At 45.2% G+C, this 42,202-nt stretch carries 29 protein-coding genes and 1 pseudogene (1 of these 30 running past the window's edge); 15 read left to right on the top strand and 15 right to left on the bottom strand.

The window, feature by feature from the left end; translation table 11 throughout:
• From QUF61_RS05905 to QUF61_RS05890, 4 genes and pseudogenes are all read left to right on the top strand, one after another.
• Window positions 1–123, top strand: a pseudogene (locus QUF61_RS05905) (ISAs1 family transposase); the annotation flags it as partial.
• Window positions 124–832: 709 nt separating this feature from the next.
• Complete coding sequence (locus QUF61_RS05900; RefSeq protein WP_103920495.1) at window positions 833–2,347, top strand: hypothetical protein; 1,515 nt, start codon at window positions 833–835, stop codon at window positions 2,345–2,347.
• Between the two features lie 26 nt (window positions 2,348–2,373).
• The gene (locus QUF61_RS05895) at window positions 2,374–4,131 is read left to right on the top strand and encodes an Lcl C-terminal domain-containing protein (protein ID WP_289680924.1); all 1,758 of its coding nucleotides are present in this window, start codon (window positions 2,374–2,376) and stop codon (window positions 4,129–4,131) included.
• Window positions 4,131–4,904, top strand: a complete 774-nt coding sequence (locus tag QUF61_RS05890) for a prolipoprotein diacylglyceryl transferase (protein ID WP_103920496.1) — start codon at window positions 4,131–4,133, stop codon at window positions 4,902–4,904. The genes QUF61_RS05895 and QUF61_RS05890 overlap by 1 nt, the downstream gene beginning before the upstream one ends.
• A 117-nt stretch (window positions 4,905–5,021) precedes the next feature.
• Here the strand turns inward: QUF61_RS05890 and QUF61_RS05885 are convergent, their stop codons facing one another.
• Window positions 5,022–6,095, bottom strand: coding sequence for an MORN repeat-containing protein (locus QUF61_RS05885; RefSeq protein ID WP_103920497.1), 1,074 nt, complete (start codon window positions 6,093–6,095; stop codon window positions 5,022–5,024).
• A gap of 157 nt (window positions 6,096–6,252) precedes the next feature.
• Between QUF61_RS05885 and QUF61_RS05880 the strand changes: the two genes are divergently transcribed.
• Complete coding sequence (locus QUF61_RS05880) at window positions 6,253–7,032, top strand: HAD family hydrolase (RefSeq protein WP_103920498.1); 780 nt, start codon at window positions 6,253–6,255, stop codon at window positions 7,030–7,032.
• Between the two features lie 130 nt (window positions 7,033–7,162).
• A complete protein-coding gene (locus QUF61_RS05875) occupies window positions 7,163–10,390 on the top strand; it encodes an efflux RND transporter permease subunit (protein ID WP_289680922.1) in 3,228 nt (1,075 codons plus the stop codon).
• 27 nt (window positions 10,391–10,417) lie between these two features.
• Here the strand turns inward: QUF61_RS05875 and QUF61_RS05870 are convergent, their stop codons facing one another.
• From QUF61_RS05870 to QUF61_RS05855, 4 genes are all read right to left on the bottom strand, one after another.
• Window positions 10,418–11,791 (bottom strand): MotA/TolQ/ExbB proton channel family protein, encoded by a 1,374-nt coding sequence (locus QUF61_RS05870; RefSeq protein WP_289680921.1) that lies wholly within the window; start codon window positions 11,789–11,791, stop codon window positions 10,418–10,420.
• Complete coding sequence (locus QUF61_RS05865) at window positions 11,784–12,638, bottom strand: DUF3450 domain-containing protein (protein WP_289680920.1); 855 nt, start codon at window positions 12,636–12,638, stop codon at window positions 11,784–11,786. The genes QUF61_RS05870 and QUF61_RS05865 overlap by 8 nt, the downstream gene beginning before the upstream one ends.
• A gap of 45 nt (window positions 12,639–12,683) precedes the next feature.
• The gene (gene queA / locus QUF61_RS05860) at window positions 12,684–13,718 is read right to left on the bottom strand and encodes a tRNA preQ1(34) S-adenosylmethionine ribosyltransferase-isomerase QueA (protein ID WP_289680919.1); all 1,035 of its coding nucleotides are present in this window, start codon (window positions 13,716–13,718) and stop codon (window positions 12,684–12,686) included.
• A 180-nt stretch (window positions 13,719–13,898) separates the two neighbouring features.
• Window positions 13,899–15,740, bottom strand: coding sequence for a Na/Pi cotransporter family protein (locus QUF61_RS05855; protein ID WP_103920503.1), 1,842 nt, complete (start codon window positions 15,738–15,740; stop codon window positions 13,899–13,901).
• Window positions 15,741–15,837: 97 nt separating this feature from the next.
• On the opposite strand from QUF61_RS05855, the gene QUF61_RS05850 reads away from it, so the two are divergent.
• Window positions 15,838–16,296, top strand: a complete 459-nt coding sequence (locus tag QUF61_RS05850; protein ID WP_103920504.1) for a hypothetical protein — start codon at window positions 15,838–15,840, stop codon at window positions 16,294–16,296.
• A gap of 103 nt (window positions 16,297–16,399) precedes the next feature.
• Here QUF61_RS05850 and QUF61_RS05845 read toward each other — a convergent pair whose 3' ends face one another.
• Together QUF61_RS05845 and QUF61_RS05840 are read right to left on the bottom strand one after the other, a co-directional pair.
• Window positions 16,400–21,760, bottom strand: a complete 5,361-nt coding sequence (locus QUF61_RS05845) for a Calx-beta domain-containing protein (RefSeq protein ID WP_289680918.1) — start codon at window positions 21,758–21,760, stop codon at window positions 16,400–16,402.
• A gap of 138 nt (window positions 21,761–21,898) precedes the next feature.
• The gene (locus QUF61_RS05840) at window positions 21,899–23,119 is read right to left on the bottom strand and encodes an LbtU family siderophore porin (RefSeq protein WP_289680917.1); all 1,221 of its coding nucleotides are present in this window, start codon (window positions 23,117–23,119) and stop codon (window positions 21,899–21,901) included.
• A 261-nt stretch (window positions 23,120–23,380) separates the two neighbouring features.
• On the opposite strand from QUF61_RS05840, the gene QUF61_RS05835 reads away from it, so the two are divergent.
• Genes QUF61_RS05835 through QUF61_RS05825 form a run of 3 tightly spaced genes read left to right on the top strand, consistent with a single transcriptional unit; the run spans window position 23,381 to window position 27,008 of the window.
• Window positions 23,381–24,022: a cobalamin B12-binding domain-containing protein gene (locus tag QUF61_RS05835; protein WP_289680916.1), complete on the top strand. Its 642-nt coding sequence runs from the start codon at window positions 23,381–23,383 to the stop codon at window positions 24,020–24,022.
• The gene (locus tag QUF61_RS05830) at window positions 24,019–25,065 is read left to right on the top strand and encodes a uroporphyrinogen decarboxylase family protein (protein WP_289680915.1); all 1,047 of its coding nucleotides are present in this window, start codon (window positions 24,019–24,021) and stop codon (window positions 25,063–25,065) included. The genes QUF61_RS05835 and QUF61_RS05830 overlap by 4 nt, the downstream gene beginning before the upstream one ends.
• A 59-nt stretch (window positions 25,066–25,124) precedes the next feature.
• Window positions 25,125–27,008, top strand: coding sequence for an FG-GAP repeat protein (locus tag QUF61_RS05825; protein ID WP_289680925.1), 1,884 nt, complete (start codon window positions 25,125–25,127; stop codon window positions 27,006–27,008).
• Window positions 27,009–27,183: 175 nt separating this feature from the next.
• Here the strand turns inward: QUF61_RS05825 and QUF61_RS05820 are convergent, their stop codons facing one another.
• A complete protein-coding gene (locus QUF61_RS05820; protein ID WP_103920509.1) occupies window positions 27,184–27,840 on the bottom strand; it encodes a hypothetical protein in 657 nt (218 codons plus the stop codon).
• A gap of 231 nt (window positions 27,841–28,071) precedes the next feature.
• Window positions 28,072–29,403 (bottom strand): thioredoxin family protein, encoded by a 1,332-nt coding sequence (locus tag QUF61_RS05815; RefSeq protein ID WP_289680913.1) that lies wholly within the window; start codon window positions 29,401–29,403, stop codon window positions 28,072–28,074.
• A 71-nt stretch (window positions 29,404–29,474) separates the two neighbouring features.
• On the opposite strand from QUF61_RS05815, the gene pgl reads away from it, so the two are divergent.
• On the top strand, window positions 29,475–30,173 hold the full coding sequence (pgl, locus tag QUF61_RS05810; RefSeq protein ID WP_289680911.1) for a 6-phosphogluconolactonase: 699 nt from the start codon (window positions 29,475–29,477) through the stop codon (window positions 30,171–30,173).
• A 444-nt stretch (window positions 30,174–30,617) separates the two neighbouring features.
• On the top strand, window positions 30,618–32,612 hold the full coding sequence (locus tag QUF61_RS05805; protein WP_103920512.1) for a response regulator: 1,995 nt from the start codon (window positions 30,618–30,620) through the stop codon (window positions 32,610–32,612).
• A gap of 46 nt (window positions 32,613–32,658) precedes the next feature.
• On the opposite strand, the gene QUF61_RS05800 is transcribed toward QUF61_RS05805, so the two are convergent.
• Window positions 32,659–34,722, bottom strand: a complete 2,064-nt coding sequence (locus tag QUF61_RS05800; protein ID WP_289680910.1) for a hypothetical protein — start codon at window positions 34,720–34,722, stop codon at window positions 32,659–32,661.
• Between the two features lie 244 nt (window positions 34,723–34,966).
• Between QUF61_RS05800 and QUF61_RS05795 the strand changes: the two genes are divergently transcribed.
• The 3 genes from QUF61_RS05795 to QUF61_RS05785 all read left to right on the top strand — a co-directional run bounded on the left by QUF61_RS05795 (window position 34,967) and on the right by QUF61_RS05785 (window position 38,446).
• Window positions 34,967–35,764, top strand: coding sequence for a hypothetical protein (locus QUF61_RS05795; protein ID WP_289680909.1), 798 nt, complete (start codon window positions 34,967–34,969; stop codon window positions 35,762–35,764).
• Window positions 35,765–35,824: 60 nt separating this feature from the next.
• The gene (locus QUF61_RS05790) at window positions 35,825–36,352 is read left to right on the top strand and encodes an OmpA family protein (protein WP_103920515.1); all 528 of its coding nucleotides are present in this window, start codon (window positions 35,825–35,827) and stop codon (window positions 36,350–36,352) included.
• A 222-nt stretch (window positions 36,353–36,574) separates the two neighbouring features.
• The gene (locus tag QUF61_RS05785; RefSeq protein WP_289680907.1) at window positions 36,575–38,446 is read left to right on the top strand and encodes an SUMF1/EgtB/PvdO family nonheme iron enzyme; all 1,872 of its coding nucleotides are present in this window, start codon (window positions 36,575–36,577) and stop codon (window positions 38,444–38,446) included.
• A gap of 325 nt (window positions 38,447–38,771) precedes the next feature.
• Here the strand turns inward: QUF61_RS05785 and QUF61_RS05780 are convergent, their stop codons facing one another.
• From QUF61_RS05780 to QUF61_RS05765, 5 genes are all read right to left on the bottom strand, one after another.
• A complete protein-coding gene (locus QUF61_RS05780) occupies window positions 38,772–39,626 on the bottom strand; it encodes an Rpn family recombination-promoting nuclease/putative transposase (protein WP_103920518.1) in 855 nt (284 codons plus the stop codon).
• Between the two features lie 139 nt (window positions 39,627–39,765).
• Window positions 39,766–39,885 carry a hypothetical protein gene (locus QUF61_RS18185; RefSeq protein ID WP_407080048.1) on the bottom strand — a complete coding sequence of 40 codons (120 nt, stop codon included), beginning with the start codon at window positions 39,883–39,885 and terminating at the stop codon, window positions 39,766–39,768.
• Between the two features lie 47 nt (window positions 39,886–39,932).
• Window positions 39,933–41,006, bottom strand: coding sequence for a reverse transcriptase domain-containing protein (locus QUF61_RS05775; RefSeq protein WP_289680906.1), 1,074 nt, complete (start codon window positions 41,004–41,006; stop codon window positions 39,933–39,935).
• Window positions 40,997–41,347 carry a diversity-generating retroelement protein Avd gene (avd, locus tag QUF61_RS05770; RefSeq protein ID WP_289680905.1) on the bottom strand — a complete coding sequence of 117 codons (351 nt, stop codon included), beginning with the start codon at window positions 41,345–41,347 and terminating at the stop codon, window positions 40,997–40,999. The genes QUF61_RS05775 and avd overlap by 10 nt, the downstream gene beginning before the upstream one ends.
• Before the next feature lie 240 nt (window positions 41,348–41,587).
• Window positions 41,588–42,202: the 3' end of an SUMF1/EgtB/PvdO family nonheme iron enzyme gene (locus tag QUF61_RS05765; protein ID WP_289680904.1), read on the bottom strand. It continues 1,038 nt past the right edge of the window; 615 of the gene's 1,653 nt are visible here — the last part of the coding sequence; its start codon lies off the right edge, out of view; it ends in the stop codon at window positions 41,588–41,590.

The raw sequence follows: 42,202 nt of genomic DNA, 5'->3' as shown, positions 1-42,202 counted from the left end.
CGCCATATAGCACTCAACTTATTAAAGGCAGAAAAAACTTCTAAAGTTGGTATTAAAACCAAACGTCTCAAAGCTGGTTGGAATGAAACATATCTGCTAAAAATTTTATTGGGCACGTCGTAAAAACCAAGAACTACATAACACTATGGTATTTATTAAGTTTTTAATGCGATTGCCCTGGGGGTATGTGAGTAATTATACAGCAACTCTCGGTCAATCTTCCAGACCTTGTGAGGCTACAAAAGAACTCTGAAAACCAGTCGTTTTTTACTTGTAAGTCATTAATTTTAGGTTGTCGAAAATACCAAAATTTAGTACATCAGCAAGCTTGTTTTGACGGCCTTTAGACCTTCCAGGTTTTGAAAACCTGAAAGGTCTTGGTCAGGCGCACCCGTCATTATAAAATTGGCGATGTACTAGATTATTTTACAGGTTCTTGTAATATGGAATAAAAAATCACCATATGTAGTGGTTTTACGGATACAGATAATGTAACCATCAGCACAATAATCAATCCGAACGGGAATTGCTGGTAATGATGTTGGTCAAGAATCCATCAGATGTTAGCCTGATAACAAGCGTTCCCGGTTACCTCATAACCCATTGATAAAGCCGGTTGTATTTTTGCAACTTAGTGTGTATTAATATTGTAATATAGATTTAATATCAATTTGTTACACGAATTTAACCGGGAACTGCTGGCCTGATACACAGGTAGTCGAATATAGAGGGCTCTGCTGACGGGGTGATGGTCTTTATTTATTATTTTAATTATAAGTTCAAAGAGTTATCAGTTATTTTATTCCATTTCTTTATACAAAGGAGAATAATAATGACCACAATATACTGGGCATCTCATGCAAAATATAAAATTTTACTCTTATACCTAATTGTATTATCTTGTTGTGTATCAGGAGGAGGTAGAACTGTATATGCAGAATCCTTGGATATTATATTATTGCCAATCAGTAAAGTAGTACCTCAGAAAATTCAAGCCCTAATGGATGACTCTTATGAAAATTTTGACATCCTATTACATCAAAACTTAAAAAATACAAAAAATGGTATAAAAAACCTGAAATTCCTTGCACAAGAATCTCCTCTGGATTATTTCAATATAACCGATAAGGAGAAACAAATTGCTTGGCAACGACTACAACAATTAGCAACAGATAAAAAACTGGATCTTATTTTATTTGGTAGTTTAAATGGTGCGCAAGATATTGATTCTATTGATATGTCCATAGGGATTTACTGGACTCATGAACAGCATGTATATTCCACAATAAGGAACCAAATAACTAAAGCTCAGTTATTACATTTAAAAAAGACTAAAAACTTAGATCAGAAAATTATAAACAGTATTTTAGATACCTTGAGTGATTTAAAATGGCACAAAGCTCAAATACAACCCAAAAGCCAGAAATCAACTAATACAGCAATTAAAAATTCAACACAAACTACACCTCAAAGAGTCCAGGAAGCCTTAGCCTATATAGAAGATTTTGCAGAAGAATATGCCCCTCCTCTACTCTTACCTCATTATGATCCTCTGCAAACTCCACAGCAGCTTAAACAAAACAATAAACAGATTAAATCTCCCTTAAAATTTGATATTGATTCCTTTTCATTAATTAATATATATAAATTAGCTTATAATCAGGGGCTTTATATCTACCCATTTGACTCATCTTCTTTTTTCGCTGACAAAAGAGATCGCAGGGAACATGCTGAAGCAATTAGACAAATTATTCAATATAATCCTGGTATGAAAAAATCTGAATTACAAGTCAATCTAGCTAATGGCCGAAATAATGCTCATGCAGTTCATATCCCTAGAGATCAAAAACCAGAGGTTCTTTTTAGAAGCTCATGTTATATGAATGCTTTGATTTCAAAGCCCTTGGATATACACCATCAAAGTAAAACTTACAAGTTATGCTTTGAACCCAGTTTTTTACTTCCTCCAGGTTATTCATGTAAAAAGGGATCTACAATGAGTAGTCCTAAGTTTTTACTCAGAACTTATAATGAAATAAAAAATGAAATTGCTGATTTAAATCACCGCTCTAGCGTTTTATGGGATATTCCTACAATAGAAGAATTGCTTGTATTAGTAACACATCATAAAAAACTTATTTTTCCTACCATCAAACCCTGGCAATCCATAACTTTTTGGAGTAAAACAAGCTCTATGGACGGTAGACGCTTATGGGTTGTTACTATGCAATTCCGTGAGTTAACTAAAGGGCATTGGGGATATACGCCTTATATAGAGGCTAAGGAAAAGAGTGCAAATGATAAAGCTTATTTACTCCCTGTACTGGGAAGTAATGAGTGTAAGTAACTACTAAATAAAAACGGAGAATAATAATGGCTGAAATATACCAAACATCTTATATGAAATACAAAATTTCATTATACCTAGCTATATTAACTTATCTTATATTAGGAGGCAGTAGTGTATATGCTGCACCTTTGAATGTTGCATTATTACCCTTTATTAAAGAAGTGCCTCAGCAAACCCAAATGCTCATGGGGAATACTTATGATAATTTTGATACACTATTGCATCAAAACTTAAAAAATACAAAAAATGGTATAAGCAACCTGGAATACCTTGTACAAGAAGCCCCTCTGAATTATTTCAATATACCTGATAAGGAAAAGCAAGCGGCTTGGCAACGGTTACAACAATTAGCAACGGCTAAAAAATTAGATATTATTTTATTTGGTAGTGTGCATGGCACACAAGGTATAGAGCCGATTTACATGTCTGTAGGGATTTATTTTACTTATGAACAGCGCGTATATTCCATAATACGGAATCAAATAAATAAAACTCAGTTATTGCATTTAAAAAATACTAAAAAATTAAGCCCCCAGATAATAAACAGTATTTTAGATGCCTTAACTGAATTAAAATGGCATAAAGATCAAATACAGTCTAAAGGTCAGGGCAATAACAACCAGGGCAATAACCAGGGCAATAACCAGGGCAATAACCAGGGCAACAACCAGGGCAATAACCAGGGCAACAACCAGGGCAACAACCAGGGCAATAACCAGGGCAATAACCAGGGCAATAACCAGGGCAACAACCAGGGCAATAACCAGGGCAACAACCAGGGCAACAACCAGGGCAACAACAACCAGGACAACAACAACCAGGGCAACAACAACCAGGGCAATAACAACCAGGGCAATAACCAGGGCAACAACAACCAGGGTAATAACCCAATACAAACTGATGTCCAAGAAGCTTTAGAGTATATGGATGACTTTGCAGACGAATATGTTCCTTCTCTGCCCCTACCTTATCCTTATGTTGCGCCTAAGCATAAGCAGCCATCAAAGACACCGCAGCAAGTCAAACCAAATAAAAATATGACTAAACAGACTATGCAGCAAAAGCCCTTTGATAATGATTTTTTTTCATTAGTAGAGGAATATGATTCAAATAGAATCACTTTAGAAGCAATATTTTCTTTACTGTATGAACATTCTTTGCATATCATTCCAAAGTCAAACCCTATGCATCAACAGGCTATTACAACCGTAGCCCAGAAAAAAAATATACAAGCTCAGGAGTTACGAGATTCCCTGGAAAATAAAAATAGAACACAAATGGATTATATGTACAAAGATTCATGTAATATGAGAGGGATTATATCTGTACCATTAAAATCAAATGGCAAGGAATATAAAATCTGTTATGACCCCACCTATATTATTCCTGAAGGAATTGATTGCATTGCGGGAAAAAATATAATTGCGGGCAAAATGTTACCAAGAAAGCATAATGATATTCAAGTACTCCTTGATGATCTGAATACAAATTCAAATTTTAAGAACTGGAAACTGCCTACTATGGAAGAATTATTCATGCTTTCAAATTATGCATTTGATATTGAGTTTCCACCTTCACCCTCTGCTGGACAAAATATTCAATTCTGGAGTTCACAAAGTGACAAAAATCAACAACAATGGGTATTAAACATCAAAGTACTCAACCAGAAAAATAGGTTAACTATTCACCCTCAACCAGACGCTAAAGCCTTGACTGATTCTGCTTTTATGCTACCTATCAGAGAATGTCCTGAACTGAAAAGTGGTAAAGGAAACCCATAATGTATCCTGTCTTATTTCAAGTCAGTGATTATATTATTTATACTTATGGTGCGGCAATGGTGTTAACATTTTTTGTTTGCTTGCCGCCTATATTATATTTTTTTCCTCGAAATATACTTACTTACTCTGACATATATAACTTTTTTCTAATCATTATTGTTATTCTTTTTTCGAGCCAGTTTATATCACTCCTAATTATGCAGAGTTTTAATTTTACTGATGCTATTGCAGTATTTCATTTGCGTGGTTTTGGTGGATTTTCTTCTTATCCTGCTTTAATTGCTACATTCATTGCGTTCTACTTGTATTGCCGGATATACAATATCCCTTATTTGCGTACATTAGATTTCTTATTTCCTTATGCTATTTTAGCACTTGCCATACAACGGATCTTTGGCTGTTTTATGGCAAGTTGTTGCCATGGTCAACCTACAGAATTACCTTGGGGGGTATTATTCCCGGATACATCTTCTGCTGGTAAAATTTTTCATCAGTTAGCGATTCACCCCACACAATTATATTATGGAATAACAACTTTTTTAATCTGGGTGTTTTTACTTACCTATAAGAAACGATATAAAGATAGTTGGAATGGAGAAATCACAGTCATGGGGCTATCTCTATTGTCAATCACCTATTTTTTTATTACATTTTTACGTGGAGATATAACACCTTATCCTACAATAACAAATCTCACATCAGGGCAGTATGCAGCAATTGGGATTTTTATTCTCAGTGTATTAATTTTCACCAAAAAAAGTAGTGTAAAGTAATCCTAAGCACTTCAAGCTTATAGTTTCTCAGAAATTAATTTTCCAGTATTTTAGAGTGCTGAAAGGTCTTATAAAATTAATATTGGCTGATAAATATCTGAAAAACTATAATCATTATTACATAGTCATAGCTTTCTTTTTATAAATCTTGAGTAAATTAGGATAACTACTGTAAAGTGGGTGTGCCTTAGTTATATATTTTGAACTAGGCTTAATTGCCATAATGGTTTCTATAAGTTTTACAAGAAGCTCTTTATCTTTATTAAAAATAAAGACATCACCTCCTTGGCAGAAGCTAAATAAAAGTATATTTTCCTTTCCATTATAGCAAATACTAATTGAATTCTCGCTAGATGGGATAAACTTAATGTCTTTTTCATTATCGATAAGTTGAAGTAATGTACTACCATCTAAGTATTCATCAATATATGTTTCCACCTTGCTCCTGGTTTCATTCATGAGATTATTATATTCTTCTTCAAATTCAGTCATTTTATAATCAGACTCAGGTGCTCCAACTAGATTGACAATATCAATTAAATCCTGCTTAAATGTGGAGGACTGAATAAAATCTTCAACATTAATGCGATGATTTTTACTGAGTACAGTTTTGATGCGAGCTAACTCATCAGCAGCACCAGGCATATTACACAAACCAAAATAACAGAGTGCTTGATTATTTTTTGGGTTGCGATACAGTGTAATAAAATTCCTTTTAAATTCTGAAGAGTCCAAGATAGCTACACCTTGGTCAATAAAATATTGAAGTCTAGCAATAAAGCTTTGTTCTGATTCATTGGTGACTACTTTTCCATATTTCCAATATCCTTCAAACTCACCTCCATCTGCAAAGGTTAAAGTGCCTTTTCCATGTTGTTGATTATCTTTCCATTCCCCCCTATACACATTGCCACTGGGCCAATAATAAACTCCATAGCCATTTTTTTTCCCATCTTTCCAAGATCCATCATAAGAACTCTGATCAGGGTAAATATAAACACCTTTGCCATTGCGTTTACCACAGACATAATATCCTTTAAAGCTAGCCCTACGTTTATATGTTTTTTCTTTATATTCTGGCTCCTGTTGCGTACAGGCGTTATTTGAAGCTAAAAATAACACATCTGCAGCAACAACAGTATAAATACAGCTTGAGCCTAATAATGTAAATAAAAAAATAATTTTTTTCATAGTTTTACCCCTTGTAAGATATATAATATACCAAGTTTTTAAAGACAAAATCCAAACCAGCCTCTTAAGATTTTATAATTTTTTTTAGTTTAGCACTACTATTCTATTTTCCCATTTTTTTATAAAATTATTTTTCTTTTATAAAGGAGCATTATTAATGAGCGAACTCAAAGCCCTGTTATTTGATGTTGATGGCACCTTAGCCGATACCGAGCGGGATGGACACCGCGTGGCATTTAATCAGGCATTTGCCGAGGCGGGTCTGGATTGGCACTGGTCGGTGGAAAAGTATGGGGACTTGTTAAAAGTCACCGGAGGTAAGGAGCGGATGAAACTTTACCTCAGTGAAATTCCCAAAGCAGAACATCCGGCAGCGGCAAAAACCGATTTGGATGGCTTTGTTGCTGGCTTGCACCAAGCTAAAACCCGGCACTACACCCAATTGCTCGCAAGCGGAAAAATCCCCCTGCGCCCCGGTGTTTTACGCCTGCTAAAAGAGGCCCGTAGCGCAGGCATCAAGCTGGCGATTGTTACCACGACCACCCCGGAAAACGTCACCGCCTTATTAAGCTACAGCCTCTCACCAGAGTCACTGGATTGGTTTGAAGTGATTGCTGCGGGTGATATTGTGCCAGCGAAAAAACCAGCGCCGGATATTTATACCTATACCCTGGAAAAAATGGGACTGAGCGCGGCAGACTGTCTGGCACTGGAAGACTCTGACAATGGTTTGCGCTCATCTTTAGGTGCAGGCATAAAAACCCTGGTGACGGTCAATGATTATACCCAGAATCATGATTTCAGCGGTGCAACACTGGTATTAGATCAACTGGGAGAAGCTGACCAGCCATTTAAACAAATTGCGGGTAAGCCGGTTGATGCCACATTTGTGGATATGAACCTGCTGCAAAGTCTGCATTCAAACCAAATAAGCTGAACTCGACATCAGGTTTTTTATCCAAAAATGTTGAAATCCAGCACGTACTATCAACAATTCAGCATGAGATGGAAGCTGTTTTCAGTGCCTTAAGTGCTGCTCAAGCTTACGTTGAACTCAGGTTACAATAATGAAAGCTCTGGTACGTTTTTCACTGGCTCAGGTTGTCTTTTACAACCTGGTTTTTGTATTCCTCATTGTCGCCGGGGCTTTTGCGCTGCTCAGTAGTCCGGTTGAGCAGTATCCCAATGTTAATTTTGGTGAGGTACTGGTTCACACCTACTTTCCCGGAGCCTCGCCACAAGATGTCGAAAGTTTAGTCACCAAAAAAATTGAAGATGCGCTGGAAGATGTGGCGGACGTGGAGTTTATTGAATCCACATCTTACCGGGCGCGTTCAACTATCCACCTGAAATTCATTGATGACAGCGATTATGAGCGACTGTATGGCGAGTTGCGCTTTAAAATCCTGGGTATGCTCAATGAATTGCCCGATAGCGTAGATCCCCCCAGCATTGAGTTAATTGAAATTAATGATGTGGTACCCATGGTGGTGGTCAATCTCAAAGGTGAGCGCAGTAATCGTGCCTTGAGCCTGATGGCCAAGGAAATTAAACTGAAACTGGAAAAAATTTCAGGCATAAAACAAATTAAAATCACGGGTGAATATATCCGTGAATTTCATATTTTTTTAGACAGGGAAAAACTCACCGCCCTGGGTTTGACATTTGACGGCGTGGCGGCAGCACTGGAGCGTGCCAATTTATCCATTCCCGCAGGAAATTTTAGTAATAGCGCAGGGGAATTTGTGGTACGGGTGGATGAGCAATTTCGCTCCCCGGAACAAGTGTTAAACACCGTGCTGCGCCGCGATGGCGACGGCGGCTTTATTCGCCTTGCTGATGTTGCCAGTCAGGTAAAAGCAGGCTATAGAGATCCTCTGGTAATTTCTTCGGTGAATGGCGAAGCTGCGGTAGCCCTGCAAGTTATTAAGGCCAACGCGGGTAATGCGCTGACAATCATAAAACAGCTTAAAGCCATTACCGAAGAATTTCAGCCGATGCTGGCAAAAGAGGGCGTCAGTACGGTACTGACCCAGGACTCTACGCTGCGGGTCAAAGATGATATAGAAACCCTGGGTTATAACATGCTGCTGGGTATTATACTGGTGGCATTATTAATCGGCTATTTCATGGGCTTGCGTAACGCAGGTCTGACCGTAGTGGGGATTCCTTTTGCCTTTTTGGTGACATTGCTGATCATGTATCTGACGGGTAATTCACTTAATCAAATCACCTTGTTTGCTTTTGTTTTAGTCAGCGGCATTGTGGTTGATGATGCCATTGTGGTGCTGGAAAATATTTACCGTCATGTCGAGACCGGGCAGGAACTAAAACAGGCGATTATTGATGGTACCAGCGAAGTGATGCTGCCGGTGCTTGCCGCAACCTCAACCACGGTCGCCGCATTTTTACCACTGCTGATTATGACTGGTACCACCGGGGAATTTTTTGCCCAGATTCCAATGGCGGTCAGTTTTGCTATTGTGGCCTCTTTATTTGAATGTCTGCTGATTTTGCCCATTCATTATTTTGATTATGGCCCAAAGCCCAAGCTGAGTTCTGAAAATGTAACCCAAGATACAAAAGCATTGTCTCAGAAACAAGATATTGCCGCAGAAATTGCCGCAGAAGTGGCAGATGATAACCTGTTTATGCGGGTGGCGCGCCGTATAACGGAAACCATGATTCAACTGACTTTGCGTTTTCGTTTCACCAGTTTGTTTGTTGTTTTTATCGCATTTATTGCCGCTGTGAGCATTATGGGTTTATCCCTCAGCGGCACCGTGCCTTTAATTCGCATCCAGTTTTTTCCCGATGATTACAGCCTGTATTATATCGACTATGAAGCGCCCAGCAGCGCTTCTATTGAGCAGGTTGCGAAAGAGATGGAAGCGATGTCACGTTTTGTGATGCAAGATGGCGCAGGCATGGCAGAATCTGCGGCTGGTTTTGCCGGTTTTAAACTCAACGAAGATTATCAGGAATTATTTGATAGCAATATTGGCATGGTCATGGTCACACTGCCACCACGTAACCAACAGCATTTTGCCGATTATCCAAGCAATGATCCGCTTAAACATCTGGAATGGATGCAGCAACGCATCAAAGAAAAATTTGATAAGCCCGGTTATCACATCGAATTACGTCCCCAGAAAGATGGCCCGCCTACGGGAAAAGCACTGAATGTGCGGGTATTAGGCAATGACAATCAGGCCATCACCGGACTGGCAGATAATCTGTTACAGTTTTTACAAGAAGATCCGGAAATTGCACCACATCTGGTCAATCTTGAAGACAGTCGGGGCCGCCCGAAGCGGGTGTTGCGCTTTCACGTCAATCAGCAGGGCAGTTATGAATATAACTTATCCCCCGCGCAGGTGGCGCAGCTTTCCGCCAGTGCCTTAGATGGGCGTTATATCGGTAAATACCGCTTTGATGATGAAGAAGTGGATATGAAATTACGCATCAATCCTGCGCAATTACAACAACCCGGTGATGCCCTGCGCATTCCGCTGATTGAACACGCCGGTGGTGCAGTGCGCCTGGAAGATGTGGCAAGCCTGGCAAGCGTGCAGGAACCCGGCTACCTTAAACGTTACCAAGGTCAGCGGGTTATCAGTCTCAGCGCCAACTTAAAAGCCAATGTGCCAACTTCCACGCCAGTGATAGTCAAACGCATTGAGCAGTATTATGCCAACATCCGCGAGCAGTATCCCGGCGCAACTTTATTATTCGGCGGTGCGCATGAAGACACCAAGCGCTCGTACACCTCGCTGGCTTATGCATTTATCCTGGCAATTCTCATCATGTATGTGATTTTGGCAACCCAGTTTCAGTCTTATCTGCAACCGTTGATTATTCTATCTGCCATTGTCTTTGCTTTGATTGGCGTGGTGTTTGGCAAGTTGTTAACGCAATCACTGTTTACGGTGAACAGCTTCATTGCCATCATCGGCGTGACCGGGGTAGTGGTCAACGATTCACTGGTGCTGGTGGATTTTATTAATAAACGTTATCGCGCCGGGGCCAGTCGCCGCGCTGCCATTGAAGCGGGTATCCGCATCCGCCTGCGCCCGATTTTATTAACCACCTTAACCACCACCCTGGGGCTGCTGCCTATGGCATTTGGCATTCCTTATTATTCCCTGGTGTGGGGTACGATGGCTTCAACCTTTGTTAATGGTCTGGCAACGGCAACCATGCTGACACTGTTTATTGTGCCGGTATTATGGAATTTACTGGAAGGTGCGAAACTGCGTTTTTCACGCAAGCAACAAATTAACGGCAGTGAATAAAAATACTAAGGAACATCAGGTAAACAATCATCCAGATTGCAACTCCGCATTCTGCGCCACAATCGCCGTGCCTTGCTCATCCAGTTGATGGCTTAACTGGTTGGAAACGCTGCTGAGCAGGCTGTGCAACAGCATTAAGGGAATTGCGATAATCAAACCCAGGGCAGTGGTGAGCAGGGCTTCGGAGATGCCGCCGGACATCAGCCGGGGATCGGCACTGCCCATCAGGGTGATGGTTTGGAAGGTGTGGATAATGCCGGTGACTGTGCCTAACAAGCCCAGCAGCGGAGCAATTGCTGCAAGTACGCCGAGGCTGTTCAGGCCGCGCCGGAAACGCGGCAGTTCGGTAAGAATGGTTTCTTCTAGCTTTAATTCCAGGGTTTCTGTATCCCAGTGGGTGCGTTGTTGATAGGTTTTTAACAGCCGACCCAAAGCGTTATTTTCCCGTACCTGCTTAGTCTGTTTGAGTTGCCTGCGCATTTTCTGGCGCTCCAGCAATAATACCAGCAGACGCTCCAAAGCCAGTAGTAAACCCAAAGCACCCACGCCTAAAATAATATAACCAATCACCCCCGCCTGCTGGAGCCGGGTTTGCCAGTCCGGGCTTTGCACTTCCATCGCCAGCAAACTGCCGCGCGAGGGATCCAGCCACATCTCTGCCGGTTTTGTGCTGTTTTGTGCATTTTGTACAAATTTGTGGGCTAACAGGCCAAAACGCGCGGGTGGTTGCCGCGCCAGTTCTACCAAATGCCCCGTTTCCGGCAGATAGCGTAAAAAGCGGCCTTGTTCTGAAATCGCAGTAAACAGACCAATACGAATCACCTGCTGGGTTTGGGCTTCACCATTGGGCGTTATCACCTGAGCCTCAAATTGCCTGACCTGACCGTTTTCCACCATTTCTTCCAGCAGATTGTTCCAAAGCTGGCGGATTTCGGCTAATGTGGGTACCTGTTCAGTATCGAGCAAGGCTTGCAGTTGTTGATTGCGCTTGGGAAATTGCGCGCCAACCAGTGAATCACTAAACGGGGTTTGCAGTTCTGCGGCAAGTTGTCGGATTTGACTGAATACAGCTTGTAAATCCTGGTTTTCCTGTTGAAAAAGCTGGCGCTCCTGTGCCAGTTGTTGCTGTTTTTGCGTGAGTTGGCGACGCAGTTGTTCACCCTGCTGACGCAGCTCATCACGCTCGGCTTTGGCTTGTTCCAGCAGTTGTTGTTGTTGCTCGCGCTGCGCTAAAAATCGGGCTTCGCGTTCGCTGTTGGCCTGATTTTCCTGTTGCTGCGCCTGACGTACATTTTTTAATAATTCAGTCAAGGTCTGGATAGCTGGCGCTGTGGTTTCCGCAGCTATCACACCATGCCAAAAGCACAGACAGAGACTTATCAAGACAATGCTTTTATTCATGACTGACAGCTTCTTCGCGGATGATTTTTTCACTGGCGATGTCTTCCGGGGCAGCGGGGCTGGGGGGCATCGGACGGGGGATAATGAGGCGTAATAATTGTGCAGGCATTTGTTTTTTAGCGATACGAATCGCTTTGTCGATATTGTCCGCTTGTTGTGCATTCAGTGCTATCCAGTTTTTTCGCGCGGCATCCCAATAGTGCGCCTGCTGCCCATCAAGACTGAGGCGGTATAAAGCCACCCGCCCCAGGCGTAAAAACTGGCTAAGCTGTTCCACCTGCTCACCGTCTGCCAGCGTTGCCGTCCAGGTTTCCAGGGCGCGACCATATTCCATTTCCACCTGCCAGGCTTCCAGCATACGCCGGTATTTTTCAGGCAATGGCGTGTCGTTATTATCTAATAATTCACGCAAAGCTTTCAGGCGTAACTGGCGCTCTTCAGGTAAAAACGGTAAGTCCAGCCTGACAAACTGCGTCAACACCGCGTGCATTTCTTCCAGCATGGGCGAGAGTTGCTCACGGTTTTGAGCAATGCGCTGTTGCTGTTGCGCTAAGTCGGTAAAAGCTTGTTGCTGGCTGAGTTGTTGGCGTTGCAGTTGCTGATTCCAGACTTTTAAGCGTTTAATTTCAGCATTGACTTGTTGATATTCATTGAATAAAACCTGGGTTTCATCATCGAGTTGCTCGACCTGCTGCTGGCTGCTACGGTTGGCCTGTTGTATGTCCTGCTGGGTTTGCAAAGCGGCATCCAGCACTTGTTCTGGAGCCTGGGTTTCGCTATTTGCGTGTGCCAGCGGGGCAAGACTGAATAAAATCAGGCCACAAAGTGGAAAAAATATTGGTTTCATAAGCTGAGTTCGATATCAGTTTTTTTTAAGCAAAAATCATTCAGCTTACTCATAAAAAAACATCGCATCGCCATAACTGAAAAAACGGTATTGTTCTGCCACCGCGTGACGATAAGCCTGCATGACTTCCTGGTAGCCGCCAAAAGCACTGACCAGCATCAGCAAGGTGGATTCCGATAAATGAAAATTGGTGAGCAAGGCATCCACCACCCGGAATTGATAACCGGGCTGGATAAACAAGCGGGTATCACCTTCAAAAGGTTTGAGTTCGCCATCAGCCGCCGCGCTTTCCAGCGCGCGCACGCTGGTAGTGCCCACTGCCACCACCCGTCCCCCGGCGGCTTTGGTGGCCTTGACCTGTTCGCACACCCTTTCGGACACGCTCAGCCATTCCGCGTGCATTTCATGCTCATCCAGATTATCCGCCCGTACCGGTTGAAAGGTGCCAGCACCCACATGCAAGGTGACAAAAGCCTGCTCAATACCTTGGGCGCTCAGGTGTTCCAGCATGGCCTGGTCAAAGTGCAAACCCGCTGTTGGCGCAGCCACCGCACCATCACAACTGGCATAAACGGTTTGATAGCGGTTTTTATCTTGTTGCTGGTCAGCGCGTTGAATATACGGTGGCAGCGGGACATGACCAAATTCTGAGAGCAGGGCGCTCAGTGGTGTGGCAGCAGGGCTGGATAATTTAAATAAAGCCCCTTCACGGCCCTCAACCCATAAGGATTGCGCCTGTTGTTGGGTATTATCCAGAATAATTTCAGTGCCGGGTTTGGGCGATTTACTGGCGCGCAGATGTGCAAGCGCCTGATGTTCGCCTAATAAACGCTCAATCAGGATTTCCACCTTGCCACCGCTGGGTTTATGAGCAAACAAACGCGCCGGAATCACCCGGGTGTTGTTTAATACCAGCAAATCACCGGCTTTCAACCAGTTGGGCAGGTCGGTAAAGTTTTGATCCAAAATCGCACCCGTATGCCGTTGCAGGCATAACAAGCGGCTGTCCGTGCGTTGCTGGGCCGGGGTTTGCGCGATAAGTTCGGGGGGTAAGTCAAAATGAAAGTCAGTCCGTTGCATGGCGTGTATTTTAACAGAATGCTGGCTTACTGGGAACGCTACCTTATAGACAGCAAAGTGATAGTACACCACCAAGCTTATTTTAATGGAGGAAGTGCAGATCTGACAGGTTTTAAAAACCTGTCAGGTCTTTGGTATGAAGTCCGACAATAGAAGGTTGCTGATGTACTAATTTTGGCATTAAACGCCTGCTGGCTCAGCAGGTGGTTGTTTAGGTGTCTTCTCATCAGGTGTTGCTGATTCAACCGCCACAGGTTCAAGCGCTTCCAGCTCACTGTGCTCGTCAATCTGTTTGCTCAGGGCATCTTCCGGGGTATACAACAGGGTCGTAATATCTACCAGTTTTTGTGAAATACGCAAGGCAGCCGCGCTGTCATTCATTAATGAAGTTGCCATATCATTACTGATTTCACCTTCCAATACCAGTTTATCAAGCCGCCCACTCAGCAATACATCAAGCTCTTCGGCTTTGAGTTTTTGCAGTGCCTGTTTTTCTATATGAGTTTCCGCTTGCTCGGCGGTGGCGATATGATGAATGCTGCGAATAATCTTTAAGATATGACGGCGCAGAATATTATACTCGCGGCGGATGCTCAGGTTATCCGATGCCATATAATGTTCAATATTATCATGCAGAGAGTTCATTTGTTTAACTACCTGAACCAGCATTCTATCGGCAATCAGAATATTACGAATTATCTCAATTTTTTCTTGCTCCAGGGTAAATTGACTTTGCAGGCGCGTGGCATAAGACAAAATACAACTGTAAATGGTTTTGATTTTAGTATCGTAAAGCCGATCCAGATCCAGTGGAATGGTGTCGGGTGACTTCAGAATGTGTTTCAGTTTTTTTCCGGATTCCAAATCTTTGCGGTGTACATGCAGGCCATGTGCAATAGCCTGATATGCAGTGGTTTCCAATAAACGCAGGGACTCATCAAATAAGGCTTTAATGGCTGTTTGTGGGAATTTTAGTGATGACTCACTGAGAAAATGCGGTTCATCAATTTCGGTGGCTTTATCTGCAACGACAGGTACCACTTTTTCAACAATTTCTCTTATCCAATCAACAAAGCCAATCAGCATCAGGGTATTGGCGATATTAAAACAGGTATGAAACAGCGATAAAGCCACAGGGATAGTCGCGGTGGCGAGAAACGGTGAATCCTCACCCATTTGCAACATCAGCCACTCCATCGCATGTAAAATGGGATAAAACAGGATTAAACCCCAAATCACACCCAGCAGGTTAAATAACAAATGCGCAATGGCGGCGCGTTTAGCCTGATAATTAGCCACCAGCGCGGCAATATTGGCAGTAATCGTGGTACCGACATTCTGCCCCAGCACCATTGCCGCAGCCATATCAAAGGGTATCCAGCCTTCAAAACACATCAGCAAGGTTAAAGCCATGGTCGCGCTGGAAGATTGCACCACCAGGGTTAAAATCGTACCAAACAACAAAAATAATAAAACGGATAAAAAACCCTTGCTGGTATATTCGGATAAGAAAGCCAGTGCTTCCGGGTTATTGCGTATATCAGGCACGGAATCCTGCAAAAACTGCAAGCCAATAAACAGGAGGCAAAAACCAATCGTAAAATACCCCCAGTGCTGACGATTGGCCTTCTTTGATAAGCTCAATAAAAAACCAAACCCCAGTAACGGCAAGGCAAGGGCGCTCATTTTAACCTTAAAACCAAGTATGGAAATCAACCAGGCGGTGACGGTGGTGCCAATATTCGCCCCCATGATCACGCCGATAGACTCGGTTAAAGTGAGTAATCCGGCGTTGGTAAAGCTGATGACCATTAAGGTGGTGGCAGAAGAGGATTGAATAATGGCAGTGATGATAAAACCTGTGATGACGGCAAAAAAACGATTGGAGGTGGTAGTCGCTAAAATATTACGCATACGATTTCCAGCCAAGGCCATCAGCGCGTCACTCATCACTTTCATGCCGTAAAGAAACAGACTGAGCGCACCTAACAGGGTGAAAATATCGGTGAGTCCGTAGTTCATATTTTTCTGCTCAATTTTAGACTAGAATTTTATTAGCAGCTATCAGTATCTTCAAATGAAGCTACGCCAAACTCAGGTTAGTACAGGAATTATTATCATGTTTATTCATTTTTTATCAAAAAACAAGCTGCTTGCTTTAATCTGCTTGTTATTTTCAGTTTATTTTAGCAGCAGCAATGCAGCAGGACAGGCCGCCGTTATTGTCAGTGATACCCAGGTTGAACAAGGTGAATTATTAGGTGCTGACCTGGTATTAAACGGCAGCGGTACTTATGATGTGTACGTGGCTTTTTCAGCGGGTTTGCTGGGTACGGATTTGTATTTTTTCACGGATTCGGGTTTGCAGCCCTGGAATCCACAGGGCAATGCGCCTATCCCTTCGCCTTTGCGGACAAACTTTGATTTGTCACAGGCTATCAGCCAGCGCATTATTCCTTTATTTCCAGAACTTTCTCTGGCTGATTTTCCCGGTGCTTATATTTTTTATGTGGGTTTGACCACACCGGGGCAATTGGATTTTCCGGTATTGGATACGGTGCCGGTTATTATTGAATAAACGTTCAGGTTACAAACCCAGGCACGCATAATGTTTCGGGAAAACCTTGTCAGGCATTCCCGAAACAGAAATACTGCTGCCAATTTCTCAGCAGAAATTGGTATTACTGAACAATAATCCCCGTATATTTATGTAATTCCACATTTTCCAATGTATCCAGTAACAGGTTGGAACGCGGCCACTGGCGGTTTTGATACAGCTTAAACGTCAAGCTTGCCGTTTGCGGGGCGTGGGCATAAGCACCAACCAGCCATTGCGCGGTGGCAGAGGTTTTCGGTTTAACCCCGTCCAAATCAATCTGCCTGGGATACAACTCAGATTTCAAACTGTCATTATATGGATAGATAAACCAGCCTTCCGGCATGTTTTCCACCTTAATGCTGTAGTGGCGGGTGTTGCCACCATTGTTTTGCATCACCACATTCAGCAAAACGCCACGATTGCTGACCTCACTGAATATCGGATAGTGCAAATCGCCATAACCATCCAAATCATTATCAATGCCACCGTATACCTGGGTAATCATGCCCAGATTACCACCTGCGGACGGCCCGCTGTCGCTGCTGCTGAAGTAGCGATGGGTGTCCGGGGTGGTAATCTCGATTTCACCCGTATCCGGGTTAGAATGGATCAGGCTGATGAGCGCGGGATAAAGCTGCTCATTCAGAGCCGCCATATCCAGTTGCCCTTCCGCGCTGGACAATGCCGTATGCAGCAGGCCATCCAATACACTTTTACGGATTTCCAGCCGCAGCAAGTTGTGTGCGAACTCAAACAAACTGGCAGAAGCATTGATTTCCGCGATATGAGCCTGACGGATATTGCTTATCCATTCCCGGGGATTACCCCATTGCAGCGCCGCTTGACTGTCGCTGCTGCTGACGCCGGTAATGCCCAGTGCCGGTATGGTGGCTAAGGCAGCCGTATAACGGCGCAGCGGGTCTTGCTCGGTTGGCGTAAATTGCAGTGGCACTAACCCAAAATGAAGCGGCGGACTGATACCGATACCAACCACGCCATCAATCCATAAAGTAACCCAGCCACGCTGACCTTCCGGGCTGAGCGCGAAATAATCCGCCATATCAATATACAGCGTCATACCAATAAATTTACCCACACCACCAGAAATGAATGCCAGATATTTCTGCCCGTTTTGGTAAACGCCTTGCAAGTTACTTTGCAAAGTGTTGTACAGTATTTTTTCCAGTTCTGCTTTGAGTCCATCAAGCAAACTCACTGCGTCTTCCGTGCTGCGATAAGACAACAGTTCAAAATGACCGGGCAGGGTTTCTTCAAATTCAAGATTGATCATCCCTAGACCCGGTACATCCACGCTGGGTATCCAAACCCGGTGATTATCCGGCAAATACACAGCGATTTCTTTCAGAATTTGTTTGGCATCCGGTGGTAAGGCTTTACTTTCACCAATAGTCAGCGTAAAACGCGGCGGCATACTGCCAACTTCCCAATACAAGACGGTTTCAAACAAACCCGCACCCGGTACCTGAATTGCGGGGACTTGCAGCCGTTGTGTTTCGACATTAAAGCTGCTGGATTGCGGCTGGGGCGTTTGAATATCCACAAAAGCGGCGATTATGGATTGCTGTTGGTGATAATCCGTCACCGTTAATACAACGGCATAATGCCCGTCTTTGGCATATTCATGCAGCGGACTGATTTCAGTTGAATGCTGCACATCACCGAAATCCCAATCAAAGCGCAACTCATTACCCGTGCTTGCGCTGGCATCAAACTGAATGCTGCGCCCGCTTTCCGGTGTATATTGAATTGTTGCGGTAATCGGCTGCGGTGGCACTGGCGGAATTTCAAACACCGGCATAAAACGCTGGCTTGCCATCAAATCATCAATATTGTCGGCATAACCCACCCAGAATTGAATACCGGCATACAAGGCATCCAAACCGTCCAGTGAAACCTGGAAGCTCAGATTTTCCTGTAAGGTTTTTTCAACAAAAGGAAACAGCGGATCACAAGGCACAAACTCGGTTTTTTCCGGTAATTGCAGCGCACAAGCCCAGCTATCCTGATAACTTGCGGCAATATAAATATTGCTGCGGGTGTTATAGTGTTCCGCCTGCGGTTGTAATACCACTTCCAGAATATCCCCCGTGGCATTTTGCAACAGATGGGCGCTGGCTGACCATTGCGGCGCGCTATCTTCACTGTGAATGGTGACTTGTATGCTGCCAGGTTCTCCGATAACTGCGCCAGTGACATTATTGAGCATCACTGTAAAACGCTCATCTTCTTCAACTTCGTCATCATTGATAATCGGTACAGTGATAGTTATCGTCCCGGTTTCCCCATCAGCCCAAAATAGTGTGGTATTAACGGTGAGGTAATCCTTATCAACTTGTGCAGAACCGGTGAAACTATCGAAACTGTTACAAGAAACTTCCACTGCACCAGCCCCGGTGCCGGTGCGGCTGACTGCCAGATCCAAATATTCTGTTGTTTCATCCACGCTATAACTGCTCTGGACAAACTGTAGCGTATCCAAAACCAGCACATCATTGTCCTGAATATCAACATAGGCAGAAATGATACTGCCTAATATTGCATTATCTGGATTTTGTAAATTCACCAGAAAATGTTCATAGTTTTCAATGATGGCATCATCTATCAGGGTGATGCTAATGCTTTGCGGTTCACTGTCACCGGCAACCCAGTTCAGCGTACCACTGGCAACTGCCTGAAAATCTTCTCCGGCAAGCGCATCAGCATCCTGTATGTCGTATGCCACAGCAACCGCCGTATCATAATTACCATCATCTGCACTGCGCGTGACCCGCAAGACCACTTCACCATCACCCTCCCCGACTTGATAGCTCGCTTGTGCAAACTGCAAGATAGTGCTGACAGGGTTATGGTCGAGTATGCTCACTTGTACGATATTGTTTTCCCCTAACAAGACCTGCTGAGGATTCAACAGACGCACACTGAAATCTTCATCACCTTCTACCACGCCATCATCAGCAAGCGTGATACTGAAACTTTTATCCGTGTTATCACCATCCGTCCATTCCAGTCGCAATGGCACGGCTTGTAATGCTTCATAATCTTCCGTAATCACGGCAGTGCCATCGATTAATTCATAATCCACGCTGAGCGCACCCTGGAAAGTACCGCTGCGGCTGACCGTCAAGGTCAAGATGCCCGTGCTTTCATTCACCTGGGCTTCGTTCTGGGTGAATTGCACACTATCGGTGAGTGCATCATTGTCGCTGATGTCGATATAGGCTTCACGATGACTGCCCAGTGTTGCCCCGCTGACATTGCTCAGTTCCACCCAGAAATGTTCCGAATCTTCGGGAATGCCATCACTGAGTAAAGGCACGGTGATGGTGCGGCTCGTAGCATCGCCATCAGCCCAGCTTAATGCACCGCTGGCTGGCGTGTAATCCGAATTGGCAACCGCATCAGCATCACGGCTGGCATAAGATACCGCCGCCGCGCCATCTGCGCCATTAACGCGGACGACATGGATAACGGCCTGCCCGCTTGCTTCGTAGACCTGATATACGGCCTGCTGAAATTGCAAAGACCCTGCTTGATGCTCATCATTTTCAATAATGGTCACCGTGGCTTGCAAAGGGCTGCCATTTTGTGCGCCATTAATGTTTTCCAGTTTGACCAGAAAGGTTTCATTAGCTTCGACCAGGCTATCATCGTGCACCGGCACATTGATGGTTTTACTGGTACTGTCACCATGTGACCAGGCCACGCTCTGATTAAGCGCTGTATAATCACTGCCTGCGGTAGCGGATACCGACTCGGTGCGAAATGTTGCCGTTGCCTGACCATCAGCACCATCCGTGCGTAATACCGTGATAGAGACGTTACCGGCATTTTCGATAATACTGTAACTTGCACTGCCTAATTGCAGACTACCAGCAACCGCATCATCGTTATCAACAATTAAAATCTGGGCCATTAAAGGCGTACCAATGACTGCGCCCCCGGTTGCATTAACCAGGGCATAAGCAAAACTTTCATTGCTTTCAAAATCATCATCATTAGTGATGGGGATCTGGAAACTCTTGTTGCTGCTGTCACCATCGGCCCAGGATAAGCTGCCACTGACGGCGGTATAATCCACGTCAGGCGTTGCAGCACCGCCAACTGCGGCCTGATAACCCACGCTGACCTGATTATCGCTGCCCCCCGTGCGGCTGACCTGAATGCTTAAAGCACCCGCGCCTTCATTGATACTATAATCTGTCTGGGTAAATTGCAGCGAACCCGGCAGCGGATCATCATTATCGATAATGGCAATGCTGGTTATTGCAGTTGGCCCCTGCGTTGCACCACCGGAAGGAAAATCAGCAAAGCCATAAGCAAAACTTTCATTGCCTTCATGCGCACTGTCGTTAATGATGGGTACCTGAAAACTCTTGCTGCTGCTGTCGCCATCAGCCCAGGATAAGGTGCCACTGACGACGGTATAATCGCTGCCTGCATCCGCATCGCCACCAGTTGCCGCGACATAAGGCACGCTGACTGCGCCATCACTGCCATTTGTGCGGGTGACGCTGAGGGTGACGCTACCGGCGCTTTCATTCACCGTGTAACTGCTCTGGAAGTATTGCAAAACCCCGTGCTCTGGTGGTGGCTCATCGTCATCAATGATAGTAATGTTGGTTATTGCGGTTGCCCCCTGCGTTGCACCACCAGAAGGAAAATCAGCAAAGCCATAAGCAAAGTTTTCATTACTTTCCTCTAAGCTATCGTTAATAATCGGTACCTGGAATGTTTTTGTGCTGCTGTCGCCATCAGCCCAATTCAAAGTGCCGCTGACTGCGGTAAAGTCACTGCCAGCCGTTGCGCTGCCACCAACGGCTTTAATATAAGGCACACTGACTGCGCCATCACTGCCGTTAGTGCGCATAACGCCGAGGATGACATAAGCTGCGTTTTCGTTAATGCTGTAACTGCTCTGGAGATATTGTAAAACACCATGTTCTTGTGGCGGCTCATCGTCATCAATAATGGTAATTTGTGTAATCATCGGGCTTCCCAGCGAAGCGCCGCCAGAAGGTGAAGCAGCGAAGCCGTAAGCAAAGGTTTCATTGCTTTCATCTAAGCTATCATTGCTGATCGGCACCTGAAAACTTTTATTGCCGCTATCGCCATCAGCCCAATTCAAAGTGCCGCTGACCGCACTGAAATCACTACCGGCAGTCGCACTGCCGCCAACAGCTTTGACATAAGGCACGCTGACAGCGCCATCGCTGCCGCTGGCACGGCTGACACTGATTGTCACCGAACCGTTGTCTTCATTAACCGAATAACTGCCTGAAACAAACTGGATACTGCCTGCCGCAGCTTGTGCCACGCTGCTACTCCAAATCAGCAAGCATAATGCAGCGAATAAACAAGCACAAAATCTCAGCTTAAAATGGGGCAGCCATATCGGTAAAACAGATTTGAGATAAGCAAACATGAGATGCCCTCCCCATACTTTTATTGAAATACAGTTATTGAAATACAGTCTAAGTATTTCTAAAAATCTCTATTTAAAAGTATAGTATCGAGCATTTAAACAATGCAGAAAAAACGATAATATTGAAGCCTTAAACGATTAAAACTCAACCGCCAACTGCACCGCCAGACTCTTGGCATCCTGCCCACTACCACCATCAGCGACCTCATAGGCTTGCTCATAAGCAAACTCAAGATTCAAACGGGTGTTTTCCAGCATCAGCAGTGACCAGCCTAATAATAAACGTTTTTCAGGCAGTGCTAAGGCCAGCGCCTCTTCTGTTACTTGATAAGCGATAGCCAGGGTATGGTCTTTGCTCATTAATGGAAGCTCGTAAGCGGCTTCCAGGTTCCAGGCTTTGGGTTGAGCACCCGTTGATTTAAAATCAAGCTCAGCCAGCGCAAAGCGATCCGCTGCGGCTAAGTATTCGCCAATAATATTGAAAGGGCCGTGACGGTAAGTGGCATGAAGGCCGTAGGCAGCAATTTCATCTTGGGTATTGTGACCATTCAGATGCTCACTGATACTGTCAGATTCAGCCAAATCATTGAGATAACTCAAACCAATATCGAGACCTTGGATTTTTGTTTCCCAGGCATACCCCAGATTAAAGCCTGCATTATCAATGCGCTTAGTCCCGCTTTGAGTCTCTGCAAGCGTTTTGATATCACCGTTAAAGACATAAGCACTCGCATAAAACCCCTGGTATTCAAAACCTGCCAGCGCAACGGTTTCAAAGGTTTCCCCTATTTCCAAAGTGAATGGATCAGAAACCATGTGGGTTTCAAATCTGCCAAAGGGTAAAGCAGTGCGGCCTGCGGTGAAATAAAATGGATTGTGCTCCAGCTTGCCAAGCGTGATAGTGGCAGCATCCACATCCAATCCAGTTTGATCTTCTTCATAAAGCAGGACAATGTTTGCATTCACCCAGTCTGTAATCTGCGCATTAAGGCCCAACTCAACAGTCGCCAATACCAAGTCACTGGCTGCGTTGTTATTATTGGTATCATTAATATCCGCATTACTGGTGCGGGTGGCTTCTACTTCAACTAAACCACTGATTGTAATAGCCTTGTGCCAGTCATTAGTGGCTTCGTTTGGCTCTGTTGTTGCATTTGCTACAACAGGAGGGGCTGCAAGCAATTTTTCAAGTGCTATAATTTGGTCTTGCTTGCGCTGAATGAGTGTATCCTGGCTTTGTAGCTGCCGTTCCAGGTACTGTAATCGTTGTTCCATATCTTGCATCTGCTTAGCCATGCCCATATCGGCTTGAACAAGACCCGTTCCTGATAGGGTCGCCAGCAGTATCAGTATTATCATTTTATGATTCATTTTTTTCCAATTTTCTGAGTAATAACAAACCTTATGAGTGTGGATGATAATGATAACGATTATCGTTTACAGTGTCAATAATGGGAAAAACCCTATTTGTGAACTATAATTGACTGATATTAGGCAACACCAATTACTTATAGTTGACGCCTTAGACACTATAGGAAACGGTTATGAGTAAAAGTAGAATAAGATGCAAAAAATTTACCAAAAGTATCTTATTTTAAATATCAATTGAGGGCTTACCCCATGCCGGATTACATACGTATTGCTGATGAGATGAAAGCCGCTTTGCTGGCGACTGATCGCTTGCAGGCAGAAGATATTCTGACTGAATTAACCGCTCAACCTATTCTGGATGTTGTTGAAGGGGTGGTGGTTCCGGCAATGGAAAATATTGGTAATGACTGGGAAGCCGGTAATGTGGCCTTATCCCAGGTGTATATGAGCGCCAGAATCTGTGAAGAACTGGTTGATAGTGTATTGGCACCACCGGGGCGCTTACGCAATCCACAGCCAAATATCGGTATTGTGGTGCTGGAGGATTATCATTTTCTGGGGAAACGCATTATTCATTCCATCCTGCGTGCAACAGGTTACGATATTATTGATTTAGGACACCTGGATGCGGATGCTTTAATCGAGCAGGTGGAAGTAGATAAAATTGAGGTATTGTTAATTTCCACTTTGATGTTACGCAGTGCGTTGCGCATTACTTATGTGCGCGAGCAGTTGCAACAACGTGGCCTGGAAGTGTATCTGATTGTCGGCGGCGCGCCGTTTCGATTTGATAGCCAGTTATGGCAGGAAGTGGGGGCAGATGCCACTGCCAGTGGTGCGGAAGACTTATTGCCACTGTTTATGGAAATCATCAAGGGGAAGGTCTCATGAAATCTCAGGAAATGACTTCAATGCAACGCACCCTGACAGCACTGGGACACCAGGAACCGGATCGGGTACCGTTGTTTTTATTGTTCAGTCTTACCGGGGCCAAGTTTGCCAATACCTCTATCGAAGACTATTTTACCGCTCCAGAACGTGTGGCTAAGGCGCAACTGGATATGCAGGCACGTTATCAACACGATAGTCTGTATGGTTTTTTCTATGCCTCAGCAGAATTAGAGGCTTTTGGTGGCGGCACCCTGTTTTTCCTCGACGGGCCGCCCAATGCTGATGCACCGCCCATTCGCACAGCACAAGATATCGCCAGACTCAGCGTGCCAGAACCTGAGGAAGTGCCGGTATTGCAACGCATTTTGCAGGCTTTGCGTTTAATGAAAGCAGAAGTGGCAGAGCGGATGCCGATTATTGGTGTTGCCATATCACCGTTTTCATTGCCGGTGATGCAACTGGGTTTTGAGCGTTATTTTAATCTGATGCTGGAAGACCCCACCCATTTTGACAAGCTGATAGCGGTGAATGAAGCCTTTTGCGTGAAATGGTCGAATGCACAATTAGCGGCAGGGGCAACAGCGATTTGTTATTTTGATCCCATATCTTCTTCCACCATTGTCACCCGTGAGCAATATCTACAAACGGGTTATCAAATTGCCAAACGCACAATTGCGCAAATTAACGGCCCCACTGCCACGCATATGGCATCCGGCAAATGCCTGCCAGTGCTGGCGGATATTGCAAGCACTGGCACGGCGGTCGTAGGTGTTAGTTCACAGGAGGACATGACAGCATTAAAAGCGATTGCGCGTGGCAAGGTTAGTTTATTAGGCAACCTCAATGGTATAGAAATGCGCCGCTGGAGCGCGCAGCAGGCCACAGATATTGTTAAAACAGCAATATTTAAAGCAGGCGCGGGTGGTGGTTTATTGCTGGGTGATAATCACGGGGAAATTCCCTGGCAAGTGCCTGATAAGGTGCTGATGGCAATTTCTGAAGCCGCACATGAATGGGGTGTTTATCCGCTAAAATCTGATTAATATCTCTCTATTATTAAACTTGTATAAATAAGCTGACTTTATAACGGGAGTAATAAGTGATGAAATCTTACATACAAAAACTTATTGGCACCGGTTTACTGGTGCTCAGTTGCAGCGTTTGGGCAATCACTGATCTGAATATTAAAGATCAGGGGGTTGTGGATCTGATGCTGACGGGGGAATCCCCCTTTAATACCTTTTCACCGGACTTTGCGAGCAGCCTGGTCACTGCGGATCTTAACGGTGATCAAGTCATGGATCTCATAGTCAGTACCCCGGATGAAGTCTCGTTTCGCGGCATTTCCGAATCCGGGCAGGTTGCGGCTTTTTTCGGTGGCAGCAGTTTCAAGGCATTAAGCTCCCCGGTCAATCCCGCCGATGAAAAAGAAAGTTTTGTCATTTCCGGTACCCTGGAAGGCGAAAACCTCGGTATGCACATGACTGCTGGTGATTTTAATCAGGATGGTTTTGACGATCTGGTCATTTATGCGCCGAAATTCGGACAAAACGATGAAGGACCGCGCCTGTATGTACTCTACGGTAAGACAGATTTCAGCGCAAAAATGGAAATGCCCACCCATGCCGACAGCGTATTCACCCATACTCATGGTGCAGAAATATCTAACACCTGGAACTCTATGGAAGTGCTGAACCTCGCCACTGGTGATGTCAATGGCGACACAGTTGATGATTTGGTGGTTGCCGATGGTATCAATAATGTTTTCCATGTCGTGTTTGGTCAGGCGGGACAAAAATGGGCCGCTGCCGTTGATTTAAGCACAGGCGCAGATGCAACATTGCGCCCTGATGATTTTGCCGATCCCTGGAGCGTCAATCTCAGCAATAACGCCACCGGATTGTCCGTTGCAGATTTGAATGCGGATGGCATCAGCGACATCGCAGTCGGGGTTACGGAAGAAGCCGCAGGCAATCTGGAAAAAGCCGGACAAGTCTATGTCGTGTATGGAAAAGTCGGTTTATCCGGGGCAATTGATTTAAGCAGCGCGGCAGATATCAAAATCTCTGGCGCGCTCAACAAGGATCAAATCGGTGGCAGTCTGGCAGCCGGTGATCTGGATAATAACGGTAAAACTGATCTGGTTATCGGCGCACCTTTATCCGGTCTTGGTCAACTCGGCACCACTGGCATAGGCAGGGCATTCGTTGTCAAAGATGTTGCAGAACGCGGTGCTGCTCTGGATTTGTTTCTGGATGCTGATATTACGCTGAAACTCAGTGACGGCACGGGCCGGATTGGTTTTTATACCGGTTACACGTTGTCCACCAAAGACCTGAATAATGACGGCATTGCTGATTTAACTATCGGTACACCCAATGCTTTCAGCGGTAGCGGTACAAATGGCTGGGTGCATGTTATTTACGGAGCAACAACATTACAGGCCAACTATGATCTGGATGTCGATGGCGACCTGGGGATTTATACGCCGGAACCACCTGAGCTTCTGTGTTGTGGGGAAATGGGTAATACCCTGGATATTGCGGACATGGATAATGACGGTAAGGCCGATCTCTTGTTAGGCGCGCCGCGTGGCGGCCTGACTTTATCTAACGGTATGGTGCATGTGCTGTTCGATGCCGCCAACAAGCAGACTGGTGGTGTCGAGGAAGTTGTTGCCACGCTGGATGCGATGACTTTCCAACTTTATATGCCTGTGGTAACAGTCACTGGCAGCCCATTGACCATCTGGGCGCGCATAAATTTAATCGATCCGATTCAATTGATATTTGAACTGCCTCTGGACGGTTTCGGCGCAACGACAGAAAGCAGTACGCAAGCCAGTAATTTTGATGGTAACACGGGACGTTTGACTATTCCTAAACTGCGTTTCAGTGACATATTATATACTGTCGATCTCGTTGCAGTATCTGTTGATCCCATTCGTTTTCAGGTGGATCTTAACAGTTTGACAACCACCCAATAAGGCTTTGAGGAATAAAAAAACGACGCTTTCGGGCGTCGTTTTTTTATATTTAACTGAGTTCGATGCAAGCTTCTTTTTGTGCTAATCGCGCAAAAAACCGCTTTCGTCTCACGCTAACGTTCATAAAAACGAATCTAAGCTCCTCAAATAAAAGCTTGACTCGTTGCCGTTGCGATCACGGTGTCGGATCGGACACCACTTCATAGATTATCGCATTATTTTCATAATAGGGGCGATAATAAGTACCCCGACAATTATGATAAGAAATGCCACGGGTAATCACGTTAAAGCAATTATCCGGCAAAGTGGCTACGATACTGCCAATCGCCAGACCGATCACCGCCCCGGCAATAGCGGCATCTGTGGAATTCCAGCGATAACTGGGATAATGATCACGATAGCCGCGATAAGGCCGACTTCGATAAGGCCGCAATGGTTGACGATATTCGTGGCGGTGATGCCGATCCCGATAGTAGTGATTGCGATGTGGTTTACGGTAATGGCGATGACGAGGACGATCATAATGCCGATGCACATCATGACCACGATGATGGCGACGGGATCGGTCATGGTGATGACGGTTATGTCGGTCATGTTTGCGCCGATGATGACCTTTTCTACGCTCACTGCGCTGCTCCCTGCGATGTTCTCTGCGCTGTCCGGCATGTCTTTTGCCCTCTTCCCGCGCCTCAACATCCTGTAACAACTGAAAATTAATATTGTAAAAATAGCTTTGTTGTTGCACTTCCAGCGAAGCAAAACTTATCAATAAAAAGATGACTGTGAAAGCCAATGTTTTCAGCCAGTTTCCTGGTTGTAACAGCTTGTTCATGGTGACAACTCCTTATACTTGATTGTAGCAACGGCATCGTATTGAGGAGTGAGAATTTTATAACTTCAGCAACTTGGCTGGTCTTTTCCTTCATTTTCTGCGTTGTGAAAACAGTTACATAGCTTGCTATGCGCCTGTTTTCACGCCTTGAAAATGAATAAAAATCCTGCGCCCAGTTTCTGCATTTATTTCATCCTCACTCCTGAGAAAAATTAAAACAAAATTCAAGTTTCAAGTTTCAATCTTAAGTTTAGTCCAATAGCGTAACAACAGACTGAGTAATAGCGCCAAACCCAAAATCAACAACGGCACCCAGAGATGACCCAGTTGCTCCGGGGCCAGCAATAACATCAACCCCAGACCCAGCATCATCAAACCGGATAACAGCTTCAGAAAACGCCCTTCACCCGTTTGTAATTTACGTCCACTGACGCTAAAGGTGAAAACCAGCACAATGAGCAGCAAAGGGATCATATAAATCACATTGTACAAAACCAGATACAGGTAATATTGGCTCACTGGCAGTGCTTGCAGGGTTAACACGCGGGTGTAAACCATCGGAAAACCTGCCGTGCACAACAATTCATAACTATTGGCAATCACCGCCAGCGTGATGGTCGCAAGTGTCAGGGAAAACAGATTCTCCGCCCCCAGCAAAGCGCGCATACGCTGAAACAATCCGGGCTTGGCGCTGTCGGCAATGGATAAGGACACACCCTGGCGAAAATAAAAAAAATCTTTAATATTAATCAGCGCAAAAATCGTGGCAATGCCCCCGGCAACCAGGGTAATTAAACGCCATTGTCCCGCCAACATAAACACATTCAGCCAAGCCACCATAAACAAAAAATAAATCAGCCCGGAACACAACACAAACAAACCCCCAATCCACAACATACGCGTGCGGCTACGGGCATGAACCAACAAACTCAATAAAAATAATAAAACAAAAAAAGCACAGGGATTAAAGGCATCCAGTCCGGCAATGACCAGGGTATACAAGGGCAAGGACAAATGCCCAACGCTGACCTCGCCCAGCAAAGGCAGAGTTTTGGGTATTTCAACCAGGCTTGTTGCCTGTTTTTGGGGGGACATGGCACGTTCAGGTTTACCCAGGTCCGCCTGTGCGGATTCATAACAAGCCTGTAAAGCCTGCTCCAGCACAAGACCTGCATGTTGCTTATCATCATAACCAACATGCAACTCACCACAAAAAATAAATGCCGGTACGGATTGCGCATCATCAGCAAACAAAGCCGCCATATTCTGATAACGGCGCAAAGCATCAAAATCCTCCACTAAGTTATAAGAATATACCTGTAACCAGGAATAACGCTGTGCCAGCCTGGTTTCAACAAAAGGTCGGGCTTCACGGCAATGTGGGCAATGTGCGCTCCAGAAAAAATACAAAGGAATTTTGATCTGCCCTTGCTTGTCTTTGATAATCCATTGCGGCGCTTCTGCTGTCGGAGTAGACTCAAATAGCTGTTCGGCAAGTGCATGGCTTAAAAAAAACCAGAACAAAACCAGACACAGCACAAAGCGATAACTATTTTTTGTCATATTTGACGTTGTTGTCGATATTTTCATAAGCTGTTGCACTCTTTTTTAATTGCCACGGATAATATTAAGCGATGTCCAACCTACAATCCTTACATTGGCATATTTTTCCAGATGCCAACACCGTTGCGCAACAAGCCTGCCAAAAAATTCTGACCGCAGCCCGACAAGCCATTGCAGCGCGTGGTGCTTTTCACCTGGTATTAGCCGGAGGACGCACCCCGGAAGCCTGTTATCGCTACCTGAGCCAAGCCCAAGCCGATTGGCAATATTGGCATCTCTATTATGGTGATGAACGCTGTCTGCCTGTCGGACATGCTGAGCGCAACAGCCAGATGGTGCAAACCGCCTGGTTGGATCATGTGGCAATTCCAGCGCAACAACACCACATAATACCTGCTGAACGAGAACCGGAAACTGCCGCACGACAATACAGCCAACTTATCGTGCCGGTTTTACCTTTTGATTTGGCCTTACTAGGCATAGGGGAAGACGGTCATACCGCCAGCTTATTTCCCGATCACCAATACCTACCCGCGCCACATTGGACTCATGCCGTATATAACGCACCTAAACCACCTGCCGAGCGCGTCAGCCTCAGTGTTGCCGCTTTATCTTCAACCCGACAGGTTTTATTTTTAATCACCGGAGAAAGCAAACAAAATGCCGTGAAAGCCTGGAAAAATGGGAAGGATTTACCCATCAGTCGTATCTGTTCAGAAAAGGAGACAGCAGTTTATATTGACCAAGCGGCATTGAGCATTCCTAAATAATAATTTTTTCTAAAATGGCATGTGGAATGCAGTTCAGGCAAATAAGAAGAAATTCTTAATGGAATAAGCTATTATCCAAGAAAGCATCAACTGGCATTAGCCCTGGTATTGATACAATATGACTCTTAGGAGCGAGAATTTTATAACTTCAGCAACCTGGCTGGTATTTTTCTCCATTTTCTGCGTTGTGAAAACAGTTACATAGCTTGCTATGCGCCTGTTTTCACGCCTTGAAAATAAATAAAAATCCTGCGCCCAGTTTCTGTATTTATTTATCCTCACTCCTTAATCGTAACTATTCAAACCCCAATTATTTTTTGCCGCAGAATACGCGGAAAATATAGAAAATAACCTAAAGTTAATCCATTCCACGTATTTTAGCGAATTTCACAAGAAATCCACAATGAGGGCACTCTTAACCGGGGCAAATAAGGAAAAAACAGCATGAATGCAAAAAATAAACAGAATACTTTGCTGGTTGTCGATGATAACCCTAATAACCTGAGTGTATTACACACTTTTTTGGGAGAACAGGGGTTTAAAGTACTGATTGCCAAGAATGGCAAAAAAGCCTTGCAACGGGTGGAACTCATGCATCCTGACCTGATTTTGCTGGATATTATGATGCCGGAAATGGATGGTTTTGAAACCTGCCGTATACTTAAAGAGCAGGAACATAGTCGCTACATCCCTGTTATCTTTATGAGTGCTTTGACAGAGACCGTAGACAAGGTTAAAGGCTTTGAACTGGGCGCGGCGGATTATATTATTAAGCCTTTTCAACAAGAGGAAGTGCTGGCACGGGTCAACACCCATTTGGAATTATATAAGCTACGCACTGAACTTGAAGAAAAAAACCAAGTGCTGCAAAAACATAATCAAACTTTGGAAACTGTGGTCAATGCGCTACAGGAAGCCAAACAAACCGCAGAAGAATCGAATGTCGCCAAAAGCCGTTTCATAGCCAACATGAGTCATGAATTACGTACCCCCATGAATGCCATTCTTGGCTACAGCGAAATACTTAAAGAAGATGCCGAAGATTTAGCAGTACCTGAGTTAACAGATGATTTAGATAAAATCCGCAGCGCAGGAAAACATTTACTGGGCTTGATTAATGATGTGCTGGACTTTTCCAAAATTGAAGCCGGTAAAATACAACTTTATAATGAAAGCATTAATATCCCCGATTTACTGCATGATACCGCAAACACCATCCAACCATTGATCAACAACAAAGATAATACCCTGGAAGTCGTGTGCGCGGATGACGTGGAGGAAATGTACGGCGATATAACCAAAGTGCGCCAGATAATTTTCAACCTGCTCAGTAATGCTTCCAAATTTACCGAACAAGGCAAAATAATACTCAGCGTGGTAAAAGCACCTGATAATGAGGGTCAATGGCTTGATTTTGTGGTAACGGACAATGGCATTGGCATGACTTCGGTGCAGTTAGGTAAATTATTCCATGCCTTCACCCAGGCAGATACCTCTACCACCCGCGAATACGGGGGTACCGGACTGGGTCTGGTGATCACCAAAAGCTTTGTGGAGTTGATGGAAGGCAAAATCAGCGTGAAAAGTGAGGCTGGGCGCGGCACAACTTTTACCATTCGCCTGCCGCTAAGCATTGGTATACATAAAATTGATCTGCCCCACCAAACAAACTCAGTCGCAACGCAAAACCCGGATACCAATAAAGGCATGGTGCTGGTCATTAATCATGATCCTCAAACTTGCGGGATGTTGCATAATTATATTAACAACCTGGGTTATCAGGTGAGCATTGCCGCAAGTAGTGAAGAAGGCCTGGAACTGGCACAAACAATTCATCCCTCAATGATTGTTTTGGAAAGCGGTATGCCGGATATGGATGCCTGGTCGATTTTACCGACACTGAAAAATAATCCGCAACTCATCAACGTGCCGGTATTAATGCTATCCATGCTGGAAAAAGAAAATCAGGGTTATTCTCTGGGCGCTTCCGGCTATCTGCTGAAACCGGTGGAACATGAACAGTTAGCCGGGGTATTGGATAAATACCGTCCGCGTGATAATGATACACCGCTGATGCTGGTGGTGGATGATGATACCATGCATCTGGATATGTTAGAGCGTATGCTGAGCAAAACCGGCTGGCGCGTGAAAAAAGCACAAAATGGTCGCTTGGCCCTGGAAGCCATCCGCCACGAACAACCCGATTTAATCCTGTCTGATTTAATGATGCCGGAAATGGATGGTTTTGAATTAATTGAAAACTTACGCAATAACCCTTCATGGAAATTAATTCCGGTGGTCGTGCTCACTGCTAAAGACCTTACCGAAGACGATAAATGCCGCCTCAGCGAAAGTGCCGCCACTGTGTTCCGTAAAGGTTCTTACAGCCATGATCGGCTATTGAGTGAAGTGCGCAGTGCTTTGGCAGCGGCAGGCTAAAGCGCGCTGCCATTGCGGGGATGATAACCCCGATCTCGCTTGCAGATTAATCCCATCCGGTGCCATTTAAGGCAAAACCACCACCCAGATTTTTATCCTGATGGCTGAAATGTGCAATAACGCCGACATTGGAATTAATGTGAATGCCATAAGAAATGCCGCCCCAGGAATGCGCTTGACGCAGTTCTGTCAACTTATGGAGGGCAAAAGAAGCCTTACCGTATGAAGAAACCTTAAACGGTATGACTGTTGGGTTAAGACCATCATCATAATAAAAGGTTATGGTGCCATCGGCTGCTTCATTAGAGGGATTGAATATCGCTAAATGCTCTTGCACGGTTGCTTGATTTGCACTGCGAAACCCCTCGGCAAATTCCCAATAGCGATGTGAATCCTGCTGGAAGCGCACCCCTTCCATGCGGCCTGCCTGCGCATGAATAAAGTTAGCGATAACCGGGGCATTTAGATTATGGTTATAATAAGCCGTTGCTTGATACTCGACAGCATAAGCAATATCAGGTCGCGTCACGATATTATTATCAGTCAGCGTAATACCTGTCCATTGATTATAACCGGAAATATAATGCTTTGTGGTTTGTGATATGCCATCAATATAATGAATGCTCAATTCAAGATTAATAGGGAAGGTATTAAGATTAAGCACATCAAAATATTCATAATTATTTTTAGTTGCCAAACCTTCAGCAACATAACCGGAAGTTTCGCCCATACCTGGGGTTGCCATAAATAACATCCCATCACCAAAACCCGCATCATGCCGGGATAAGGCAGCAACGACAGGCCCTGTAGATTTCACCGTAATGCCATAGGGAAAAGGCAGCGACTCTTCTTTAAAAAATTCATGAACAGGCAGGGTAGCGCGGCTTTTACTATGTACTCTCAGCACTAAATCATTGCGTAAGCGATGCTCAGGATGAATTTTTACTTCAACCTCGACCATTTCATCACCAGGATTAAACAGATTTAAATAATCTTCAGTATGCAGACTGGCAAACCCTTCCGCTATTCCCCAGCGCGTGTTGGTTGCAGTCGTAAAATTAGCACCTAAAGCCTTACCCTGTTCATAATGGATTAGCGTTGCAGTCGTCCGGCGATCCGTTTTAAGCACCGATGCAAAACGTGTATCCTGCTTAACGCCCAGCCCTCTGATATCCAGGCTGCTGCGTTGATAGGGCGGAAAAGACACTGGAAATATCTGACTGCTGCCATCGCTGTAATAAACCTGATACTCCCCTGCGGCTGTTTGAGCTGAACTGTTTAATACCCCAACAAACTCTAAAATCCCCTCACCGATATAACCTTCCGGCATGTACTGAACATACATTCCTTCATCTTGAATGTCATCCCCCGTCATTGGCGCGCTTAAGTCATATTCAAAAGAATCCCATTCTGTCACTGAACGTACACCGGGATAGCTGATTTCATTAATATAGCTGGAATAATTTCTATTATCGATGCCGAAAGAGAGGTGCCTCATATTTAAATAAAAACGTTCTTGATTGCCATAATTAACAACATCCCGCCAATTGATCGCTAATGCGCCATCAACATAAAGACGGATACTCGTTAAATCACCCACAAGACGGAACTCATGAAACTGGCTCATATCCAGTTTGATTTCCTGGTAATAACCATTCAGCTTGACTCTATCGGCATAAAAAGAAAGTTTGGCATAGCGAATATCATCGCTTAATTCAATATGAGCCAGCACTAAATCTTCAGGGTCTATAAATGTATTGTTGGAAAAGGGGTTACCATTAGCATCCACCAAAGTCTGGTTGTTTGAAGACAGCTCATCATATTGGAGAATTTGAGAATCAGCTATCCGCATCCTGGTTTTTACTACCCAGCCGGTATCACTGTATTCAGTCGTCTCTAGCTGGGGTCGAAAGGAATAACAAGTATCACTGTCAATTTTGAGGATGCCGTTATCCAATGAAGAACTGCCAGTGTTATAACAAGACGTTACCCAGCCCCGGTCTTGAGGATGGGTATCCATATTGAGAATAACCGGAGAAGCGAAGGCGCTATTGGCTAATAAAAAAAGCGCCGCCACATAAAAAATTTTTGTATAGATAAGCTTTATCATAATTATTTTCCTTATTTACCTTGAAAAAATCTTAAGTCAGTGAGTCTATCACTCGGTATTTAGGATATCAATGTATAGAAAATCACTTCTATCCTTTCAAGGTAAGCAGTACAACTGTAACTATTCAGACCTTAATAGTGAAAAAATTTTGGACAAGTGCTGAATTTTCCCCTGCCAAGCTTGCTATAACAGTCAAAACAATCTGACTGCTTATTAACCCCCCTTATTTTTCAGGAGAAAACGCATGAACGCCATGATGAAACCGATACAAGCCATCGCCCTGCTACTGATGATTCTCAGCCTCGCATACGCCCTGGCAAATCGTTTTGCACCAGCCTGGTTGGCAGAAGCCGCCACCTATATCGGCAGCCCCACACAATGGTCAGAAAAAGCCAAACGGGACAATCCTGTGGCCTATTTACGCGACACGGAAAAACGTTTGCAGGGACAACAGGAAAAATTACAGCGTATCACCCGTAATATCCGCAACAACCTCACCCCGTTGGAAACCCATATCCAGCAACATAATGAAGAACTGGCAAAAACCAGCGCGTTCTTAAAAGAAGGTCGCAAGGTCTATTTACAGGCAGTGGAAACCAATAAAACCCAAAAGGTTGAAGTCATTAAATTTGCCGGACGCATGTATCCAGGGATAGACGCATTCAAAAGCCAACTGGCGCTGCTGCACACCGAAAAGCAAAATAAAGAAACCCTGCTGGAAAAAGCCCGCCAGACCAAACAACACTTAAATGCACAGTTATACGCCATGCTGGCACAAAGCAGCAAAGTTGAAATGGCAAAAAGCGAAATCGGGCCGCGTATAATGATTGCAGAAGCGGCAAAAGCCAGCACAGAGCTGGACAACATGATTGCAGGCATTGACCAGATTACGCAAGACGTACTCACCGGCAGTGATAAAATGATGGATGATTATAATCCCATCGGCATGACCAAAGATTTGCTGGAATCCAGCCGCAATCAAACCTATCAGGCCAAAGCTTTTGACGCTGATTTTGAAGCTTTCCTGAGCGAAGGCACATAATCTCATAGAGACGTAGCACCGCTACGTCTCTATGAGAATTGATTGACACAGGAAAATAAAATGAAAACAATACTTTTTTTATACGCGCTATTCATGCTCATAACGCCAGCACGCGCAGATGTGCAAAATGGTTTATGTTTTCTCAAAACCCAGGCAGAAATTGAAAACTTTTACCGTCACGGACACTGCGCAGGCCGCAGCACACGGGTTGCCAAAGGTGTCAGTAAAGGTGTCAGCATCCAACCGGATCGGGTTGGCGTTTTGTTTGAATTTGATGCCAGCGCATTAAAACCCGAATTTTATGCGCTGCTGGCTGAATGGGGCAGCGCCTTGCAAAACCTTGCCGACATGCACTTCAGCATTCACGGGCATACGGATTATATTGGCGATGCTGCCTATAACTTACAACTCTCCCAACAACGCGCGCAAAGTGTCAAAGACTATCTGGTGAGGATGTATCAAATTGACCCGGCGCGGCTACAAATTGCCGCCTATGGTGAATCCCAACCCCTGCGCGGCAATTTACAACAACAAAGCGATCACGACCGGCGCTGGAACCGGCGGGTGGAGTTTGTCAAAATGCCATGATGTCCTAGTACATCAGCAACATTCTATTGTCGGGCTTCATACCAAAGACCTGACAGGTTTTTAAAACCTGTCAGGTCTGCACTTCCGTCAAAATAAGCTTGCTGATGTCCTAGGAGGCTGTCAAATTTTCTCCCGCAGAGGTCACGGCATAAAAACTTTTCTTCTGCGCTCCCCGCGTCTCTGTGGTACATTCTGTTTCACCTTAAACTGGAAGCGAATATCATGAAAACTCTGATGGCTTTATTGCTGTGTACCGTGCTGCTTTCAGCCTGTAGCGGCAGCGCCAAGCAAACCGGCAAAGGCAGTACTCAATCACCTGCCGCCAACGCCACAGGCAATGCCGCCCGGCATAGCGGCCCGCGTCTGGCGCTGCTGATAGGCAACAGCAACTATGGCAATCAAGGCATGTTCCGCAGCCTCGGTCATAACCCGCGCAATGATGTTGAACACATGCAAAAAGCACTGGCGGCTTATGGTTTCCAAAGCACCGTGCTCAAAGATGCCAACTTAGGCCAAATGGACAGGCAGATTGCTAATTTTATCAAAAATATTCCCCGTGGCGGCACAGTATTATTTTATTATTCCGGTCACGGCGTACATTATCGCGGCAACAGTGAAAATTACCTGATTCCGGTAGGGCGAACAATTCACACCGAAGGCAGTATTAAATCTGCCGCCGTCAGCGCCCACGCCATTAAACGTGATTTGGAAGCCTCCAACGCCGGGGTGCGTATTATGCTGCTCGATGCCTGCCGGGAATATGTCGGCAACAGCAAAGGTGTTGGCGAACGGGGGATGCGGGATATGCAGCCGGAAGGCTCCATTATCGGTTTTGCCAGCACGCTGGGCACGGCGGCTTACGTGGATCACAATTTAAGCACCAGCGTCTACACCGGCAAGGTGCTGCAAGCCATGTCCGACTATGCCGCGCTGCCTTTTGAACAACTGCTCAAATACGCGGGCGCGGCGGTGGTTACCGATGCCAAAGCCCACGGCAGCGCGCAAATGCCGCGCGTGGAAACCGGCACCCTGAGCGGTGATTTCTGCCTGGGGCAATGTCTTGACTGGTCACAGACACAGCGTATACGCCAGGAAAACAACCGTTTGAAACAGCAACTGGGCGCAAAACAGGCGCGGCTGCAAGAACAAGCGCAAGCACAAGGCTTACGCGAGGAAAACAGCCGTTTGCAACAACAGTTGCTGGCAGCGCGGCAGACGGCAGAAGCGATGGAAAAAAGGGCGCAGGTAGTGACCACCACGCCAGTGGCGCGCCAGTTTGCGCAAAATGCGCCAACAACACCGCCAGTTTTGCCAACCAGCACCGGTAGTGCCAGCAGCTTTTTTCAGGATACGTTGCGCAATGGCACAAAAGGCCCGCAAATGGCCTCGATTCCCGCCGGTAGTTTTCGCATGGGGGATATTCAGGGTGGTGGGGGTAGTGATGAGCAACCTGTGCATCAGGTATCTGTTGCGGCGTTTGCCATGAGTCGCCATGAAATCACCCTGGGGGAGTTTCAGTCTTTTGTGCAGGCAACGGGCTATCAAGGCGTAAAACCTAGCAATGAATGGGGCTGCAAGGCATTTATGCAGCCCCATTTCAGCCAAACTGCCAATCATCCTGTTGTCTGTATCACCTGGCTGGATGCTGTGGCTTATACTGAGTGGCTGAGCCGGGAAACCGGCAACGGCTACCACCTGCCAACGGAAGCGCAATGGGAATACGCGGCGCGGGTGGGCAGCGAGAGCAAATACTGGTGGGGCAATGCCATTGGCAACAATAAAGCCAATTGTCGTGGTTGCGGCAGCCGTTGGGATGCTAAACAAACAGCGCCTGTGGGTAGTTTCAGTGCTAATGCTTTTGGTTTATTTGATACTGTGGGTAATGCCTGGGAATGGAGCTGTTCGGCTTATGAAAATAAGTATAAAGGTCAGGAAAAAACCTGTTTGCCGGATAAAAAAGATAATAAAAACCGCGTGTTGCGCGGCGGCTCCTGGGACAACGGGCCGGACAGGGTGCGTTCTGCTTACCGCTACACCGGGAGGCCTTCGTCTCGCTACGTCAGTGTTGGTTTTCGTGTCGCCAGGATTTATTAGCGCTTTGGGCTTTACCCTTTAACCCTTTATTGATAAATATTCGCCGCGCGAATATTTATAGGGGGATTCAGGGGGACGATAGTCCCCCGATCGCGGCATTTTTTGCCCCCCCGTAGAGACGTTGCACTGCAACGTCTCAACCCGCAACGTCTCAACCCACAACCAGCGCAATCCTGAACGCAGCTAATACTATCAAACAAAGCAGCTTGCTATTCACGCTTGTTAATGTGAGCGCAGCTTGAAATTCCGAGGCGTAGCGGTAAAGACGTAGCAGTGCTACGTCTTTACGTTATCCAATAGCATACAGCACCGGCACCCGCTTATGTTACAGCACTTCTATTTGCGCTATTGATAAACCCGTCACCTGGGCAATGGTTGCAACGGGAATGCCAGCTTGTTTCATATTTTTAGCGGTGATTAAAATGCCTTCTGCTTTGCCTTCCAGTTTTGCCGCAATATAGCTGGATTCATACATACTGGCTTCATAATGCAGTTGTTCCTGATGGTATTCATAAGCGTAGCGTTCCTGCTCATTCATTTTCAGTACATCCAGCGTTTCTTTTGCCTGCCTGAGTCCTCTTGCGGTAAAATCTTCCTTGATTTGCTCATTTTTAAAAAAATAAATCCATTCATCCAGGCTGTCTTTGGCAATATCATTAAAGTTTTTAACTTCAATCAAGTAATATTCCGGATAAATATCCGCAATTTTCTCCGCTTTATACAGCTTTTTCTGGTCTTCGTTGAGTTCCAAAACGCTGTGATTGTGCATTCCGATAAAGTTGGTGGTGCCATGATAGATATAATCATCGCCCTTGCCGAAGTCAAAATACAAAATATTCACTGAAATCACTTTACTGACTTCCGCGTAGGCAGTGCCTTCCGTCAAGTGTTCGCTGATGGTTTTGGCGCTGGCGAACAGGATTCTTTGCAAATAGTCCAGTTCCCGCAAATACTGTATTTCAATGATAATAATCTGCTGATCGGCATCAATGACTTTAATATCAACCCGGTTATATTTATCAAAACCTTTATCCTGATTACTTTCGCTTTCCAAAACCTCAAGGATGCGGATTTCAGTAAACAGCAATTCGCTTAAAAAGCCTTCGAGTATGCCGAAGTTGGCCTTGCTTCTGAGGATTTTTTTAATCGCCCAATCAAAGCTGATAAGTTTTCTTGGCATGATAAGTTCCCTAAATGTAAAAAGCCCCGTCACCTTCGCATTACGCTACCAGCAACAGGGCTATCATCCCTGACAATTTATTTTGCGATCCCATCCTTGCGAGGCAGGGAAATCCGGTCATGGATACCCAATCACCACGCTATCTGCATCCTTGAACGTAGATATTCCGGGTGTATGGGCTGGGTAGCCTGGCGACACGAAAACCAACATTGTTGTTGCGTTTCGTTGGCCTCCTGTTGTTGCGGTTAGCAGAACGCACCCTGTTCGGTTTGTTGTTCCAGGAGCCGCCGCGCAACACGCGGATTCTCAGTTGCCGGATTCCCGCTGAAAAATCATTGCAGAAAATAGCGTTTCACGCAAGGCTTTTGTATCAGCATGGCTGGCATGACCAATCCAACTTTGTACACTGGCGTTAAAATCTATCCAATCCAGATCATTACGCGCATAAGCCTTGGAGAACCTTCGTAATTTACGGACAAAGCGATAGCCGTTTTCATTGCGCAGACGGCGGCAATGCGGATACACAAAATAACCGAACACATCCACGCCTTTACTAACGGGTACAATATGGGCTTTGCGTGGATGCAGATTTAAACGCAAACTCAATAAATAATCTTCTGTAATTTTGCGAATTTCAGATAAATATTTTTTACTGTCAGCCAGCACGATAATATCATCAACGTAGCGCAGATAAGCCGGAACTTTAAGGGTTGAACGAAAATGATGATCCAGATCATTCAAATACAGATTTGCCAGAAACTGGCTGGTTAAGTTTCCAATCGGAATACCGTGCCGTCGCTCAAGCGGGGTAAACAAATCATCCCCCGGAAAATAACAAGGTGGATGCGGATAAGTGGGTGAACCGGCAATGATACACCCGAATAAATCCAACACTTTTTTATCTTTCACATAACGAGAAATTTTTGTCTGCAAAATTTGATGATCAATACTGGGAAAATAAGCCTGTACATCCATTTTTAAGGCATAAGCATATTGTTTTGCCTGCTGCTGGTAATAATCAACGGCTTTATGCACGCCTTTTCCTTTGCGGCAAGCGTAGGACTGATCAATGAAATGGGGATCAAGCAAAGGCTCAATTAGATTCATCAAGGCATGATGCACCACCCGATCCCGAAATGGCGCGGCGGCAATCAAACGCGGTTTGCCTTCATAAATGGTGAATAAGCGGTATTCTCCGGGTATATAAGTGCCATTGCTTAATTCATTTTGCAAAGCCAATAATTGCGCTTCTAAGCGCAGGGAAAAGTCCGCCACGCTGTCACGATTTTGCTTGCCTTTACGGGCTTTGCGATAGGCCAGGTATAAATTATCCAGGCTGACAATTTCAGGCCATAAATGACCGTAACGTTTCATTGGCATGACCTGATCCAGCCGCCAATCTGGCGACCGATATTATCCATCTGCAAAATACCATGCTCATAGCTTTTCATGGAAATCAGCCGCAATTCCAATGCTATACGCCATAGATGACGACAGATTTCCAGATGTTTGTTGGCCTGTTTCAGTGGCGCGGTTTTTTGTCGACTGTAAGCGGCATCCACTAGGCATTCGAGGATTTCCAGTAGGCGATTTTCCAAATGCGCGCCCAGAGTATAACGTCTGGCACGGGGAAATTTATCCAGATGATGAATCAGCCAGATCAGTAATTCATGGCAATTTTGCACGGCTTGCGCGTATTGATTTTTCTGTTTTTTCTGCATGATTTTTTACCTTGCGGCTCGTAGAGACGTAGCACTGCTACGTCTCAACTCCGCTACCATGAATACGTTAATTGTGAGCATTTAGGTTTACGGCTGCGTTTGAGACGTTGCAGTGCAACGTCTCTACAGGGGGGGCAAAAAATGCCGCGATCGGGGGACTACCGTCCCCCTGAATCCCCCTGTAAATATTCGCACAGCGAATATTTATCAATAAAGGGTTAAAGGGCAAAGCCCAAAGTGCTAATAAATCCTGGCGACACGAAAACCAACATCGTAGTTGCGAGGCGAGGGCCTCCCGGAGAAGCGGGAAGCAGAACGCACCCCGTACGGTCTGTAGTTCCAGGAGCCGCCGCGCAACACGCGGCTTTCATTACCCTTTTCCGGCGCACAAGCAGATTGTTCCCCATCATAAAGCGAACAAGTCCATTCCCAGGCATTACCCAATACATCATATAACCCCCAGGCATTGGGTTTGAATTGACCGACCGGGGCAGTATACACATAACCATCCCGGCAATTATGAATCATCCAGTCTGAATACTTTTGTTTAGCCGTTTGATCACCCACATTGGCATAAGCACAGGCCAAGTCCGCATCATCCCCCCAATAACGCTCTGTGGTGGTTTCCGCCCGCGCCGCCCGTTCCCATTCCTCGCTGGTGGGCAGGCGATAGTGGTTGCCGGTTTCCCGGCTCAGCCATTTGCTGTAGGCCACGGCATCAGACCAACTGACGCAGACCACCGGATGCTGTGCGCTCTGCTTAAAATAAGGCTTTTGCCAGGAAGCATCTTTGACCTTTCCCCAGGAACCGTCCTGATCTTTATCGACATAACAATCATCGCCTTTGGAGCGATA

Source organism: Candidatus Venteria ishoeyi, assembly GCF_030378065.1.
GTDB classification, from domain to species: domain Bacteria; phylum Pseudomonadota; class Gammaproteobacteria; order Beggiatoales; family Beggiatoaceae; genus Venteria; species Venteria ishoeyi.
The sequence above is the reverse complement of the archived record's forward strand: the minus strand, read 5'-3'. Positions and strand labels throughout refer to the sequence as shown.

Excerpts from the sequence above, each read along its gene's own strand:
- QUF61_RS05885 (WP_103920497.1), bottom strand. The coding sequence starts at position 6,095 with ATGAAAAAAATTATTTTTTTATTTACATTATTAGGCTCAAGCTGTATT.
- QUF61_RS05790 (WP_103920515.1), top strand. The coding sequence starts at position 35,825 with ATGAAAACAATACTTTTTTTATACGCGCTATTCATGCTCATAACGCCA.
- QUF61_RS05850 (WP_103920504.1), top strand. The coding sequence starts at position 15,838 with ATGTTTATTCATTTTTTATCAAAAAACAAGCTGCTTGCTTTAATCTGC.
- QUF61_RS05775 (WP_289680906.1), bottom strand. The coding sequence starts at position 41,006 with ATGCCAATGAAACGTTACGGTCATTTATGGCCTGAAATTGTCAGCCTG.
- QUF61_RS05890 (WP_103920496.1), top strand. The coding sequence starts at position 4,131 with ATGTATCCTGTCTTATTTCAAGTCAGTGATTATATTATTTATACTTAT.
- QUF61_RS05805 (WP_103920512.1), top strand. The coding sequence starts at position 30,618 with ATGAATGCAAAAAATAAACAGAATACTTTGCTGGTTGTCGATGATAAC.
- QUF61_RS05875 (WP_289680922.1), top strand. The coding sequence starts at position 7,163 with ATGAAAGCTCTGGTACGTTTTTCACTGGCTCAGGTTGTCTTTTACAAC.
- QUF61_RS05870 (WP_289680921.1), bottom strand. The coding sequence starts at position 11,791 with ATGAATAAAAGCATTGTCTTGATAAGTCTCTGTCTGTGCTTTTGGCAT.
- QUF61_RS05895 (WP_289680924.1), top strand. The coding sequence starts at position 2,374 with ATGGCTGAAATATACCAAACATCTTATATGAAATACAAAATTTCATTA.
- QUF61_RS05785 (WP_289680907.1), top strand. The coding sequence starts at position 36,575 with ATGAAAACTCTGATGGCTTTATTGCTGTGTACCGTGCTGCTTTCAGCC.
- QUF61_RS05780 (WP_103920518.1), bottom strand. The coding sequence starts at position 39,626 with ATGCCAAGAAAACTTATCAGCTTTGATTGGGCGATTAAAAAAATCCTC.
- queA (WP_289680919.1), bottom strand. The coding sequence starts at position 13,718 with ATGCAACGGACTGACTTTCATTTTGACTTACCCCCCGAACTTATCGCG.
- QUF61_RS05815 (WP_289680913.1), bottom strand. The coding sequence starts at position 29,403 with ATGACAAAAAATAGTTATCGCTTTGTGCTGTGTCTGGTTTTGTTCTGG.
- QUF61_RS05835 (WP_289680916.1), top strand. The coding sequence starts at position 23,381 with ATGCCGGATTACATACGTATTGCTGATGAGATGAAAGCCGCTTTGCTG.
- QUF61_RS05820 (WP_103920509.1), bottom strand. The coding sequence starts at position 27,840 with ATGAACAAGCTGTTACAACCAGGAAACTGGCTGAAAACATTGGCTTTC.
- QUF61_RS05830 (WP_289680915.1), top strand. The coding sequence starts at position 24,019 with ATGAAATCTCAGGAAATGACTTCAATGCAACGCACCCTGACAGCACTG.
- QUF61_RS05900 (WP_103920495.1), top strand. The coding sequence starts at position 833 with ATGACCACAATATACTGGGCATCTCATGCAAAATATAAAATTTTACTC.
- QUF61_RS05845 (WP_289680918.1), bottom strand. The coding sequence starts at position 21,760 with ATGTTTGCTTATCTCAAATCTGTTTTACCGATATGGCTGCCCCATTTT.
- pgl (WP_289680911.1), top strand. The coding sequence starts at position 29,475 with ATGTCCAACCTACAATCCTTACATTGGCATATTTTTCCAGATGCCAAC.
- QUF61_RS05825 (WP_289680925.1), top strand. The coding sequence starts at position 25,125 with ATGAAATCTTACATACAAAAACTTATTGGCACCGGTTTACTGGTGCTC.
- QUF61_RS05855 (WP_103920503.1), bottom strand. The coding sequence starts at position 15,740 with ATGAACTACGGACTCACCGATATTTTCACCCTGTTAGGTGCGCTCAGT.
- QUF61_RS05795 (WP_289680909.1), top strand. The coding sequence starts at position 34,967 with ATGAACGCCATGATGAAACCGATACAAGCCATCGCCCTGCTACTGATG.
- avd (WP_289680905.1), bottom strand. The coding sequence starts at position 41,347 with ATGCAGAAAAAACAGAAAAATCAATACGCGCAAGCCGTGCAAAATTGC.
- QUF61_RS05840 (WP_289680917.1), bottom strand. The coding sequence starts at position 23,119 with ATGATAATACTGATACTGCTGGCGACCCTATCAGGAACGGGTCTTGTT.
- QUF61_RS05865 (WP_289680920.1), bottom strand. The coding sequence starts at position 12,638 with ATGAAACCAATATTTTTTCCACTTTGTGGCCTGATTTTATTCAGTCTT.
- QUF61_RS05880 (WP_103920498.1), top strand. The coding sequence starts at position 6,253 with ATGAGCGAACTCAAAGCCCTGTTATTTGATGTTGATGGCACCTTAGCC.
- QUF61_RS05800 (WP_289680910.1), bottom strand. The coding sequence starts at position 34,722 with ATGATAAAGCTTATCTATACAAAAATTTTTTATGTGGCGGCGCTTTTT.